The sequence below is a fragment of the Clostridium sartagoforme AAU1 genome (genome assembly GCF_000401215.1).
GTDB classification, from domain to species: domain Bacteria; phylum Bacillota; class Clostridia; order Clostridiales; family Clostridiaceae; genus Clostridium; species Clostridium sartagoforme.
This window is the reverse complement of the sequence record NZ_ASRV01000164.1, coordinates 1-52,060: the sequence shown is the minus strand read 5'-3', so window position 1 is coordinate 52,060 and position 52,060 is coordinate 1. Positions and strand designations below refer to the sequence as shown.

The following is a 52,060-nucleotide window of genomic DNA, read 5'->3' as shown; positions in this document are numbered from 1 at the left end:
AAAAGTAAATTTATCAACTCAACTTAAACCCTTGATGTGTATTTGTGAGAACATATCGAGGGTTTATTTTTAGTAAAAAAATCGGCCTAAAATTAGTTAGGGTAGAGGAGATAGAAAAGGTGAATTCGTTAGGACGAGGGAAAGGATGGATAACAAATAAAGTACTTGAATTGTAAAATAATCTATGCTAATATAAAAACAAATAAATATTTTGTTTTTGTGTTTATAAAATAGGGAGGTACTTTATATTATGGCTAAATTTACAGAGTTAGAAAAAGAAAAAATTAGAGAAGAATTGCTTGAAGTTGCCTATCGTTTCTTTATAGATAAGGGTTTTAAGAGTACCTCTTTTGAGGATATTACTTCATCAGTTGGTATTGCAAAAAGCTCTTTTTATCTATTTTTCCAGTCAAAAGAAATGTTATATATGGAATTGTTAGCATATGAGGGAGAGCAAATTGAAAAGGAGGTTTGGCCAAAGGTTATTGCTGCTAAGGATATACGTTCAGCCATAAAGATGTATTTAAATATTATGACTTTGGAACTAGAATCTAAGATTTTAACTCAAAGGCTAGTTTACAATATAGAGGAGTACAAACTTGTATCTAGGAAGCTAAATCCAGAGTATGTTGGCTCAGAGAATCTAAGAAGCATTGTACCTCTTATGGAGTTTATAAAGTCACGTCAAGAATCTAAGGAGATTATCGATGAAGACCCAGGCGTTATAGCTGGAGTTTTAAGATCAGCTTTATTAATAGGCTCTCAAAAGGGAGATTTACAGCAATATAATTATGAAGGAGTTAGAGAGTTATTATTTGAAGCTGTTGCTAATCAAATTGCGCGGACTTAATTGAACCTAAGTAATGATATTATCAAATTAAAGTAGAAAAGTGGTGATAAGTTATGGCTGAAAAAATGATTTGCTTTAACGACGTTCATATCTGTACTGAGAGTTTTGGAGATATTAATAATCCAACAATCTTGTTAATTATGGGAGCTACTGCATCAATGATTTGGTGGGAAGAAGACTTTTGTAAGAGGCTAAGTAATCAAGGATTTCATATTATACGCTATGACAACAGAGATACAGGTAAATCAATTACCTATGAGTATGGTCATCCAGAGTATAACTTTGATGATCTGGCTGATGATGCAATTCAGGTACTAGATGCGTATAAGGTTGATAAGGCTCATATAATTGGTATGTCTATGGGTGGAATTATTACTCAGATAATAGCTCTTAAACACCCAGGTAGGATTCTTACTATTTCATTAATTATGACATCAAATTTCGATTCTAGTCTTCCTAGAAAGGATAGTAAAGTAACAGAATCTTTAGGTGAACTTAAAATCAAAAATTGGCAAAGTAAAGATGAAGTGATAGAGTACCTTATGAAAAAAAGCAAAGTTCTTATAGGGACTAAATATATATTTGATGAAAAGAGAATAAGAAGACTGAATGAAGAAGAGTTTGATAGAGCTAGCAATTTGCAGAGTAGGGAGAATCACGGATTTATAAGAGGGTGGGGGTCGTATTTGTCAAGAATTGATGAGATAAATGCTCCTACACTTGTAATACATGGAACAAAAGACCCTATTATTCCTTACGAGCATGGAGTTCATCTTTCTGGAATTATACCAAATTCTGTATTGGTTACCTTAGATGGTACTGGGCATGAGCTTCATTATAATGATTGGGATAAAATTATTAATGCTATATCAAAGCGTGCATAGAGTTTATAACTGAAATCTGAAAAAAGTTTTTAGATAGGAGTGATTTTAATGAGTAGAGATATGAAAAAAATTAAGGAAATAACTAAAAAACATAATATTATTCTAAATGAAGAAACAATGCAGTTTAATGAATCAGGACTTGATTTTCAAGTTGTACTTGCACAAGATGAAAGTGGAATTGACTGGGTTCTAAGGTTGCCAAGGCGAGAAGATGTGATGGCTAGAACAAAGTTGGAAAAACAAGCATTAGATTTAGTTAATCAGTATGCCAAATCTTTTCAGGCACCAAATTGGATTATTTACACGGATGAGTTAATTGCTTACAAGAAGTTGTCTGGTATGCCAGCAGGAACTATAGACCACAATGTAGGGAATTATGTTTGGGAAATAGATATTAACGATGTTCCAGAATCATTTCACAAGTCTCTTGGTAGAGTGTTAGCAGAGCTTCATAGCATACCTATTGATAAGGCTGCGCAGCTTGGACTAGTAGTGCAGACCCCGGAAGAGGTAAGAATATCAATGAAGCAGCGTATGGATGATGTAAAAGCAAAGTTTGGTGTTGGTGAGGACCTATGGAATAGATGGGAGGCATGGATTAATGATGATGAAGTGTGGCCAAAGAAAACTGGACTAATTCATGGAGATGTTCATGCAGGCCATACTATGATTGATAAAGATGCTAATGTAATTGGATTAATCGACTGGACCGAAGCAAAGGTTACGGATATATCAAATGACTTTGTTTTTCATTATAAAGCTTTTGGAGAAGAGGGTCTAGAAACTCTGATTTTTTCTTATAAAGAAGCTGGTGGATATTACTGGCCTAAGATGAAAGATCATATTATTGAATTAGTAGCTGCATATCCAGTTTCAATTGCTGAGTTTGCAATGGTATCTGGTGTTGAGGACTATGCTCAGATGGCGAAGGAAGCATTGGGAGTATAAGAGTCATGAGTAATGTAATGTAGGCATAGATATGCTCCCTCAGACTGATAGTTTGAGGGAATATTATTATGAAGTCTAACTATTATGCAAAGTTAGGGATATTGGCGTTAAGGTATAGGTTTTACGTTCTTCTATATTACTTAAATATAAGATTAATTCACTATTACTGTGAAATTATTAAAGAGTAATGGTATATTAGCATTACTCTTTAACATAGCATAATTCTAAAGCAACTGCTTTGCTGATGAAACTGTTATTTCTAATACTCTATTTAAAAATGAGTATTTTCCCTTCATCATATCAAATTCTGAACCGGCTGTAAGAAATTTTGCAGTACCGCCAATTTCAAAACCTGTTCCTTGGTAATTATTACGGCCCATGACTTCTCTAGCACCAAGAGTAACTTTCACTTTATTATTATGATTTACATCATTTTCTGTACTATGCATTCCAGCTGCAGGAATTAGAATTCTTTCATCATCTGTTACCACTAGGTAGGAGTTCCAAGTGCAAGTTACATGTGCTTCATCTACCCCTAATGATACTATTGAAACCACTCCTTCGTGATTTAAAACATCATAAAATTTTTCTGTAAGCATCTAATATTCCCTCTTTCTTTTCAAATATAGATAATAATTATCGTGGATAGGTATTATCTATAATAATAATAATATGATTTTCTTTTTCTTTTGTCAATATAAATATTTTGTAAAAAAATTTATATTTTATGTTGTATGATTATCTTGAATGAGAAAAATAATAGGATAATATTAATAAAAGACTATATAAATCAAAGGAGTATGAAAAATGAAGTTTTCAATAGGAGTAGAATATGCAATACATTGTTTATTATATATGGTAAATTTAGAAGACGGTAAATCTGTGGGAATAAGAGACTTAGCCAGATTTCAGGGTATATCGGAAACTTATTTATCAAAAGTATATGCCAAGTTAAGTAAATCAGGAATTATAAAATCAATACCAGGTGTAAAGGGAGGTTATGCACTAGCTCGTAGTGCAGAAGAAATAACATTTTGGGATGTTGTTGAATCAGTAGAAGGAAGTGAACCATTTTTTCAATGTGCAGAAATTAGACAAAAAAATATATTGTTAGATAAAGATAACTTATCAGATAAATATACCAAATGCCCTTGTTTAATAAAAGTTGTAATGTTAGAAGCCGAAGATGAAATGAGAAAGTATTTAAGTAATAAGACATTGGCATGGCTATATGATGAGGTATATAATAAAACGCTTCCAAAGGAGGTAGAAAAATCAACAATTGAATGGTTTAATAATATAAGAAAGTAGAAATGAGAACAAAAAATAACAATATATAAAGGTTTTTCAACATTAGGCGAATCTTATAGTTACAAACTAAAGATTTTAGTGTTAGGAAAACCTCTTTTGTTGTTTTTTCGAACATAACAACAGTCTCAAAAGTATAAGATTAAGTAGATACGTTAGATATCATGAGGTTGAGTTGACAGGATAGATGTAAAGATTAGTTGTAATAAAAAGTTTATATATGATAGAGATACGTATAAGTATTTATTATGAAATAAATGAGAATTAAAATAAAATCAAAAAAACTTTTAACTGGCTTACAGAAGAATGTGGTAAGATTGGTCAATTAATTTATGAATAGATTGAATTTACATGTTTATGTGTAGTTTAAGAAAACTAGAAGGAGTGAATATTTATGCTTGGACCTAATAAAGATAAACTTTATCCAAATGAAAATATAAAGACAGTTTGCTATATAAGCAATTTAACTAAAAGATCTAATGTTGAGATTGGTGAATATACCTATTATAGTGATAATAAAAAGTCTCCAGAGAAATTTTATGACAGTATAGAGCACCATTACGAATTTTTGGGAGACAAACTAGTAATAGGAAAGTTCTGTGCAATCGCAGAAGGTATTAGATTTATTATGAATGGTGCAAATCATAGAATGGATGGAATCACAACCTATCCATTTAATATCTTTGGCAGTGGATGGGAGAAGGTAACTCCCACACTGGAGCAACTTCCTTTTAAAGGTGACACAGTAATTGGCAATGATGTGTGGATAGGTCAAAATGTAACTATTATGCCAGGTGTTAAAATTGGAGATGGTGCAATTATTGCATCTAACTCAACAGTAGTAAAAAGTGTTGGACCATATGAAATATATGGTGGAAATCCGGCTAAATTTATCAAAAAGCGATTTAGTGATGAAAAGGTTGAATTCTTGCTAAAGCTTCAATGGTGGAACTGGGACGAAGAGAAAATATTTAATAATCTTGAGAAGCTAACTTCGGAGAGTGGCTTAGAGAAGTTAATGAATAATACCTTAGATACTAGTTTGAAGTAGAGAAAAAATAAAGTGTGCCTCGTAATGGGCATACTTTATCTATATAATAATTCATAATAAAGAAAAAGTCTATTAATTTATTTATTTTCACTTTATAATTTATATTGTCGCGACAAATAAAGATTTCAATAGGAGAACAATTATGAATAAGAAGAAGATAGCCAATATCCCTTTTGGGCCGTATATTACAGTTTTGGCAGGGGCAACTGTTAAGGGAAAACCTAACTATGCAACTATTGGGGCGTACGGAGTTGTAAGCCAAAAACCTGTACTTTATATTTCATTGAAAAATACTCATTGTACAACTAGTGGAGTATTGGAAAATGGATTTTTCACTGTAAATATCCCGTCATCTGGGGCTGTTGAAAAAACTGATTATTGCGGCACTGTTTCTGGTAATAAAGTAGATAAATCAGAGATTTTTGAATCATTTTATGATGAAGCAGGAAATGCACCAATGATAAAAGAATGTCCTGTAAATTATCTTTGTAAGGTAATACAGATTATACCAATATTTGATTTTACAATGTTTATAGGTGAGATTGTTGCTGTATATGCAAATAAAGATTGCTTAGAAAACGGAAGGCCTAACGCACTAAAAGTCAAGCCGACAGTTTTAATGGATTCAGGATACTTTGATTTAAATAATAGAGTAGGATCTATCTTTAAAACATGTAAAGGAAGTAGATAAAATTATATTACATTTATAATATTTTACGTAAAAGCTCATAAAGGAGCCGATAACCACAGGGTATACTCTCCTAGGTTACCGGCTCTGTGTCTATATTCTGTCACTTTATACACTTATAATTATTTGTATATTTTTTAGTGTCTATTTTTTTGTAACAGGAATCCAGACTTCACTATAAGCATAATCTTTTTTATGCTCATTCATTTTAGTAAAAGAAAAAGTAGGGGCGTTGATTAATTCATAATTAGAAGAAGGAAGCCATTCTGAATAAATTTTTGCCATTGTTTCTTGCAATGTAGAAGGAAATGGTCCTTCATTTGGGAATATAGCCCAAGTACAGGCTTTGACTGGCACCTTTTCTAATAGATTACTTACTTCATTTTCAGTTGTTAAAACACCTATGAGATGAGTTAAATCTCCCTCTTCTTTTAAGAAATTTGCATCAGCCTCATAAGAAGCATTAATTATTTCATAAGGTTCAATATTTTGAAGAGAATGCATCTCTTTTCTTTGTTCGTCTGTTATGCTCTGTGCAAGCTTTACAATTTCGTTATTTACACCTTGAAATTGCATAGGAACACGTTTACTTACACCTACTAAATTAAATGCTTGTTTGTCTTCGATTCTAAATTCCATAGAAATTCCTCCCTTAACGGTTATTATAAATGATAGTTTGGGAAATGATTTACTTATGCCTTTTTTTATGGAATCTGAGGGTAAAAAACCACTCCATTTTTTAAAAGCTCTAGTAAATCCATCCATTGATTGATAGCCATATTTTAAAGCAACATCTGTTACTTTTTCTCCATTTAATAAATCCTTATTTGCTTCTGATAATTTTCTGTTCTTTATATATTCATTAAGGGTTAAACCTGAAAGATAGAAAAATATCTTTCTAAAGTGATAGTCAGAAACTCCAGCATATTCAGAAATTATTTCAAGAGATAGGTTATCATCGGTTATATGATCTTCAATGTAGTCAATCACATGATTTAATTCGTGTAACATATTTCCCTCCTTTTATATTCACATAGTACCAAATATGATTTTATTATGCTCGACTTTTCTAATATAAAAAATATCGAATCTTAATATAATTTTCCACATTATATCACCTAATAAACATGCATACCTTTAAAATGTATTATGAATTTTTATCCTGTTATTCAGGGTATTTTTACATTATATAAAGTATTGATATAAGAATAAAATAGTAAGTAAACAAATATATTATTGACAAATAGTCTAATTAGACTATAATATTTAAGTGTTAGTAGTCTAATTAGACCATAACAAAGTTTGTTTATTTTAGATTTAGAAAATTTACTTGATGCTTAATAACATCAAAAGGAAGGATGAAGAAAATGATTAAATCATTTTTAATGTTAGGACAGTCAAATATGGCTGGGCGAGGGTTTATTAATGAAGTACCAACAATTTATAATGAGAGAATACAAATGTTACGTAATGGTAGATGGCAGATGATGACTGAGCCTATTAATTATGACCGCCCTGTTTCAGGAATAAGTCTAGCAGGTTCATTTGCTGATGCATGGTGTAGTGAAAATAAAGAAGATATAATTGGATTAATTCCTTGTGCTGAAGGTGGAAGTTCACTGGATGAGTGGGCTATAGATAAAGCACTTTTTAGACATGCAATAAATGAAGCTAAATTTGCTATGGAAAGTAGTGAATTAATAGGGATTTTATGGCACCAAGGAGAAAGTGATAGCATTAATGGTAATTATAAAGTATATTACCAAAAATTACTTTTAATTATTGATACTCTTAGAAAGGAGTTGAATGCACCAAATATTCCGATTATTATTGGAGGATTAGGAGATTTTCTAGGTAAAGAAGGGTTTGGGAAAAATTGTACTGAATATAATTTTATTAATCAAGAGTTAAAAAAATTTGCTTTTGAACAAAATAATTGTTACTTTGTCACAGCATCAGGTTTAACTTCTAATCCTGATGGCATTCATATTGATGCAATTTCTCAAAGAAAATTTGGTTTACGATATTTTGAAGCCTTTTCTAATAGGAAACATATATTAAATCCATTAATTAATGAAGATGATATGTTAAATATTAATTATTCTAGAGAAAATACCAGAGGAGAAAAAATATATATAAAAAGTATGGATTTTGCATTAGGTAGAATATCATATGATGAATTTCAAACTCAAATCATGCAAATCAACAATAATTAAATCTTATGATTATGAAATAACTAATAATATAATTTTGATGAGAAATATAAAGGAGGTGTTTTTTTGATACCATTACTAATTCTAGGCTTATTAAAAGAAAATCCAGGATCGTACGGTTACGAACTATTAGCATTAATGGAAAAAAGACACTATAAATATATAGTAAGTTTTACTAAGGGATCATTTTATTATAATCTCCAACAATTAGAAGAAAAAGAGTATATTAAAAAGATTGATCAAGTAGACAATAATAGAGAGACTCATAATTATATAATTACTGAATTAGGAAATAAAGAATTTGAAAACCTGATGTATAAGTATGGATCTAAAACAGATTATATAAATTTATCTTTTTATGCTGCAATGTTATTTGCTAATGAATATAAAAGAGAAGAGATAACAAAATTAATAGAAATACAAATAGAGCAAACAAGAAAGAAGATTTTATTATTAGAAGAATCTATTAATAATAATGAAACTATCTCACTTTATTTTAAAAAGATGTTAGAAAATTCACTTTCTCATCATTTAGTAAATGTTAAATGGTTTGAGGGTTTGCTAAATAATATAAAAAATGAAAGTTAACTTTAAGATAGTTATGAAGTTAATTAAAAGTAATATAGAAAGTTCATGAAAATACTATTTACCGTTTTTTTTCATGAACTTTTTTGTTTTGTATCAATTGTTATTAATAGTATTTAAGAATAGAGAAGTATTGCATGATCTAATTATAAATGAGGTTTCTTTATTTTTAGTATAAGATCAAACATATATAAATTAAATATAACGTATTGACACTTTAACTACTTAGTGTTACTATATAGTAGTAGTAAGTAATACAGAATATTAGTATTACTAGATAGTAAAGAGGTGAACCATTTGGAAAATATAACAGAAATGTTAAAGGGGGTACTAGAAGGCTGCGTCCTTGAAATAATAAATCATGAGGAAACCTACGGTTACGAGATTACCAGAAGGTTAAATACATTAGGATTTTCAGATATTGTTGATGGGACAGTTTATACCATTTTAGTGAGGCTAGAGAAGAATAAACTCGTAGACATAGAAAAAAACCATCAGATATGGGTCCTCCGCGAAAATTTTTTAAGCTGAATGATGCAGGACGTGAGGAACTGAGAATGTTCTGGGAAAGATGGGAATTCGTATCATCAAAAATAAATGAATTAAAGGAGAAGAAATAATGAATTTTTGGGAAAAAATTACAGGAAGTGACATGACTAAAGAATTTAAAGTTTTTGAATTAAGAGCTGAAAAGCTACCAGCTGACTATCAAGCTGCATGGGAAAAGATTAAGGCTAATCTTTGGGAGCACTCAGATTTCACAGGTCGCAATCTCATGCCAATTCTTGAGGGTGTGATTGGCCTACTAGAAGAAACAGCTTCTGATGGTCAGAGTATCCAAGAGGCTTTAGGTGAGGATATTAAGGGATTCTGCTCAGCTCTAGTGGGTAAAGATGGGGCAAATTCTTATAGAGATAAATGGCGAAAACAACTTAATAATAATATTGCTAAAAAATTAGGCAAATAGGAGGATAAAATGGGAATACAAGATATCATCAAAGGTAAAAAAGAGTGGCGAGCACACGTGGAGCGTGTTAAATCCCTACCAAAAGATTATCAAATTGTTTATAAGGAAATCCAAAAATATCTCTTTAAAGTTGGACCTGTTGAACTAAATGAAGGAACAGATTTGCTTACTGGAATCGTAGATCTTTTTGAAGAGGGTGCCCTTATTGGGAAAGGAGTACTAGAAGTTACGGGTAATGATGTAGCAGCTTTCTGTGACGATTTAATAAAAGATTCAAAAACTTACGCTGACATATATCAAGAATCTGTTAACCAAGAAGTTAGTAATGCAATGAGAAAGGCTACGGATAGAATAAAGTAAAAGTGAAATATCATGATTGAAAAATTAATGAAGGAAGAAGTTTGCACTGCCTGCAAAGATTGAAGATTAAAAAAGTAGCTTAATGTTTGCAGGTATTAAAATGATAGATATCAATAATAAAATTGAAAAAGGGGGGATAGAGTGAATAAATACGAGTGGATATTATGCCCGGTTTGTAGCAATAAAACAAGAGTCAAGATAGGTGATGATACAGTACTTAAAAATTTCCCACTATTTTGTCCAAAGTGTAAGCAGGAAACCCTAATCAATGTAATGCAACTAAATATATCAGTTATTAAAGAGCCAGACGCCAAGACGCAGAGCCGATAACATGTGAATAAAATCACAGTTATCGGCTCTTTTTTATTATAATTAATCAAGCTGTATTTAAAGAATTAAACTTAAGTTTGAATAAAATTACTACAGTATGTAGAGGAGGAAAAGAAAATGAAAAAAAATATCATACAAATTAAAGACGTAAAGAAGTCTTACAAAGATGTAGAAGTACTTAAGGGAGTAGATTTGGAAGTGGAGCAGGGAGAGACTTTTGCATTGCTAGGTTCTAATGGAGCTGGTAAAACAACCATGATTAAAATTATGGCTACTTTGCTTAAGGCAGATACTGGAGGTATTGTAATTAACGGTTTTGATATTGAAAAAAATCCAGTAGGTATTAGAAGCTCTATCAGTCTCACTGGTCAATTTGCCGCTATTGATGAAATTTTGACTGGACGTGAAAATCTTCAAATGATAGCAAAGCTTAGACATCTTAAAAATCCAAATTCAATAGCAGATGAGTTGATTAATCGTTTTGGTATGTCAGAAGCTGCAGATCGAAGAGTATCTACTTATTCTGGAGGTATGAAAAGAAGAATTGATATTGCAATGAGTTTAGTTGGAAATCCAAAGATTATTTTTCTAGATGAGCCAACTACAGGTCTAGATCCTGAAGCACGTCTAGAAGTTTGGAAGATTGTAAAGGAGCTAACGAATTCAGGAACTACAGTATTCTTAACGACTCAATACTTAGAAGAAGCAGAACAACTTGCAGATAAAATCGCTATTCTTCATGGCGGAAAAATTATTGCTCTAGATACACTAGAAGGATTAAAAAAATTATTCCCGCCTGCGAAAGTTGAATATGTTGAGAAAGAACCTACATTAGAAGAAATATTCCTATCAATAATAGGTAGAAGGGGGCAAAAATAGATGAGATTAACAAATAAACATTTCTTAAAAGATATGAGTGTCATGTTTGGACGTTCTATGCGTCATATTTTTAGAAGTATGGATACAATTATTACAGTTTGTATTACACCAATTGCTATGATGTTATTATTTGTTTATGTATTCGGTGGTGCGATTAAAACAAATACAGAAAATTATATTAATTATTTATTACCTGGTATAATGTTAATGGCTATTGGGAGTGGTATTGCATATGTATCATATAGGTTGTTTATGGATAAAGAACGTGGTATATTTGAGCGTTTTAATTCTATGCCAATTGCTCGCTCTACAGTATTATGGGGACATGTATTAACTTCAGTAATTTCCAATGGAATTTCTGTAGTAGTTATTATACTTGTTGCATTATTAATGGGCTTCCGTTCTTCAGCAGGAATTTTAGAATGGATAGCTGTATTTGGAATTCTTGGGATATTTACATTTGCTTTGACTTGGATTGCTATAATTGCTGGACTTTCTGCTAAAACACCAGATGGCGCAGGAGCATTCTCTTACCCTATCATCTTTTTACCATTTATAAGTTCTGCTTTTGTACCAACAGATACAATGCCTTCAATAGTACGTGCTTTTGCAGAAAATCAACCTGTAACACCTATCGTAGAAGCTATTCGTAATTTATTAGCAAAGCAATCTGTAGAAAATGACATCTGGATTGCCCTTGCTTGGTGTATAGGAATAATAGTTGTTTCTTATATATTTGCAATGAAAGTATATAAAAATAAATTCAATAATGCATAATCTTAGAATTTATAATATGGACTTATTAAATATTAGTTATAATCATCAATGATTAATTGACTCTGATCATTAAAGAAGGTTTTATATCCTAATTGAACAAATATTATCACAGTTAATGATACACTGCCGAGTATTCCAAGCATAATAGCAATTTGATATTCTATTGCTGTAATAGGGGAGATTCCTGACAGTATTTGACCTGTCATCATGCCAGGTAAAAAAACAATTCCCATACCAACCATGGAATTAATGGTAGGTAGTATTGCAGAATCAAAAGCATTATCTACAATTTGCTTTGAAGCTATTTTAGGTGTTGCTCCAAGCATTAAAGCCCCTTCAACTAAAGTCTTTTGATTCTGCATTCCATCAACTAAATGGTTGACACACAAAGAGACACCAGTCATAGAATTTCCTATTAACATACCTGCAATCGGAATAAAGTATTGTGGGTTATACCATGGTGATATGCGTACAACAATAAGTAAAAAGTAGAATAGACAGGAAGAGGTTCCTATAATCATTGATAAAGTAATTATTTGCTTAAGCTTTGATGAAATTCTTTCCTTAGTTCTCTTTATGATGTTATAAACAGAAAAGAATTCCATCATAATTAAAATAAAAATAGTAAACAGAGGAGATGAGGTGTTAAAAAGTTGAACTAGTATATACCCTGCAATAATAAGTTGTAGTGTCATTCTTAGAGAAGAAATAAGAATTACCTTCTCCTTTGAAATTCCTTTAAATTTAACAATAAGCAGAAGAATTAAAACAAATACATAGGCCGATATCATTTGCCATAGTGATAGATTGATTACACCATTCATTTACTAAACCTCCTTAATATCTATTACTTTACCTTGATGAATCTCTATAATATTTTCTGCGTAAGTCTGTGCGACTTTCTTTGAATGAGTAACCATAATCAAGGTCTTATTTGTTTCCTGAATGTATGAAACTAAAGTTTTAATTATAATATTTTCTGTTTTCTCATCCATTGCTGACGAAGGTTCATCTAATAAGAATACGTCAGGATCAATTAAAATTAATCTTCCTAAAGCAAGTCTTTGCCTTTCGCCACCAGATAACTTATCACCATTATCATCTAGATTTTTATTTAAATGAATTATATTTAGGATAGTGCGAAGTTTTTTATCATCAACTAGTGGCTTTTCTGCAAATTTAAGTCCTATTAGTAGGTTATCTTTAATACTTCCAGGAAAAATAACAGGAAGCTGTGGCAACATTCCTATATTTCTCCTTAGTTCTATAGAATTAATAGAATTTAAAGACTGACCATTGTAAAATATTTCACCACTATCACAGCTTATAAGCTTATTTAGAAGTCGTAAGAGTGTAGATTTTCCACTTCCACTTTCTCCTACGATACACGTAACTTTATATCTTTTTATATTAAGGTCATTAATTTCTAAAATATGTTTGTATATTACTTTTTTGAGTGAAAACATAGAAATCTTTCTCCATTCATCAATCTTTTATTTCTTTGAATAATTCATAAGCTTTCTTTCTAGCCTCATCTAAAACTTCAACACCTTGATCAGTTATTTTATAGTATTTTCTAATTTTCCCATCTACTAATTTTTCATCTTTTTCTAAGAGTCCAGTTGATTCCATACTGTGAAGAAGGGGATATAAAGTTCCTGGACTCATATCATATCCATGCTCACTAAGTTCTTCTATCATCCAAGAACCGTAGAAAGGATCTTTCTTTGCATGATGAAGTATATGGATTTGAATAAATCCTAGAAAAAATTTTCTTAAAATTTTATCTTGCATTTTTGTTCACCTCTAATGTATAATGTGTATATCGAAAACCGATATCGAAGTATGATATAATTATAACATCAAATATTTTTTATTACAAGTGATTATGTTATATTTATCTATTACTAATTTTAATGGACTTATAAAAGTATTTTGACTTAAAAGGAGAATGATTATTTATGTTATAATGCTTTTATTTTATAGTGTTACTTTGTATGAGATAGGAGTATGGTTTTTAGCCATACATTTATTATTCATGGTATTTATTATTCATGGTAATCACATATGTAGTAATAGATGGATTCGCTTATATTAAGTTTATAATATGATAATTTTCTATGAAAGGAGAGGTTCGTTATGAAAAAAGAAAGAGAAAATAAAAATGCTGTTTTATGGAGAATATTTCTAAAAGATGTATTCATTTGCTCTTTAGGAGCATACGGAGGACCAGAGGCGCATTATGGTGTTTTTACAGATCAGATGGTTGTAAAGAAAAAATATTTAAATGAAGAAGAGTTAGTTGAACTTATTGCTTTAACTGGAATTTTGCCAGGGCCAAGTAGTACGCAAACCATTGTAGCTATTGGGTACAAAATTGGAGGACCATTGTTGGCACTCCTAACTATGCTGGTATGGGCTTTACCTGTACTTATTTTGATGACTTTACTTTCATTTTTAAGTCAATTTCTAGGAAATATGAATTTATCTCAAGAAGGATTACGATATATTGGACCAATGGCAGTAGGATTCATAATTATAGCTGCGTACCGAATAGGCAGTAAAGTGATAACAGACAAGATTACTTTAATTTTATTAATAATGGGAGGAGTAACTACTTATTTCATTCGAGAACCTTGGATATATCCATTAGTTCTAATTTTAGGTGGAGTTGTTAGCGTTATTACCTCAAAAGAGAAAAATCTATGGAATCGTGTAAAAATAAGTCCTCCTTGGATATATTTGATTTTATTTGAAGCTTTTGCAATAGGAAGCTTTATTTTAACTCTTATATGGGATAATAAAATAATTCATTTATTTGAAAATTTCTATAGATATGGTTATTTGGTCATTGGAGGCGGACAAGTAGTGGTACCACTAATGTATAGTGAATTGGTTGAAGTAAATCAGTACATGACCAATCAAGAATTTTTAACTGGATTCGGACTTGTGCAGGGGTTGCCTGGACCAATGTTTAGTTTCAGTTCATATGCAGGTGGAATGGCAGCTAGAGGAGGAAGTGCACTAATACAAGTTCTAGGTGCTATTGCAGGTGGCATTGGAATATTTTTGCCAGGGCTTCTTTTGATTTATTTTATATATCCTATATGGGAAAGCTTAAAGAAGATTAGAGGAATTAAAATATCCTTAAAGGGGATTACTGCTGTTGCTGGTGGATTAATTACTGTTTCTGCAATAATTCTAATGCAGAAGAGTGGATTTAGAATTGATAATATTATTGTTATGCTAATTACTATAGTACTTTTATTCACCAAAAAGATACCAGCACCGTTGATTGTATTAGCTACGTTAGTAGCAGGATTTATCGTGTAGATATAAAGAAAATTAATAATATAATGTTTTTATATATTGATAAATTCACTTAAATAATGTATTATATCTTATGGGAATGAAGTTCTCCCTTGGTTAAGACCTAAACCGCGTGTAAAGCTGATGACTTCTGTGATTTAAAATCGCAGAATCATTGGCTTTTTTTATTACTTAAAAAAGATAGGAGAGATGTATATGCTATTATCACTTGCATTATTATTCCTAAGTGGAATGGTGCTAGGAAAAATTTTTGAGACATTAAGACTTCCAAAGTTACTTGGAATGCTAACAACTGGTATTTTACTTGGACCATATGTATTGAATTTACTTGACCCTACAATTTTGAATATTTCTACAGAATTAAGGCAAATAGCTTTAGTTATTATCCTGACTAGAGCAGGACTTAATCTTAATATTAAAGATCTAAAAAAGGTTGGGAGACCGGCTATTTTAATGTGTTTTGTACCTGCTTGTTTTGAAATAATAGGGATGTTAATTCTGGCACCTATGCTTCTGGGAATAACTATATTGGATGCTGCCATAATGGGGACAGTTATAGCGGCAGTTTCTCCTGCAGTAATTGTTCCAAAAATGCTTAAATTAATGGAAAGTGAATATGGAACAAGCAAGAGTATTCCACAAATGATAATGGCTGGAGCTTCTGTAGATGACGTATTTGTTATAGTTCTTTTTACAGCTTTTACTGGGCTAGCACAAGGTGGTACTATTACAGCAATGCATTTTCTAACTATTCCTACATCAATAATCTTAGGTTTATTAGGTGGAGTGGTAACAGGATTATTTTTATCTATGCTATTTTCTAAAGTGCATATTAGGGATACTGGAAAGGTAATAACTATTCTTTCTATTTCGTTTTTACTTATTACCTTAGAGCATATGATGACGGGTGCAATTGGATTTTCAGGTTTGCTTGCAGTAATGGCACTGGGAGCAACTCTTCACCAAAAGAAATATGAAATTTCACAACGTCTTTCAAATAAATTCTCCAAGTTATGGGTTGGAGCAGAAGTACTTCTTTTTGTTCTTGTAGGGGCAATAGTTAACATTAGTTATGCATTAAATGCGGGAATACTATCAATTTTGCTTATTTTTGGAGTCTTACTATTCCGTATGATAGGAGTTTTTATTTGCCTTATTAATACTAATCTCAATAAAAAAGAGAGAGTTTTTACAGCCTTTGCATATATGCCTAAAGCTACAGTGCAAGCGGCTATCGGTGGATTACCATTAGCTATGAATTTACCTTGTGGTAATATTGTATTGACTGTAGCGGTTCTATCTATTATAATTACTGCTCCACTTGGTGCTATTCTTATAGATACAACATATAAAAAATTTCTATCTAAGAATGTGAATTAGATATTTAATATAGTCTATAATTAAAGAATTGAGGGTATAATGTAAAGTACAATTTATTTAGATGGAGGAAATATAATTTATGAAATCTGTAATTATATATTGTTCTGCGTACAAAAATCATACTGAGAAAATTGCGAAAGTATTTGCAACGGAAATAAATGCTGAATTAATAAATTTAAAAGAATCTAAAGATATTATAATTGATAATTATGATTTAATTGGGTTTGGCTCTGGAGTCTATAAAGAAAGAATGGCTTCACAATTATTTAGTTGTGTTGAAAGTTTGAGCTTAAAAGGAAAAAGTACTTTTGTATTCTCAACAAGTGGAGTTGGTAAAAAGTTTTATAATAAAAAGTTAATTAGGCTTTTAGAATTAAAGGGAGCAAAGTGTAAGGGTAGCTTTGCTTGTAAGGGAAGTTTTATTAGCAAAGATTTTAGTGATAATAAAATTTTTGAATTCATGAGTAAGTTTGCACAAGGACATCCAAATTATAAAGATTTAAGTGAAGCTGAAAGGTTTATTAAAAAATAGTATCTATATAATAATAGTGCAATAGAATAATATTTATTCTGTTGTACTATTATTTTTACATAAGTAAAATCATGTTATAAAGAAAAATAAAATATTGACTGCAAACCTTATGATTAAATAAATATATAAATATTTACTAATATCTTTTTTAAATTAATGTTATTATATAAAATAAAAATTATAAATTGGGAGCGTAAGGATAATTTAATACGTCTAATAAATGTAAGCACCATAAGAAAGGAGGTAACTTATGGATTCCCTTTCGGTACCAAAGGAGAATAAATCGATTATAGGACATGATATAGAAAAAGAAATTCAAAGATTAATGGATGATTATGGTGATGATGTGTTGAGAACATCATATATGTATCTTAAAGATTTACAGAATGCTGAGGATGCTTTCCAAGAAGTGTTTATTAGGGTTTTCAATAAATTCGAAAGTTTTAAGGGTGAAAGTAGTGAAAAAACATGGATTATTAGAATAACAATTAATGTATGTAAAGATATGTTACGTAGTTCATGGCTAAAGAGGGTGCTACTTACTGATAAATTAAAAGAGAAAAATATAATTATTGGAATTGACAATAAAATTATTAAAGAGGAAGAGAATAAAATCTTATTTGAAGAAGTAATGTCTCTATCATATCGATTTAAAGAAGTTATCATACTTTACTACTACCATAACTATAATACGATTGAAATAAGTAGGATTTTGAACGTGGCTGAAGGAACTGTAAGAAGCAGATTACACAGAGCAAGAGAAATACTTAAAATGAAGTTAGGAGGGAGGAGTGATTGGGATGAATAAAATGAGGGACTTTAAAAATATAGCAGATGATATCATGAAAGATATAAAAGTTGATGAAGATCTTAAGAAAAAGACATTAGAAAAAAGTTTAAAGAAAAATAATATGCCAATCAGTAAAGTACTGATACCAGCTGCTTGTTTTCTCTTAATTATTGGAATAGTAAATATAGCTCATATTTTACCACTAAAAAATCCCAAAATCCAAACTGAATATTCTGATACTAATATTATCAGTAGCGTTGGTGAAACTGAATCAGCGCCAGAAGATTCCAACATAAATATATTAAATGCTGAGGAAAAATCCTGGGCTATAGATACTTTTGATGATGCAAAAAGAAATTTTGGAAATGCTTTTCTTGTGCCTACTTATATTCCAGAAGATTATGATATTGAAGAAATTACTGCATCAGGCCTTGAAGAAGGAAATGCATCCAAAATTATTATTAATTATTTTTTAGAAAGTAAGTCTTTTTTGATTATACAAGAAAAGATTCAAATTGAAAATGAACTTGTTAATTATGAGAAGGTTGATATCAACGGAACAATAGGATTATTAAAGGAAAATATATTAATAAGTAATAAATATGAAAATACCATAAATACAGAGTTATATTGGTCCAGAGATGGGATTCATTACTCCATTACAGGATTAATAACACAAGAGGATGCTATTAAGATTGCAAGGTCAATGAAATGATAAAATAGATTGGAGGCAAAGTTTATGAAGAAATTAAAATTTATAAAGATTTTAGTTATTGGAATATGTATATCAATATTCTCATCAACTGTAGCTTTAGCTTATACAAATGAAGGTCAGCAAACTGAGGCACGAGAACCACAATCAGCTGTTGCAAATAACTTGCTTGAGAAACAAAAACAAATTGATAAGTTTGTATTTGAAGAACATGCTAATGAAATCTCTGATAAGGGGTTTAAAGTTATAAATACTGGCGTTGTTGGAAATTTTATTGAAATTGGAATAATGCCTTATAGTGAAGAAAATGCAGAATATTTATATAATGCTTTTGGTAATGATGTAGTTAAAATTATTGAAGGTAAACAGGTTGTTACAGTAGGTACAGCTATAGATTCACCAGATAATTCTGTTTCAAGCACGGTAGTTTTAGAGGAAGAAATTGATGAAGGTATACTAAACAAACAGATAGAGATTAATCAATATGTATTTAATCAATATAAAGATAAAATTTCTGAAAAGGGATTTGAGGTTACCCATACAGCACCTTTTAAAGATTATGTTGAGGTAGGAATTATTCCTTATAATGAAGAAAATACTGAATATCTATATAGTATTTTAGGTAGAGACATGGTTAAAGTTGTAGAAGGGCAACAGGTAACAATAATGGATGGTCAAGAAGTTTCTTATGAAGCTGAAATTTATGCTACAACATCAATTAATGAAGATAAGGAGAAATCTAGTGGGCTAATATTACCTGTAGTAATACTTTCTATTTGTGTACTTTGTGGAGGCACTATTTTTATGAAAAGAAAAAAAGCTAATTTTAGAAGTTAATATATTTAACTAAAATAAGACAGTAGATAGATTTGTGTAATATCAAATCTATCTATTGCTTAATTATTTCAAAAGCCATTTTTCAGCATCTTCTTTATTTCCATACATTCTAAAATGATTGCCTTTATTTACTTCTAAGGCCATTTCTCTAAATCTACCTTTTTGAATTATATCATTAGGTATAACAGCAACAGACTTTAAATTATAGTTTATAAATTTTTGAAGCATATTACCAGCCACCTTAGTTTTTAGGTTAAAGAAATCTTCTGATAAGGCTTCATAATGAATCATAAGTGCATATACTTCATGCTCCCAACATAAGCTCAATAAATCAAGAGCATCATTTTCCGTACTTAAAGGTGTAGTAGCAGAAATCAATTCTATATATTTTTTATCATTTATTTCTCTAATTTTATAGTTCATTTTTTCTTCCTCCTTTATGATATTATTTTTAAATAGTTTTTGACGAGTTTCACTAATCCAATTTAATTCATTATTATAAGTTGAAATAATATTTTCTGATATCATTTCCCATAGTAAATTTTCTCTAGTACTTCTATTAGGTGAATAAAGAGCACGTTTGTTTTTCTCAACCTGCATAATTAGCTGCACTTTCAATTCATTTTCATATTTTAAGAAAAGATCATTTAATTCTTGATTACTTAATATGTCTGCCCATGCAAGTTGAACTAAAAATGTCTTTTTAATCTCAGGAGCTTCTGGTGATGATGAAATCCATTCTTTTAATTCTTTAAGACCCTCTTTGGTTATAGTATATATTTTTTTGAAGGAGAATTATCTTGATGTATTATTTCACTAGTAACAAGATGTTCATCTTCCATCTTAATAAGAGATTTATAAATTTGATTATTATTACCAGACCAGTATAAGAAAGAAGATTCTTCAAAAATCTTTTTTAACTCATATCCTGTTGATGGCTTCCAGCTCAATATACCTAGTATTGCAAGTTTAATTGACATGATAACACCTCTTTTACAAATAACATAGGTTAATAGTAACATATGTTATTTGTGTAGTCAAATAAATATTGAGATATAAAATATATGGTATGGTAATGATCTAGTAAAATTTATTAAAAACTGTTTTAGTAAGAAATAATGAACTTTATTATATATTTTTTTGTGCAAGTCAATGCAAAGATTAGATTTAATTTTTTATGGTAATGAAAGTATAGAGAAGTGTAATAAATATATGATATAATATGTATTAATAAATTAGTAAGTAATACATATTAATCTAAAAATTTGAAAAATAATAATATATAATTATAAGCATACTATAAAAGAGAAAAACTTTATGAGAGAATTAATATTTGTTTGTATCAAAGCATTAGCTTTAGATAAATAAAAATTATGAAGAGGAGGATAAGTTTATGAAAAAATATATATGTATTCCATGTGGCTACATTTATGATCCAGCAGAAGGAGATCCTGATGGCGGCATAGCACCAGGAACTGCATTTGAAGATATTCCAGATGATTGGGTTTGTCCTATTTGTGGTGTAGGTAAGGATGACTTTGAAGTAGTAGAAGAATAAAAGAGCTATATAAAGATTGAAATTATAAAATGATCCATATTATAAAGATTAATATGGATCATTTTAATTTAATAAATATTCTATAGAGTGATCTTACCGCTTTGTCTAACTTCTAAAATTACGTTAGCTTCTTTAAAGTGAATTTCATAAACATCTAGCATATCTCCAGCTTGATTAATTATCATTTCATAGCTTGGCAATTTTTTTATAAATTCTTCTTTTAAGTCATATATGGATAAAGAACTCTTATTGATTGTAGCAGTAGAGACTCTAATGTGCTCACTATTTTCATCAGGAATTTTTGGTACTGTTGTAAATGCTACTTTATTATTTTGCAAAAATTCTATTGTTTTAGGAAGTCCTCTAAAGGAGGCAAAATATACCATACCTTTATTTTCAGGATTATAATAAAAATTTACTATTCTAACATTTGGTGTATTATTTATTGCAGTTGCTAAAGCAATATTATTTGTATCTTCCATTATTCTATTAAATTCTTTTGAAAAATCCATTTACATTCTCCTCTTTTTAAATTTGATTCAAAGTAATCTTAAGATTTACTTCTTAATACAGTTTTATTCTATCATGTAACCTTGACAACAGTATGTCATGGTTATATTATAAAATAAATTTAACTAAAGGATTGATGAATTTGAAAATTGATAGATTAATCTCCATTATTATGATATTACTTGAACGTAAAAAAATTAGTGCAGCTAAGTTAGCTGAAATGTTTGAAGTAAGCCCTAGAACTATCTATAGGGATATAGAAACAATAAACTTATCAGGCATTCCTATTATTACTTATCCAGGCGTTAATGGTGGTATTGGAATTATGGAAGAATACAAAATTGACAAGAAACTTTTTACAACTTCAGATATTATAACAATTTTAATGGGACTTGGAAGTATTTCATCAACAATGACTAATGATGAAATTATTAACACACTTGCTAAATTAAAAGGATTAGTTCCGGATGAGCATATTAAGGATATTGAGTTAAAATCAAATCAAATAGCAATTGATCTTACTCCGTGGATTGGAAATAAGTATTTACAGCCAAATCTTGAAAGAATTAAAAAAGCCCTTAATGAAAAGAAAATTTTATTATTTAAATATTATGATAGATATGGGAAAAAGAGTAGTAGAAAAATTGAATCTTATAGATTAATACTTAAAGAATCAAATTGGTATATACAAGGATACTGCTTATCTAGAGAAGACTTTAGAACTTTTAAATTATCACGTATATCAGATCTTGAAGTTCTTCAAGATACATTTGAGCCTAGGGAGTTTGAGGAAAAGTCATTAGGGCCCTGGAATTATATAGAGAAAAAAATAATTACAATTAAACTTGTGATTAATGAATCTCTTAGGGAAAGAATGGTGGAGCACTGTGGAGAAGAGAATATTCAGCCGTATAAAGATAATAAACTATTAGTTAAATTTCCGTTTATAGAAGATGAGTTCGGTTATAATCTTTTACTTAGTTTTGGGGATGAATGTGAATGCCTAGAACCACAATATGTCAGAGATGAGCTTATTCGTAGAATTAAAAATTTATTAAATGTTTATAAGTGTTAGTAAAAATATAAATTAATAGCCGATTAGTATTAATAAAATTCCTCAAATAGATATTTGGGGAACTTTTATTAATTATAATTAATGTTTTTTTAATCACACTGAATGTAAGCTAAAGATAACATAACATGGTATCTTAGATTGATTGATTTTTAGTAAAACTGCTATATAATTAGTAAAAAAGGATGTGAAAAATATGATAAGTATGAATTTAAAAAAATTACGATATAGAAATAAATATACTCAAGAAGAAGTTGCAGATAAAATTGGTGTTTCAAGGCAAGCTGTTGCAAAGTGGGAAAATGGAACTACTGTTCCAGATATAAATAATTGCTTATCTTTATCAGAATTATATCAAGTATCATTGGATGATTTAGTGAATTATTCAGATGACAGGGAAGGAATAGATATTCAACCTAAAGGTAAGCATGTATTTGGACTAGTAAAGGTTGGAGAAAGAGGCCAAATTGTAATTCCTAAAGGAGCTAGAGATATATTTAAAATTTATTCAGGGGATAAGCTATTAGTTCTGGGTGATGAAGCTCATGGAATTGCTTTGATGAAGTATGATAAGCTAATGAATTTTGCAGAAGCAATATACAAAGCAGAAGAATGTGATGAGTAATAAAATATAAATGATAAATAAAGAGAAAATAATATAGAATAAAAAGTAGGAAAGGGAGAATTTAGAGTGTTAAAAATATTTTTATTTAGTATTGCTATATTGACTGTAAGTGTAATAGTTATACTTGGAATTTATGCTTATAAGAATATGAATTATGATAAAAAACCATTAAATAAAACATATAGCACAGGATATGAAGAAAAGCAGATAACTCTTAATGATGGAACTATACTTAATTATGCAGAAGGTCCTAATAATGGGCCAGCTCTTTTATTAATACATGGACAGTCTATGCAGTGGGAAGATTATTCAAGAGTTCTCCCGAAGTTAGCTGATAATTATCATGTATATGCAATAGATTGTCATGGTCATGGAAAATCTAGTCATGATTCTGCAAAGTATAAAGGAACTGCTATGGGGCAAGATTTTATATGGTTTATTAAAAATGTTGTTAAAGAACCATGTGTGGTATCAGGACATTCATCTGGTGGTATTTTAGCAGCATGGATTGCAGCCAATTCACCAGAAAATGTATTAGGTGTTGTATTAGAAGACCCACCATTTTTTAGTGTAGAACCAGATGAGATGCAAGATACATTTGTGTGGAAAGAGAATTTTGAAGTGGTACACGAATTTGAAAATCAAATAGAAAATGATGATTATGTAGTGTACTACATGGAGAATAGCTATCTTTGGGGAATGTTTGGAGACTTAAGAAAACTTATTGCAGGAAGTACTAAAAAATATCGAGCAGGGCATCCAGGAGAACCGTTAAAATTATGGTATGTACCATATAAATGGATTCATGGTACACTTTATTTAGATAATTTTGATCTTGAGTTTTCAGAAACATTTTATACAGGATCATGGTTTGAAGGTCTTGATCAAGAAAAAACTTTACAGAAAATAGATTGCCCTACTATATATGTTAAGGCAGAAACTCAGTATGGGAAAGATGGTGTGCTTTATGCAGCCAATAGTGATGAGGATGCAGAAAGAGTGAAAAGTCTTATAAAGGAAAGTGAGATTATAACAATAAAATCAGGACATGATATTCATTTTGAACATCCAGATGAATTTACTAATATAATGGTAGATTTTCTAAAAAAAATAAAATAAGTAAAAATATTTTGGAAAGAATGGCTTTTTATTAAATAAGAGCCATTCTTTTTAGGATTACTATATATGTATATCATATAATACTTAATTAATAGTAAATTTGAGTACTGCCATCTATAATATCATTAAGAGAAGTTTTTAACCATTCTATAGCTTTTGCACTATCTCTTTGTTCGATATATTTAAATAGGGTAGTTGTATTTTTGCGTAAAGATTCTAAACCATGCAATCTACAAAAACGTTCCCATAAGGATAATATAGGAGTTTTAAATGAGGAAAAAATCATGGGCATCAAGGTGTTTCCAGAAAGAAAAGCTAATTCATGATGAAATTCAAAAGCTAATTCAGAAGCTTCTTCAGGTGAATTTGTTTCCTCTATTTGATTAACATAATTTTTTAAATTATTAATTTCCTCATCGGTAATTGTTGGAATACATAATTCTACAGCTAGGGAATCAAATGCAATACGAATTTCTATAATTGAGCGTATCTCTGATTTTCTTAATATACCTCCATTATAATTCATGATGGAAATTAAAGTATCCATAGTTCCATTTCTACGATAATCAGCTACAAATGTACCTATTCTTGGCTTAATATTTAAAAAACCTTTTCTTGCTAATTCAGAAATACCAGAATTAACTACAGCTCTACTAACTTGCATAGATTTAGCAAGTTCTCTTTCGGGAGGAAGCTTTTCACCAATAGGAAGTTTTCCTGATAAAATCATCTTCTCTAATTCGCGTATAAATAATTCTTTTAATGATGGCGAAGTTAATTTTGTAAATTCCATATAATATTTTCACCTCTTTATTCTGATATTGGTATAACCACGTACCAATAATTATTATATTCCAAAATTAAACATAAATCAATAATATATAAGGTATATATATCAAAGAGTGGCATAAAATAAGTATTGATAGATAGGAAAATATTGACTTGAATAATTAAATATGTTAATATTTTATCAAAATATAATTTGGTATTCTGGTATGACCAGATAAAAGCGATTTTTAAAATATCAATATAAAAGAATATATGGTTCAATTAATAATATACATAATTAAAACTAATAGTATATTAAAAGTTAATATACTTATTTAAGTAAAACAGTACAATAAATAAATATTTAAAACATTATAAATATAGGGGTAAAAATATTTATTAATATCTGAAAATTCTTAATTTTACTAAAACTATAGTCTAAAATTTTATAGATATGGGGATAATATATGAATGATTTTAGGGTTCTTGAAATTAAGCAAAGTGTTTTCAAAGACAATGACCACCAAGCAAGTTTACTTAGGGAAGAATTAAAAAAGGAGAAAACGTTTTTATTAAACTTAATGTCTTCTCCGGGTTCTGGGAAGACTACAACACTTACCAAAATAATAGATCTTTTAAAAGAAGAAATGAATATTGGAGTTATGGAAGCTGATATTGATTCTGATGTAGATGCACATACTATTTCTAAAACTGGTGTGAAAGTAATTCAATTACATACTGGGGGGATGTGTCATCTTGATGCAGATATGACAAAACAAGGATTACAAGCACTTGGAACAGAAGAGATTGATTTCGCAATATTAGAAAATGTAGGTAATTTAGTGTGTCCAGCAGAGTTTGATACAGGAGCATCAAAAAATGCAATGATTTTAAGTGTTCCGGAAGGAGATGATAAGCCATTAAAATATCCATTAATGTTCTCAATTGTAGACGTTTTATTAATTAATAAAATTGATGTTTTAGAGTATTTTGATTTTGATTTAGAGGCTTGCAAGGAACGTGTTAAGAAATTGAATCCAAAGGCCGAGATAATTACAATATCTGCAAGAACAGGAGAAGGTATCGAGAAATTTGCAGACTGGATTCGTAGAGAAGTAAGGGATTGGAATCAGTATTAATGCAAAAATTGATAGTGCAAAGTTTTATATGAAAAAATTAGTGAAGTTTATTTAACTTAATTTTCATAATTTAACACTAAATTTAGGGGGAAATATTATGGTAAAGGAAAAGGTGTTGGATCTTGCTAATCATATTAGTAAGAAAAAACGAGGATCGAAAAATGAGATAAAAGCTGAAGATCCAGAATATAGAATATTAGAACCGGTTGTTACGGAAGAAATGGCAGAAGTAGCTCTTTGTATGAAAATAAGAAAAAAAGTACAGCAAAAGAACTTGCTCCATTATGTGGGAAATCAATAGAAGAAACAGAAAAACTATTATGGGATTTAGCAGTTGCAGGCGTATGCTTTGTAAATAAGATTGATGGTGTTGATAATTATTGGTTTGATACTTGGGTTCCTGGAATCATGGAGATGATGGTCAACAATATAGAAAACGTTAACAAATATCCTCAAATTGCAGAAGCTTTTGAAGCTTATGGAAGAGTAAGAGGACCAAAAACTACAGGGGCATTTCCTGTAGGAGTAGGATTAATGCGTGTTATCCCAATAGAACAAGCTATTGATGGTGAAACCAGAAAAGCGTCTTATGAAGAGGTCTCTAAATACCTTAATGAAAATGATATCTTTACAGTTTCAGACTGTTCTTGCCGTACAGCTAGAAAAGTTATGGGAGAGGGATGTGGTCATTTAGCTGAAGATATGTGCATTCAAATGGGACATGCCGCTGAATATTATATTCGTACAGGAAGAGGTCGCCAAATTACAAGAGAAGAAGCCTTTGAGATAATTAAAAGAGCAGAAGAAAATGGGTTAATGCATCAAATACCTAATCTAGATGGTTCAGGAAAAACTCATGCAATTTGTAATTGTTGTGGATGTTCATGTTTATCTTTAAGAACAGCTGAAATGTTTAAAAATGTAGATATGGTGCGTTCAAATTATGTTTCTCAGGTTGATAAAGAAAAATGTGTTGCCTGTGGAGAATGTGTTGTAAACTGTCCTGTTAATGCTCTTAAGCTAGGGCAAAAGCTATGTTCAGTAAAGCCTATAGAAGTAGAAAAAGTTGAAACTCCACGTGATACAGAATGGGGACCAGAAAAATGGAATCCTAATTATAGAGTTAATAGAAAAAATGTTGTAGATAGTGGCACTAGTCCCTGTAAAACAGAATGTCCAGCTCATATTGCCATTCAAGGGTATATAAAATTAGCTTCTCAAGGAAAATATAAAGAAGCACTTGAATTAATTAAACATGAAAATCCATTTCCAGCAGTATGTGGGCGTATTTGTCCAAGAAAGTGCGAATCTGCATGTACTAGAGGAGATATAGATGATCCTATTGCTATAGATGAAATTAAGAAGTTTATTGCAGATCAAGATTTGAATACAGAAAATAGATATGTGCCAAAGATAAAGCATGATTATAATAAGAAAATTGCAGTTGTAGGAGCAGGTCCAGCAGGCCTTTCATGTGCATTTTATTTAGCAACTGAAGGTTATAAGGTAACTGTATTCGAAAAGCAAAAGGTGCTTGGCGGTATGTTAACTCTTGGGATTCCATCTTTTAGACTAGAAAAGAATGTAGTAAATGCAGAAATAGATGTTTTAAGAGAGTTAGGAGTTGAATTTAAGAGTGGAGTTGAAGTTGGTAAGGATATAACTTTAAATGAGTTAAGGGCTGATGGATATGAAGCATTTTATCTTGCAATTGGAGCTCAAGCAGGAAGGAAAATAGGTATAGAGGGTGAAGAGTCAGAAGGGATAATTACAGGAGTAGATTTCTTACGTAGTGTGAATTTAGGAGAGGATGTTAATCTTAAAGGGAATGTAGTTGTCATAGGTGGTGGTAATGTTGCCATAGATGTTGCCCGAACAGCCACTAGAGTTGGAGGAGAAAGCGTTAATATATTTTGTCTTGAAAGTCTAGAAGAAATGCCAGCTCTTGATGAAGAAATAGAAGAAACTTTATCAGAAGGAATTACTATTAACAATTCATGGGGGCCAAAAAGAATTATTTCGAAAAATGGACATGTTACTGGAATAGAATTTAAGAAATGCATTTCTGTATTTGATGAAAATAATAGATTCAATCCTAAATATGATGAAGACAATACAATGATTATAAAAGCAGATACTATATTACTTTCAGTTGGTCAATCAATTTTTTGGGGAAATTTACTTAATAACAGTAATATAGAGTTAAATAGAAATAATACAATAAAGGGAGATTCATTTACTTATCAAACAGGAGAAAAGGATGTTTTTGCAGGTGGAGATGCATTTACAGGTCCAAGATTTGCAATTGATGCTATTGCAGCAGGTAAAGAAGGGGCAATTTCAATACATCGTTATGTTCATCCAGGACAAAGTTTAGTTATAGGACGAGATAGAAAAGAATATCATTCTATAGATAAAGAAAATATTGAACTAGAAGGATATGATCGTCTACCTAGGCAAAAAGCTAATCACGTGGATGCAGAAAAATCAAAGGAAACATTTAAGGATTTACGTGGTACATTTACTGAAGAACAAATAAAGAAGGAAACTGAACGTTGCCTTAGCTGCGGTGCAACGGTTGTAGACGAATTTTTATGTGTAGGATGTGGGGCTTGCACAACAAAATGTAAGTTTGATGCAATTTCACTTGTTAGAAAATATGACGGAGAAGGGGTAGCTTATGAGGACTTAAAGCCAGTAGTTATTAAGCAAATTCTTAAGCGTAAAGGTAGAATTGCAATTAAAAAGGCTAAAAATATATTTAAAATGAATTAGTGATATTAGGAGAGTTCATATGCATGAGATAGGGGTTCTATTTGAAATTATTAAAACTGTAGAGAATTTTGCAAAACAAAATGATGTAAAAAAAGTTGAAACTTTAGTTTTACAAATTGGAGAACTCTCTTCAATGATTCCAAGATATATGAAAAATCTTTACCCAGCAACAATTGAAGGAACAATATTGCAAGGATCGGAATTAGAGATAGAAATATTGCCCGCTAATGCTTTGTGTAAGGAATGTAATAAAGTATTTAATTTAGTTTCAAATAATGGAATATGCCCAAAGTGTGAAACTAAGGATTGGGAACTGTTAGGTGGTAAAGAATTTTATATAAAAGAGATTGTTTGTTATTAATATAAAAAAATTATAACTGGGGGAATAATAATGTTTAGTTTTAACTATGAAGCGGGAGCTTCTGATTTATCTGTATGGTTAGTTTGGATTGCTATATTCATAATTTTATTTTTACTTAATGAAGTAACAAGGCGTTCAAAAGTTTGTGGATTTATAGCTTTTGTAATATTACCAATGATACTATCTGTTTTATGGTTTACAGTATTGAAAGAGAAAACTTATACTGATTGGTTTCATTTAGCAAAGGTATATTCAGCAACAGCAGGATGTATTGGATTTTGGTGTATAAGGCATTTAAAAGGTAAAAATAAAAAAACAGGAAGGGAATGGAGACTAGCAGATAATAAAATAGCACTTTGCTTTCCACCTTTGATTCTTGCAATCAATATTTGTGAGGCTGTAGCACGTGATATCCAAGTAGGACTTCAATATGCAGGCGGCGGAATTCTTGCAGACGATGCAATGTATGTGTTAGGCGGTTCATGGAATTATATGAATGCTATTGCAGGTATTTTAAATATAATAACTATTACTGGTTGGTTTGGAATATGTATTCGTAAAAGGACTAATAAAGATAGAAGCAATGACATGATATGGCCTGATATGTTATGGTTCTGGATTATAGCTTATGATTTATGGAATTTTGCATACACTTATAATTGTCTTCCAGGACATTCATGGTATTGCGGTTTTGCATTGTTACTTGCTCCAACAATATGTGCTTTTACTGTTGGGAAAGGTGCATGGCTTCAACATCGTGCACATACATTAGCATTATGGTGTATGTTTGCACAAACCTTCCCAGCATTTATTGATGAAGGCAAATTTGTAGTGTCATCAACCTATAATGAAACACCTTTATTTATTTTCAGTTTGTTAGCACTTCTCGCTAATATTGCAGTTGCTATATATATGATTTATAAAGTAATCAAGACAAGGCGTAATCCATATAAGGGTGAACTTTATACTGATTTAAATAAATATCATGAAGTAAGAGAATTATCTATTTAGCAGTAAATAAAAGGTATGTTGCAGGATATATAATTTAAAATATAAAAATCAAAATTAATTACAAAACTAAAATAGGAGCTGATTTACAACAGCTCCTTATTAAATATAAGTAAACATAATAAATTATTTTAAATAAAGGGGAGGAATTTTAAAAATGCACATGGCTGATGCACTAGTTGCACCTACAGTTGCTGGAGTAATGTATTCGTGTTCTGCTTTAGCAACTGGATATTCAATAAAAAAAGTGAGAATGGAAAATGAAACTAAGAAAATTCCGATAATGGGAGTTATGGGCGCATTTATATTTGCAGCTCAAATGATTAATTTTACTATTCCGGGGACAGGATCATCAGGACATATATGTGGAGGGATTTTATTATCTGCATTATTAGGGCCTTTTGCAGGATTCTTGACACTGGGTGGAGTGTTGTTAATACAATGTTTAATGTTTGCAGATGGAGGAATATTAGCTTTAGGAAGTAATATATGGAATATAGCTTTTTATGGATGTTTTATTGGTGCAATGCTTATATGGAAACCTATAATGAGAAAAGGTGCATCTAAGAAAAAAATTATTATAGCATCTATAACAGGATGTGTTTTAACATTACAAATGGGAGCATTTTCTGTAGTTATAGAAACCTTACTCTCTGGAATTACAGAGTTGCCATTTTCTACTTTTGTTGCAGTTATACAGCCAATACATTTAGCAATTGGATTAATAGAAGGACTTATTACAGCTGCAGTACTTTGTTTTATATATGAAGCAAGGCCAGAATTGCTTTGGGGGATAGATGAAGATGTTAAAAAGACTGCAGGATTAATACCGTTTAAGAAAGTGTTGCTAATTATATCATTATTTACTTTGTTAGTAGCTGGAGGTATTTCACTTATGGCATCTGAATATCCTGATGGGCTAGAATGGTCTATTGAGAAAGTTACTGGATCTACAGATATGGAGGCAAATGGGGAAATATATGATAATATGCAAAAGTTACAAGAAGCTACTGCAATCTTGCCAGATTACTCACTTAAAAATTCTGATTCATCAATAGGAACTTCTATATCAGGAGTTATTGGAGGACTTGTAGTTTCGGTATTGTGTATTGGTGGATGCTATACCTTTAAATTTTTCAGAAGGCAAATTATAAAATGAGTAAGTTGAATAATACAATTTATGAAATTAATAATATAGATGCTTTATCAAATGAAGATAAGTGGATGAATAAAATTCATCCACTGATTAAGGTTATCTTAACTATTATATATATTTTATTAGTTGTATCATTCCATAAATATAATATAACAGGAGTTATAGGTATGTTTATATATCCAATAGTTATTTTTATAATTGCTGGTATTTCTTTTAAAGATAGTATAAAAAAAATGAGGTTAGTACTTCCGTTAGTGTGTTTTATGGGGTTGTTTAATCCACTTTTTGATAAAGAAATATTATTTAGTATAAATGGAATTTCTATTTCAGGAGGAATTATTTCCATGAGTACTTTAATGATGAAGGGAATTTTAGCGGTTTTAGCATCTTATATTCTTATTGTTACAACAAATATTGAAAAAATATGCTATGCAATGGAGTGTATATATATACCTAAAATTTTTATAACTCAAGTTCTACTTATCTATAGGTATTTAACAGTATTGCTTAAGGAAGCGAATCAAATTAGTGAAGCATATAGTTTGAGAGCTCCAAATCAAAAAGGAATACATTATAAAGTATGGGGTTCTCTTATGGGTCAACTATTGCTTAGGAGTATGGATAAAGCAGAAAATATATACGAAAGCATGTGCTTAAGAGGGTACACAGGTGAGTTTTCATACGCGCATAATATTAAGTGTAATTCAAAAGATTATGTCTACTTTATTACTTGGCTAACTATATTTATTACCATAAGATTTGTTAATATATCTGAAATAATGGGAACTATACTTTTTTAGGAGGAAAATATGAGTCATATTCATGTAGATGTAGAAAATTTATCTTTTTCTTATGAAAAATCATATCCAATACTAAAGAATATTACATTTACTGCAAAGGAGAATGAATCCATTGGTATTATTGGAGCTAATGGAGTAGGAAAGTCTACAATTTTAAAGTTATTAGTTGGATTAAATTTAAATTATGAAGGTAGCATAAAAATAGAAGATATACCTATACAAAAAAGCACTTTAAGTAGAATTCGTGAAAGAATAGGATATGTATTTCAAGATTCAGACAATCAACTTTTTATGCCTAATGTTTATGAAGAGATAGCATTTGCACCACGGAATTATGGTTTTTCGGAAAAGGAAGTTGAAATGCGAGTGAATTATGCATTAAAAAAAGTTCATATAGAAAATTTGAGAGATAAACAGATATATAAAATGTCTGGTGGTGAAAAAAAACTTGTATCAATAGCTACAATATTTGCTATGAACCCGGATATTATTTTAATGGACGAGCCTACAATTGCATTAGATCCTAGGAATAGAAGGAACTTAATTAATATACTTAATGAATTCGAACATCTTAAAATTATTGCATCTCATGATTTGGATATGATTTTAGATACCTGCACTCGAACAATTCTTATATGTGAAGGAAGAATAGTTAGGGATGGAGATACGAAATCAATTCTTAAAGATAAAGAGTTACTAGAGGCTAATAATTTAGAGCTTCCACTATGCCTACAAAATAATATTTAAATATAAAATATAAAAAACGTATAGTTATTTTTATAATTAAAAAGCATCTCTTTAAGGAGATGCTTTTTTAATTATAGCTTATGAACATTTACAGCCATAGGACCTTTTTCATTTTCTTTAATATCAAAAGAAACATTTTCACCTTCATGTAAACTACTATCAGGTCCATTTTCCTTAACTTGTGAATGATGTACAAATACATCATTTCCTTGTTCACAAGATATAAATCCATATCCACGTTCATTATCGAACCACTTGACTACACCAGTTATATTAGCCATGAAATTTCCTCCTACTTGAATTTATCATTAAATAGTATTTATCAAAAATTGAATTTTAACACCTTGATAAATAAGGAAATTAAATAATCGAAAAGTATAATAAAAGTGAGGAAAAATTAATTATTTTAAATTTATAACAATAAATAACAAAAAATAAGTAGATTAAAACTGAATAGTTTAAAATAAAGGAATATAATGAGAAAGGTAGGTTTTATATAAAAATACTAGTAAATTGTATTGAGGAGTGAGATAAATGTTAGATATTCTAGTTAAATATGGATTAATAGTTGATGGTACAGGAAATTCAGCCTATAAAATGGATATAGGGATTAAAAACGGCAAAATAGTAGCAATAAAAGAAAATATAGATAAAGATTGTAAAAAAGTTATAAATGCAAGTGGCTTAGTAATTTCACCTGGGTTTATAGATGTGCATAGTCATAATGATCTTGTACCATTTATGGACGAAGAAATACAAAATCTAAAACTTAGACAAGGTGTTACAACAGAATTAGTTGGACAGTGTGGATTAGGAGTTATACCTTGTATAGAAGAGGAAAGTAAAACGTGGAAAAATTACATTAAGGGAGTTGTTGGAAACCCTAATATAAAATTTGACTTTAGAGAAGTTAATGATTATTTTAATAAAATAAAGGAAAAGGGATTAAAAAATAATTATTCTGTGCTTATTTCTCATGGAGCTGTAAGAGCAAGTGTTATGGAATTTGAGGCGAGAAAAGCAACAAATGATGAAATTAATAAAATGTGTGAGATAGTAGATAATGCTATGAAACAAGGTGCATTAGGAATGTCTCTTGGACTTCAATATATTCCTGGAATATTTAGTACACAAGATGAATTGATAAAATTATGTAAAGTAATTAAAAACTATAATGGAATAGTAATGGTACATGTAAGAAATCATGATAGAAATATAATAGATTCAATAAATGAGGTAATAGAAGTAGCAAGAGTATCAAAAGTAAAAATTCATATTTCACATATGAGGTCGTATGATTCTAATGAGTTGGGATGTAAGGCTGAAAGATTAATAAATATAGTAGATGAGGCTGTTGAAAGTGGGATAAGTATTACATTTGATGAACATCTTTATCTTTCAGGGAGTACTTTGATGACTCAACTTCTACCCCCATGGATAACTAATAAAGGAACTAAAATATTATTAGAAAAGTTAAAAGATAAAGAAATATTAAACACTTTAAAAAAGGAGCTTTTGGATTTAAATGCAAATTATGTTGGTTGGGATAATTATAGTGCAATTTCAGGATGGAATGGGATTTTAATAACATCTTTAAATAAAGAGGAAAACTTAAAATATATAGGGAGAACTGTTGGAGAAATATCCATAGAAAGAAATATTCATCCTATTGATTTTGTAGCTAAACTTCTTATATCAGAAGAAACAGGGGTTGGAATTGTGACACTAAATATTTTTTCGGAGGAAGATACAATAAAATTAATAAAGCATCCATTTCAAATGGTAGGTTCCGATAGCATCCCAGCAGGAGAACCTCATCCAAGGCTTTATGGAAATTATCCATTGTTTATAGGAAAGTTTGTTAGAGAAAAGAAAGCTATATCTCTTGAAGAAGCTATATATAAATCAACACTTCTTCCAGCGAAAACATTAGGATTAAAAGATATAGGTGAAATTAAAGAAGGGAAAAGAGCGGATATAACTATATTTGATTTTAATGAAATAACAGGATATGAAGATTATAATAATAAAACAAGAAAACCTATAGGAATAAAACATGTTATAGTAAATGGAAATATTGCTATGGAAGATGAAGTGATATCGAATGGAGCATATGGACAAATTTTAAAAATATGAAATAGTTATAAAAATTTATAGAAAAGAAAAAGCTTATTAGTAAAACTCTAATGAGCTTTTTTATTTAAGTAAGAGTTAAATATAAATTATATAATATAGTATTTAAAATAATTATATTGTCAAAAATAAATGTTTAAAATTATAAATTTTTATATATAAAATTATTGAATTTAAAAAATAGATTAAAAAACAAAGTGTTAATAAAAAAAGATATTTAATATAAAAAATTAATTAAAATACTTATTAAATTATTAAATTTTTATATTGACAAGGGTAAAAATAACAATATATAATATATAAAAAAGCGAACAATATTATCAGATTGTAAAAAATAATTTTGTTTCTTTGATAAATAAATAATTAGGGGGCGTAATATGAAAAAAGTTAAGAAACTTTTAACCTTGGCATTAGCGATGACGTTGTCAATTAGCTTAGTTGCTTGCGGTGGGGCAAAAAGTACAAGCAATAATTCTAATGGTACACAGACAACACAAGGTTCAGACAAAACTTTAAAAGTTCAATTTGATGTTGAGATTGCATCAATGGATCCTCAAATTGCAACTGATGGTACTTCTTTTGAAGCAATAGCAGCTGTTACAGAAGGAATATATTCTGTGGACAAGGCAGGATCACCAATATTAGCTGCAGCAGAATCAGCAGAAAAGAGTGAAGATGGATTAACTTATACATTTAAATTAAGAGATGCTAAATGGTCAAATGGTACTAAAGTAACAGCAAATGACTTTGTATTTGCCTGGAGACGTTTAGCTGATCCAAAAACAGCTAGTGAATATGCTTTTATGATTGGCATTGCAGGAATTAAAAATGCTGAAGATGTTTTAGCAGGTAAAAAGGGAGTTGAAGAGTTAGGAGTAAAGGCAAAGGATGATAATACTTTGGTAGTAGAACTATCACATCCAGTTACATTCTTTGAATCATTATTATCATTCCCATCATTTTTCCCAGTTAATGAAGAATTTTATAAACAATCTGGAGATAGCTTTGCAACATCACCAAATACTATTTTAGCAAATGGGCCATATAAAATTTCTTCTTATGAACCAGCAGCAACAACAATAGAATTGGTTAAGAATACGGATTATTGGGATGCTGATGCTGTTAAGTTGGATGGGATCAAATTCCAAGTAATAAAAGAAGCTCAACAAACTATGCTTGCATATCAAAATGGTGATTTAGATGTTGCTGCACTTGCAGGGGAACAAGTAGAACAATTTAAAGCTGACCCTGAGTTTACAAATGTTGCAGCAGGATACCTTTGGTATATTTCTGTTAATCAAAAGGTAGCAGGATTAGAAAATGAAAATTTACGTAAAGCAATTGCATTAGCTTATGATAAAGAAGCTATCGTTAATAATATATTAAAAGATGGTTCTGTTGTAGCAGATTTTGCAGTACCGCAGTTACTAGCTACAGGACCAGATGGAAAAGACTTCCGTGAAACAACTGGAACTTATCTTTCAACAGATAAAGCTAAGGCTTTAGAGTTCTATAATAATGCAAAGAAAGAATTAGGAAAAGAAACATTCAAATATAAAATGATGGTTGAAGATACTGAATCAGCTCAAAATGTAGCTCAATTTATTCAATCAGAAATTCAAACAACTCTTCCAGGAGTTACAATAGAACTTGAAGTAATGCCTAAAAAGAACAGAGTTGAAAGAATGCAAGCAGGAGATTTTGAATCTGTACTTACTCGTTGGGGTCCTGACTATGCAGATCCAATGACATATTTAGATATGTGGACAACAGATAGCCCTAACAACTACGGTTTTTGGACAAATTCAGAATATGATAAGTTGATTAAATCAGCTAAAGACGGAGAACTTGCTCTAAACCCTGAAAAAAGATGGGAGGAATTAAAGAAAGCAGAAAAAATGGTAATGGATGAAGCGGTTATTTTACCTGTATATCAAAAAGGAAATGCTGTTATGATTAAAAAGAGTGTTTCTAATATAGAATTCCATTCAGTTGGTGTTACTAGAATTTTCAAGAATGTTACTAAGAATTAAATTGTAAAAAAATTATTATAGTGAAAAGTTAAGAGTGAAAAAGTGAAAAGTTAAGGGTGTTTTGCGATGCAAAACTTGAAAGATACAGATGCTAACTCACTTTTTCACTCTTTCCTTTTTCACTTTTCACTTATTATATTACTTTCAGGAGGAATTGCAGATGAAAAAATATTTGCTTAAAAGAATAGCAATTTCCATAACGACACTTTTAGTAATTTTATTAATATTATTTTTAATGCTAGAATTTATGCCCGGATCTCCATTTAATGATGAAAAATTAACTGTAGATCAAATTGCACTATTAAATCAAAAGTATGGATTAGATCAACCGGTATTTATAAGATTTCTTAATTATATAAAAAATATGCTTACAGGAGATTTTGGGGTTTCTTATACAATTTCAAAGAATACACCAATATCTGCATTGCTACAAACACGTTTACCAATATCATTAAGAGTTGGGGGACAAGCGGTCTTACTTGGAACTTTAATAGGGTTAATTTTAGGAATAATAGCTGCAATAAAGCATAATACGATTTGGGATACTATAACTACTGTGATTTCCGTTTTAGGAGTAAGTTTACCTTCATATGTATTTGCATTAGGATTATCTTATTATTTAGGTTTTAAGGTAACCTTATTTCCACTTTTATATTCAGCAGAAATGCCCTTTAAATCTTCAGTACTTCCAACAATAGCCTTATGCATGTTTACAATAGCTACAATAGCTCGTTTTACAAGGACCGAAATGTTAGAGGTTCTTGGTTCAGATTATATGCAACTTGCAGAAAGTAAAGGAGTAAGTGGAATAAGACTTTTACTAAGACATGCTGTAAGAAATGCTTTAATTCCAATTATTACTGTTTTAGCTCCGTTAATAGTAGGACTTATGACTGGTAGTTTGGTAATTGAAAAGATATTTTCGATTCCTGGAATCGGAAGTCTTTTGGTAACTGCAATTCAATCAAATGACTATAATGTAATAGTTGCATTAGCATTTATATATAGTGCTATGTATATAGGAATAATGCTTGTAGTTGATATTTTATATGGAGTTGTTGATCCAAGAATAAGATTAGCAAAGGAGGATAATCATGAGTAAAGAATTTGTAACAGAAAGTATAGAATTTTTAGAAAATGATTTTGAGTTAGTTGGTGAAGAAAATTTAACTAATATTGATAGAATCTATGCTAGTCAATCTTATTGGAAGGATGTTTTATCACGTCTTAAGAAAAATAAAGGAGCAATACTAGGGCTTATTTGTATTATACTAATTACTTTTATGGCTGTGGTAGGGGTTTGGATGAATGGGCATACATATGATTCACAAACTATAGCACATCAAAACCTTGCACCAAGAATACCATTAATAGAAAATATCGGTATATTTGACGGTGGAGAAAAGATGAATACTTCACAGGGAGCAATTGAAGTTAATAAATATGTATCAGCTAATGGGAGTAAAACAGGACTTGAAGATACTTATTATTGGTTTGGTACAGATGTTTTAGGTAGAGATATATTTACAAGAACATGGATGGGAACAAGAATTTCTCTTTATATTGCATTGATAGCAGTTGCAATTGATATGATATTTGGTTTAAGCTATGGACTAATTTCAGGGTATTTTGGAGGTGCTGTAGATAATGTAATGCAACGTTTTGCAGAAATACTAAATGGTATCCCAAGTCTTGTAATTGTTACATTACTAATTATAGTATTAAGGCCCGGATTATTAACAATAACATTTTCTTTAATGATTACAGGTTGGATTGGTATGAATCGTATTGCTAGAGCCCAAATGCTTAAATTAAAAGAACAAGAATTTGTTTTGGCATCTAGAACTTTAGGAGCAAAGAGTTTATTTATTATATTTAAAGAAATTCTTCCAAATATATTAGGAGCAATAATCACAAATACAATGTTTTCTATACCAAATGCTATATTTACAGAAGCGTTTCTAGCTTTTATTGGTTTAGGGGTACCGGCACCAATGGCATCTTTAGGATCATTAATTAGTGATGCATTTAAATCATTCACGACACATCCATATATGATAGTAGCTCCGGTTATAGTTCTTGCAATATTAATGCTAAGCTTTAATATGTTGGCAGATGGTGTACGTGATGCTTTTGATCCTAAAATGAAGGAAATGTAGGGGGTTATGGTAAATGAATAAAGAAAAAGTATTATCCATTAGAGATTTATCCATATCCTTTAAAACATCAGCAGGTATGGTAAATGCCATTCGTGGAGTAAAGTTAGATTTATATAGGGGAGAAACTCTAGCTATAGTAGGTGAAAGTGGTAGTGGTAAATCAGTTACTATGAAGGCTGCTATGGGCATATTAAGTAGTAATGGTGAAGTTAATTCGGGAAGTATTAATTTTACTTATTACAGAGATAATAAAAAAGTTGAAGTTGATATTTTAAAATTGTCAAAGAAGGAAATGAGAACAAGAATAAATGGAAAGCGAATAGCGATGATATTCCAAGATCCTATGACTTCTTTAAATCCAACCATGACAATTGGAGCGCAAATTATGGAGGGGATGATTTGGCATTATAAGACTCCTAAAAGAGAGGCTCAGAAAAAGGCTATTGAGTTGTTAGAACTTGTTGGTATTACTAATGCTGAAAAACGTATGAAAAACTATCCTCATCAACTTTCAGGAGGAATGAGACAAAGAGTTGTTATAGCTATAGCACTTGCTTGTAATCCTGATTTACTAATATGTGATGAACCTACAACTGCGTTAGATGTAACTATACAAGCAAAAATTTTGGAATTAATAAAAGATCTTCAAAGGAAATTAAATATATCTGTAATATATATAACACATGATCTTGGAGTTGTGGCAAAGGTAGCTGATTATGTAGCAGTTATGTATGCTGGCAAAATAGTAGAAAAAGGTAATGTAGATGAAATATTTTATGATCCAAGGCACCCATACACTTGGGGGTTATTATCAGCTATGCCAGATATAGATACTACGGACGATAAACTTTATACAATACCAGGAACACCAGCTAATTTATTAAATAAGGTAGAAGGGGATGCTTTTTCGCCAAGAAATATTTATGCATTAAATATTGACAACCGTATTGAGCCTCCAATGTTTAAGATTACTGATACTCACTATGCAGCAACTTGGTTATTACATGAGAATTCACCAAAAGTTGAAATGCCAGAAGAGTTAAGAAGTAGAATAGATAGAATGTTAAAGGAGGCGTATGTAGATGCAAAATAAGCAGCCTTTACTAGAAGTAAAAAACTTAAAACAACATTTTAAGGTAAGTAGAAAATTTACTGTAAAAGCAGTAAATGGTGTTTCTTTTGAAATATACCCAGGAGAAACTTATGGTCTTGTTGGAGAGTCTGGAAGTGGAAAATCCACAATTGGGCGTTCAATAATCAGATTATATGATCCGACAGCTGGAGAAATAAAATTTGATGGTGCAAATATATCTGGAAAGTTATCAGAAAAGGAAAATAAGCATTTGAGAACTAATATGCAAATGATTTTCCAAGATCCTATGGCTTGTTTAAATCCCCGTAAGAAGGTATTAGATATTATTGCACAAGGTTTAGATATCCATAATTTATATAGAAATAAAGAAGAACGAAATGAAAAGGTATATAAGATATTAGAGAAGGTAGGATTGTCCAAAGAACATGCAAATAGATATCCTCATCAATTTTCGGGAGGACAAAGGCAACGTATAGGAATTGCAAGAGCACTTATAATGAATCCGAAACTTATTATAGCTGATGAAGCAATTAGTGCCTTAGATGTTTCTATTCAAGCACAAGTTGTAAACTTAATGAAAGAAATTCAAAATGAAACTAATACGGCACTTCTATTTATAGCCCATGATTTATCAATGGTAAAGTATATTTCAAATAGAATAGGGGTACTTCATTTGGGGTATTTGCTTGAAACTGGAACAACAGAAGAAATTTTTTCAAACCCAATTCATCCTTATACTAAATCCTTAATATCAGCGATACCACATCCAAATCCAAATGTAGAAAAATCAAGGATATCGGAATCTTATGATTATGAAACTAGTGGAATAGATTATTCGAAAGGGGTAAATAAACATATAGACGGAACACATTATGTACTAGCTACAGATGAAGAGTTTAATAGATGGATATAAAATTCATAATACGACAATGTTAATACGATCCTTTAATATATATTAAATATCCTATGAGTAACAATTTAGAAGTTATTCATAGGATATTTTATATAAATAAATTAATTTTATATTTAAGTAAATAATAATTATATAGCCAGGATATTTACAATAAAGATGAATAAAATATTAACATAGTGTAAAAATGATTTAATAATAATAAAAAAATATGATAATATTGTATAATTATATTATAAGTTAAGTAAAACAATAAAAGAAAGGGATGATACATGTTTGAATTTATTAACTGAAAAAATAAGAGAAGTATTAATGTCTGTTCTGCCAATAACTATAATAGTATTAATCTTAAACTTTACGTTAACACCTATAGATATGAACTTATTAATTAGATTTATGATTGGAACGGTGGCAATTGTTATAGGTTTATCTATATTCTTAGTTGGAGTAGATATTGGAGTAACGCCTATAGGGAATATAATGGGAACGAATATAGCAAAAACCAATAAGCTTTGGATAGTTATTGTAGCAGGATTATTACTTGGATTTTTTATATCTGTAGCTGAGCCGGATTTACAAATTCTTGGAGGACAAGTAGAATTTGTTACATCAGGATTAGTATCTAAATGGCTTATAGTAGCAATTGTTTCTATAGGAATAGCTATTATGCTTTCTTTGGGATTAGGGAGAATAGTATATAATTTTCCTTTATATAAATTATTAACTATTATATATGGATTTATTTTAGTACTTGCATTATTTACATCTCCAGAATTTTTAGCAATATCTTTTGATGCATCAGGAGCTACAACAGGAGCAATGACAGTTCCATTTATTTTAGCACTAGCAACAGGAGTTTCCCGTCTGAAAAAGGATAGTAAGTCATCAGAAAAGGATAGTTTTGGATTAGTTGCTATAGCATCTACTGGTGCTATTATATCAGTAATGTTAATGAGTATTTTATCTAAGACAGACCAAGTTACAGGAAGCCTTGAAGGATCAGAGGTAATATCTACATCAATTATTTTACCATTTATTGAGAAAATACCAGTAATAACATTTGAAATATTATTAGCATTATTACCAATATTGATTATTTTCATTATTTTTCAAAAAGTAAAGTTTAAATTATCAAAAAGATCATTTAGAAAAGTCTTATTTGGGATGCTATTTACATTTATAGGATTAGTCATATTTTTAGTTGGAGTAAATGCAGGTTTTATGGATGTAGGAACTGCAGTAGGTAAAAGTATAGCTGCATTAGATAATAAAATGTATGTTATTATTGTAGGTTTTGTATTAGGCTTTGTCACAATATTAGCTGAACCAGCGGTTTATGTATTGACACATCAAATAGAAGATGTTACAAGTGGATATGTAAAGAGAAAAGTTGTAATGTTTACTCTTGCAATTGGTGTAGGTTTTGCCGTAGCATTATCTATGGTTAGGATATTAGTTCCGGAAGTTAAGTTATGGCATTATTTATTACCTGGATATTTGGTTTCGATTGCAATGAGCTATTTTGTACCGAAATTATTTGTTGGAATGGCCTTTGACTCAGGCGGAGTTGCGTCAGGACCAATGACAGCTACATTTATATTAGCTTTTGCTCAAGGTGTGGCAGAGGCTATTGAAGGAGCAGATGTTCTTATAGATGGATTTGGTATGATTGCAATGGTTGCAATGACACCTATAATTGCATTACAAATACTAGGATTTATCTTTAAAATTAAATCCAGAAAAGGAGGAATGATTGAGGATGCACAATAGCCTTGAATCTAAAAGTATTGAACTTATTTATTTTATAGTCAATTTTGGACTAGGAAGTAAGTTGATACAGAGAGCAAAATATCATGGCGTTTCTGGAGGAACTATATTTTTAGGAAGAGGGACAGTTAATAATAAAATTTTAGATTACTTAGGACTATCAGATGTAAGGAAAGAAATTGTTCTTATGGTTGCTGATAGTGATACTGTTAATAAATCTTTAAAAAATTTAGATGAAGAATTTAAATTTGAAAGACCAAATCATGGGATAGTATTTACCACTTCTATATCAAATATTTTAGGAACCAGAAGATATAAAAGCGATAATATTAGTAAAGAAAGAGGTGTAGAAAATATAATGTATAATTCTATAACTGCCATAGTAGAAAAAGGTAGAGCAGAAGATGTTATAGATGCGGCAACTAAAGCAGGAGCAAAAGGTGGAACAATAATAAATGCTAGAGGCTCTGGTATACATGAAACAAGTAAAGTGTTTGCTATGGAAATAGAACCTGAAAAAGAAATAGTTATGATTATATCTAAGGATGATAAAACAGAGGCAATTATAGCTTCTATAAGAAAAGAACTTGAAATGGATAAGCCAGGAAATGGCATTGTTTTTACACAAGATATAAATAAAACTTATGGTCTATATGAGTAAAAGATAATAAAGTTATATTAAATAAAGTATATGTTAATGTTATACCCTTCTAAACTAGCAAGTTGGAAGGGTTTATTTAATTTCAAATTACCTTAAGTGGATATTTTAGAGGGAAAATAGATAGTATCTTTATGAGGTTTGTTTATATTAGTTACTGATCCTAAAAAAGCTAGAGAATTTAAAATATAAAAATAGATTTTTTTATTAAACTATTGACATTTATTATATAAGCCTGTACACTAAAAACATAAATTTAATAAATACCTCACTTTCATATGTGGGGTAGAGGCGCAAAATTTAACAGTCTTTGGTTGAACTAGAGAAAGTGATGATACTAAGGAGAAGGAAATTTTGCCGAAGCTTGTAATATATCTCGGTATTACTTGCTGGGTCTGTAGTTAAGAGCTACAGGACTGTCTTAATAAACTTTCCCAGTTTATTAAGTTGTGCTATCTCGAATGGGAAGATGAGGATTAGGTTATATATAAATTGGGCCTGAGCTTTGCTCAGTTATTTTTTTATAGAAACCTATCCAAAGATTTAAGATAGCACCAATCCAATTAAAGGGTTGGTTTTTTTATTATTAAAAAAGAGGAGAGGATTTACTATGAAGAAAAAACTATCATTATTAATTTCATTATCATTAGTAGCTATGCTATTACTAACAGGATGTGGCTCAGGAAATTCAAATAAAAAAGGTGAAAATGTATTTAGAGTTGGACTTGAAGCTGGGTATCCCCCATTTAACTGGACACAAATGAATGATTCAAATGGAGGAGTAAAAATAGATGGAAGTGCAGAATATGCAGGTGGATATGACGTAGAAATTGCAAAAAAAATAGCTGATGGATTAGGCAAAGAGTTAGTTATTGTTAAAACAGAATGGGATGGATTAGTACCAGCCTTAACATCAGGAAAAATTGATGCAATAATTGCAGGTATGTCACCAACAGCAGAACGTAAGCAAACAATAGATTTTTCTAATAACTACTATAAATCACAATTAGTTATGGTTGTTAAAAATGGAGGTCAATATACTAATGCTAAAACATTAGCTGATTTTAATGGAGCAAAAGTTACAGGACAATTAAATACATTTCATTATTCAGTAATAGAGCAAATTCAAGGTGTAAAAAAACTAGAAGCTATGGATAACTTTCCAGCTATGAGAGTTGCTCTTGAGTCAGGTGTTATTGATGCGTATGTATCTGAAAAACCAGAAGCTGTTAGTGCACAAACTGCTAACTCAAAGTTTAAAATGATTGAGCTTGAGGATGGATTTGTTACAAATCCAGAAGATACAGAAACAGCAGTAGGTATTAAAAAGGGCAGTGAGTTAACATCAAAAATAAATGAAATTTTATCAGGTATTTCACAAGAAGAACAAACAGAAATAATGAGTAATGCTATTAAGAATCAACCGGCAGCTCAATAGTTTTATTAGAATAGATTAATTTTTAACCTATTCAAATTCTATATTAGATAATTATTAGGAGGATAATATGAGTATTGAATGGATAGTAAAAATACTTCAAAATAACTTACCAATGTTTTTACGTGGAGCAGGTATGACACTTTTTATTTCTATAATTGGTACTTTGATTGGTACTTTAATTGGTTTATTGGTAGGTGTTATTAGAACTATTCCTGTGCCTGATAGAGGGCTAAAGAAAGTATGCCTTAAAATTGTTAATATAATTCTTTCTATTTATATAGAATTTTTTAGGGGAACACCTATGATAGTGCAGGCTATGGTAATTTACTATGGATCAGCTCAATTTTTAGGAATAGATATAAATAAGATAGTGGCAGCATTATTTATAGTATCTATTAACACAGGTGCATATATGTCAGAAATAGTAAGAGGGGGCATAATTTCTATAGATAAAGGTCAATTTGAGGCTGCTCAAGCAATAGGAATGAATCATTTTCAAACAATGATGAATATTGTATTACCGCAAGTTATACGAAATATATTACCAGCAACAGGTAATGAGTTTGTAATAAATATAAAGGATACATCTGTTTTAAATGTAATTTCTGTATCCGAACTATATTTCCAAACAAAAACAGTAGCAGGAAATAATTATAGATATTTCGAAGCATTCTTCGTAACATGTATCCTTTATTTTATAATGACATATACAGTTACAAGAATCTTAAGAGCATTTGAAAGAAAAATAGATGGCCCAGAAAATTACATTATGGCTGGAAATCAAATGCAAGTAGAAAGACCAGAAGATATACTACAAAAAACTAAAGATGTAGTAGCTTAATGGAGGAAAAGTATGAAGAAAGTAATAGATATTCAACATTTAAATAAATCCTTTGGAACTCATGAAGTGTTAAAAGATATTGATTTTTCAGTAGATAAGGGAGAAGTTGTTTGCATAATAGGATCATCTGGATCTGGTAAGTCAACTTTGCTAAGATGTATAAATCTTTTGGAAAAACCAACTGGTGGAAAAATAATATACAATGGAGAAAATATTTTAGATGACGATCACAATATATATAAATACAGAACTAAATTAGGTATGGTTTTTCAACAGTTTAATTTATTTAATAATCATAATGTGCTTAGTAATTGTGTTGTTGGACAAATGAAAGTATTAAATCGCTCAAGAGAAGAAGCAGAAAAAGTTGCGATGAAATACTTAGATATAGTTGGTATGAGTAACTATGTTAATGCTAAGCCTAAACAACTATCAGGAGGACAAAAGCAACGTGTTGCCATTGCAAGAGCATTATCAATGGAGCCAGATGTTATTCTTTTTGACGAACCAACATCAGCACTTGATCCAGAAATGGTAGGAGAAGTTTTAAAGGTCATGAAGGAGCTTGCAGAAAGTGGTCTTACAATGTTAGTTGTAACGCATGAAATGGGTTTTGCAAGAGAAGTTTCAGATAGAGTAGTATTTATGAATAATGGAGTTATTGAAGAAGAAGGAACTCCAGAGCAAATATTTAATAATCCAACAAAAGAACGAACACGTGAATTTTTAAAGCGTACATTAAAAGATATGTAAATACAAATTGCTACTGTCAAAATGAATTTGGGAGTAGTAATTTTTTTTATTTACTACTTGTATAGAAAGTAATAAAATATCAATTTGTGATAATGTTTTCATACACAATTTTAAAAGAATTAAGAATGGAAATTAAAAAATATAGAAAAAGGAAAAAATAAATGTTTGAATTTGCCTGTTTATGACTAAATTTAGTGCTTATTTATACGATAAATTAATATAAGGAAAGTATATTGTTTATATTAATTTTCATGTAGGTTGGAGGAGGAAAAATGAAAAAAAGAAAAATTAAGGAACAAACTATAAAGCAAGCAATAGTAAGACTTCTTATTATGACATCCATAATACCATTAGTAGCAATGGTATTATCTAACTTTTATTCGCTTAATAAAAATATTAATGGTGTTATAAATGCAACTATTGATAAAAGTATTGATGTAGTATCTCAATCATTAGTAAATGAAAATAATAATAGTACTAAAGATATTGAATATTTAGCTGTTGATGCTAATGCAAGGGGATTGAAAGAGAATAAAAATAATGAAATAGTTTGGTTTGAAAAGACATTACAGGCATATAAGGAAATAAATAAGGATGTAATTTCTGTATATATGGGAAGTGAAGATGGAAAATTTGTGTTAGCACCGTATGTTGACTTAGGTGATAGTTTTGATTCTAGACAAAGAGATTGGTATAAGGAAGCAGTAAATAATCCATCTAAGACTATAATGTCAGAACCTTATCAAGATATTGCAACTAAAAAAATAGTAGTTACATATTCTAAAGCTGTATTAAATGATAAAGGTGAAATACAAGGTGTTGTAGGGATAGATAAGAACCTTGATGTTTTATCAGGTATAGTTCAGAATCTTGAATTAGGGGATAAAGCTTTTGGTACTGTATTTAGTAAGAATGGAATAATTATCGCTAATAGTGATACAAGTTTAATAGGGAAAGGGATAAATGACTTTCCTTGGATAGAGAACATAATAAAAGGTGAAAGTAATGTAAGAATTACTACAGAAATAGATGACGTAAAGTATATAAGTTATAAGGTTGTAGAAAAAGAGAGCGGGTTAATTATTTCGGTATCTATTCCAAGAAGGGATTTAATTTCTTCATATATAAAAGAGTTATTGCTATCAGTATCAGTACTAATAATAATGATAATTATGGTGGTTATATCAGCTGGAATATTTACAAGAAGACTTACAAAGCCTATAAGAGAAGTTGTAAATTTATTGAATAAAATTAAAGATGGAGATTTTACAGGAAAAGTAGAAAGTAAATTTTATTATAATAGAGAAATCAATGCTATGATGGATAGTTTAAATGTATTAACCGAAGATATGGGAATGCTTTTATCAGGAATACAAGAAGCATCTGAAAAGGTGAATTATGGATCAGAGACATTATTTGGAATAATTAAAGAGTCTAGCAATGTAGGCGAAGAAGTGGCAAAATCAATTCAACAAATAGCAGGGGGAGCTACGGATCAAGCTGCTGGCTTAGATTCGGGAGTTCGTGTAGTGGCTGTGTTAGAAGAAGAAGTTGACAAGTCTATATCAAGTTCTCAAAAGATGCTTAAAACATCAAAAGAAGTTAGATTGTCTTCATCAGAAGGAACAGTTGCCTTAGAGAATTTAACAGATACATATGAGAAGAATAGAGACGCTAGTAATAATATGGTATCTAAAGTAGATTTATTATCAAATAAATCAGAAGAAATAGGAATTATAGTTGATGCTATTAAATCAATTACAGAACAAACTAATCTTTTAGCTTTAAATGCAAGCATAGAAGCAGCAAGGGCTGGTGAAGTTGGTAGAGGATTTGCTGTTGTTGCAGATGAGGTGAGAAAATTAGCAGAGGAATCAGCTAAATCAGCAACAGAAATTAATTATGTAATAGAAGAAGTAAAAGCGAGTATAAAAGAGCTCTATGAAGAAACGTTGGTAACTAAGAAGCTTAATGAAGAAACTGAGGAAAGCTTAGAGATAACAAAAACTAAATTCGATGTAATAAGTAGTATGATAAATGAATTAGAAAATAATATTAGTGAAGTTACATCATCATTAGATAAGATAACTGAGAGTAAAGATATTGTTGTGTCTAATATATCAGAGGTTGCAGCGGTATCACAAGAAACAGCTGCAATTACTGAAGAAGTGAGTGCTGCATCAGAGGAGCAATCTTCAGGACTACAAGAGATGGCTGAGCAAGCAGAAACACTAAAAAATTATTCGGAGATATTAAATAGATTAATTAGAAAGTTTAAAATTTAAATTGAAACATAGATAGTTTGTGTGATGGAACTAATAGTTTAGAAAAGACATATTATGAATAGTGTAATAATTTAATTTGGAGGATTACATGAACTCATATAAAAGAAGCGGATTATGGACAAATAATTTCTATAGAGATTTTCCACCCCAACATCAAGAGGTTCAACCAGGTATAGAAGCGATAATGGATCCAAGGCCAGTGTTCGATGACCATGAGTATAGAGGTAGTGGAAAGTTAGAAGATAGAGTGGCTATAATAACAGGTGGTGATAGCGGAATTGGACGAGCTACTGCTGTTGCTTTTGCAAAAGAAGGAGCAAAGATAGTTATTGTATATTTATATGAAAGAGAAGATGCAGAAGAAACTAAAGGATATATAGAGGGCTATGGAAGTGAATGTTTATTAATAGAAGGAGATATTAGTAAAGAACATTTTAGTAAAAATATAGTGGAAAAGACCATAGAAAAGTTTGGTAAAATAGACATATTAGTTAATAATGCAGGAGTACAATTCCCACAAAAGAGTATAGAAAATATAACTTCGGAGCAGTTAGAGATAACATTTAAAGTAAATATTTTTGCTATGTTTTATCTAACAAAAGCAGTATTACCATATTTAAAAAGAGGAAGTTCTATTATAAACACTACATCAGTTACAGCTTATGAGGGGCATGAGACCCTTATAGACTATTCAGCTACTAAGGGAGCAGTAACAACATTTACAAGATCTTTATCACAATCATTAGTAGATAAGGGGATAAGGGTCAATGCAGTAGCACCAGGCCCGATTTGGACACCTCTTATTGTATCTAGTTTTTCAGCAGAAGAGGTTGTTACTTTTGGGGAAGATACTCCAATGAAAAGAGCGGGACAACCTTATGAATTAGCTCCAGCATATGTGTATTTAGCTTCTGATGATTCAAGTTATGTGACGGGGCAGATCATTCATGTAAATGGAGGAACCATGGTAGAAAGCTAAAGATTATCCTTAATACTAATTGCAAAGCAATTTTATAGTATAAAGACTCTAGTAAAACAAATAAAGGACAGTAGGAAACTTAAATTTGTAGGATAAAATAGAGTTAATGTAGATATAAAAAATGATGGAAAAGTTCTTAGGAAGTGTGATCCTTAATATAGTTTCATGTAATTGATATTTTAAATATTACTGGAAATTTGAGTTTCCAGTAATATTTTTTTACTCTTTAGCAAATTACAAAAAAATTATAATTTAGAAAATATTTCCTCAAACTTTTCGAGTGGACATATGTAAGCTGGCGTTGATTTGGAGCGAAGCGACGGAATAAGCAAATTTACATATGTTTAATTTTTGGTAAGTAAATACTAATAATGAATTATGAACAGTATAATGAAATATTTTGTTTGTAAAATTTACAAATTACTAGAAATAATTATATAATAAGATTTAGATTGGGGATGATAAGTTTTGACAAGTTCGCTACACACTAAAAAGTTATTAGCAAAATCATTAAAGACTTTAATGAAAACTACACCATTGCATAAAATATCAGTAAAGGATGTAGTTAATGAATGTAATTTAAATAGGCAAACTTTTTATTATCACTTCCACGATATATATGAGCTTGTAGAATGGATATATAGAACAGAGGCAATTGAAAGTATATCAGAATATAAAAGTTATAGCACTTGGCTTGATGGATTTTATAAAATATTTTTATACATAGAAGATAATAAGAAGTTTTGTAATAATACATTAAATTCATTAAGTAGAACACATTTAGATATGTATCTTTTTTCAGTAATTAATGAGTTGCTTATGGGAGTAATTAATGAAATATCTAGTACAATGACTGTAAAAGTTGAAGATAAAAAATTTATGGCAGATTTTTATACTCATGCATTTGCAGGACTGGTAATACAGTGGATGAAAGACGGGATGATAGAAGATCCTAAAATATTAATAGATAAATTAAAGGAATTAATAGAAGGAAACTTTATGAGGGCATTAAAGAGATATGAAGAAATGGATTAACAATTTTTATATACTTATATTTTGTTTTTTAATATTTGGATTTACTTATTATTCTATAACAAATTTTACTAATAGAAATAATTTACAAATAGAAAATGGCTATTTAGACTTATCAGATGTTAATTTAGATAAAAATGTATTTTGCATAGAAGGAAATTGGGAGTTCTATTATGATAAACTTCTATACACAGAAGATTTTATTGATAATGTGGAAAATTATCCAAAGGAATATATAAGACTTCCTGGTAACTGGAATAGATATAAAGATAAAAACAATAACAAATTCCCTTCAGAGGGAAAAGCTACATATAGAATTAAGATAAAAGTTAATGAAAGCCAGCGAGACATTGGAATTAACATTAATAATATTTGGGGAAAAAGTAAAATTATAATAAAATCAGCAAGTGATTTCATAGAAGAACGTGATTTTTCTAATAGTGTTGTGAGAATGAAACTTTTTCATATAGATGAAAAAGAGTTCGAAATACTTATTCAACTAGAAAATTCTGACTCATTAAAAAGTGGGATATTAAAATCTATATATATAGGTAGTGAGAAAAGTATTACTAATTTTAGAGATAAATATATGTTGATAGATATAAGTTGTATAATTAGCTTAATTATGTTATCACTTTATTTCTTTACCAAGATATATCAAAAAAATGAGTTGGTTTTAAATTTATCCTTAGGGGTATATAGTATTAGCGCAGCATTATTTTTAGCAATGAATGATGAGATGCTAATAACCAAAATATTTACCAACTTATCTATGGAAAAATATCTAATATAACTATGATTTTAGGAACTATTTCTACAATAGCCTTAATTATATATATAAATGAATATTACAAGATAGGTTTATCTAAAAAAGTAATAAAAAAAATTATATATATATATATGGATTATAGGTTTAATTA

General features: G+C 30.0%; 54 protein-coding genes, 2 pseudogenes and 2 riboswitches. Of the genes and pseudogenes, 46 read left to right on the top strand and 10 right to left on the bottom strand.

Translation table 11 applies throughout. The features are described 5' to 3' along the window. Nucleotides 1-250: 250 nt before the first annotated feature. The 3 genes from A500_RS13665 to A500_RS13655 are packed head-to-tail and all read left to right on the top strand — an operon-like array spanning nt 251 to nt 2,682. Nucleotides 251-850, top strand: coding sequence for a TetR/AcrR family transcriptional regulator (locus A500_RS13665; protein ID WP_016208158.1), 600 nt, complete (start codon nt 251-253; stop codon nt 848-850). A gap of 53 nt (nt 851-903) precedes the next feature. Then, on the top strand, nt 904-1,734 hold the full coding sequence (locus tag A500_RS13660; protein ID WP_016208157.1) for an alpha/beta fold hydrolase: 831 nt from the start codon (nt 904-906) through the stop codon (nt 1,732-1,734). Nucleotides 1,735-1,782: 48 nt separating this feature from the next. After that, a complete protein-coding gene (locus tag A500_RS13655) occupies nt 1,783-2,682 on the top strand; it encodes an Mph(B) family macrolide 2'-phosphotransferase (RefSeq protein ID WP_016208156.1) in 900 nt (299 codons plus the stop codon). A gap of 224 nt (nt 2,683-2,906) precedes the next feature. Here A500_RS13655 and A500_RS13650 read toward each other — a convergent pair whose 3' ends face one another. Beyond that, a complete protein-coding gene (locus A500_RS13650; protein WP_016208155.1) occupies nt 2,907-3,281 on the bottom strand; it encodes a pyridoxamine 5'-phosphate oxidase family protein in 375 nt (124 codons plus the stop codon). Nucleotides 3,282-3,489: 208 nt separating this feature from the next. On the opposite strand from A500_RS13650, the gene A500_RS13645 reads away from it, so the two are divergent. From A500_RS13645 to A500_RS13635, 3 genes are all read left to right on the top strand, one after another. Continuing rightward, nucleotides 3,490-3,993, top strand: coding sequence for an RrF2 family transcriptional regulator (locus A500_RS13645; protein WP_016208154.1), 504 nt, complete (start codon nt 3,490-3,492; stop codon nt 3,991-3,993). A 391-nt stretch (nt 3,994-4,384) separates the two neighbouring features. Further along, entirely contained in the window at nt 4,385-5,041 is a 657-nt protein-coding gene (locus A500_RS13640; protein WP_016208153.1) for a Vat family streptogramin A O-acetyltransferase, read from the top strand. A gap of 142 nt (nt 5,042-5,183) precedes the next feature. After that, the gene (locus A500_RS13635; protein WP_016208152.1) at nt 5,184-5,732 is read left to right on the top strand and encodes a flavin reductase family protein; all 549 of its coding nucleotides are present in this window, start codon (nt 5,184-5,186) and stop codon (nt 5,730-5,732) included. A gap of 141 nt (nt 5,733-5,873) precedes the next feature. On the opposite strand, the gene A500_RS13630 is transcribed toward A500_RS13635, so the two are convergent. After that, nucleotides 5,874-6,740, bottom strand: coding sequence for an AraC family transcriptional regulator (locus A500_RS13630; protein ID WP_016208151.1), 867 nt, complete (start codon nt 6,738-6,740; stop codon nt 5,874-5,876). A gap of 356 nt (nt 6,741-7,096) precedes the next feature. On the opposite strand from A500_RS13630, the gene A500_RS13625 reads away from it, so the two are divergent. The 8 genes and pseudogenes from A500_RS13625 (at nt 7,097) to A500_RS13590 (ending at nt 11,840) form a co-directional block, all read left to right on the top strand. Further along, nucleotides 7,097-7,945 carry a sialate O-acetylesterase gene (locus A500_RS13625; protein ID WP_016208150.1) on the top strand — a complete coding sequence of 283 codons (849 nt, stop codon included), beginning with the start codon at nt 7,097-7,099 and terminating at the stop codon, nt 7,943-7,945. Nucleotides 7,946-8,008: 63 nt separating this feature from the next. Next, entirely contained in the window at nt 8,009-8,530 is a 522-nt protein-coding gene (locus tag A500_RS13620) for a PadR family transcriptional regulator (RefSeq protein ID WP_016208149.1), read from the top strand. Between the two features lie 294 nt (nt 8,531-8,824). Beyond that, nucleotides 8,825-9,147, top strand: a pseudogene (locus tag A500_RS13615) (PadR family transcriptional regulator). Next, on the top strand, nt 9,147-9,494 hold the full coding sequence (locus A500_RS13610) for a DUF1048 domain-containing protein (RefSeq protein ID WP_016208147.1): 348 nt from the start codon (nt 9,147-9,149) through the stop codon (nt 9,492-9,494). Before A500_RS13615 ends, A500_RS13610 begins: the two are co-directional and overlap by 1 nt. A 9-nt stretch (nt 9,495-9,503) precedes the next feature. Then, a complete protein-coding gene (locus tag A500_RS13605; RefSeq protein ID WP_016208146.1) occupies nt 9,504-9,854 on the top strand; it encodes a DUF1048 domain-containing protein in 351 nt (116 codons plus the stop codon). A 141-nt stretch (nt 9,855-9,995) separates the two neighbouring features. Further along, the gene (locus A500_RS13600) at nt 9,996-10,184 is read left to right on the top strand and encodes a cysteine-rich KTR domain-containing protein (protein WP_016208145.1); all 189 of its coding nucleotides are present in this window, start codon (nt 9,996-9,998) and stop codon (nt 10,182-10,184) included. Between the two features lie 117 nt (nt 10,185-10,301). Continuing rightward, nucleotides 10,302-11,063 carry an ABC transporter ATP-binding protein gene (locus A500_RS13595; protein WP_016208144.1) on the top strand — a complete coding sequence of 254 codons (762 nt, stop codon included), beginning with the start codon at nt 10,302-10,304 and terminating at the stop codon, nt 11,061-11,063. Further along, a complete protein-coding gene (locus A500_RS13590; protein ID WP_016208143.1) occupies nt 11,064-11,840 on the top strand; it encodes an ABC transporter permease in 777 nt (258 codons plus the stop codon). 32 nt (nt 11,841-11,872) lie between these two features. Here A500_RS13590 and A500_RS13585 read toward each other — a convergent pair whose 3' ends face one another. The 3 genes from A500_RS13585 to A500_RS13575 are packed head-to-tail and all read right to left on the bottom strand — an operon-like array spanning nt 11,873 to nt 13,634. Beyond that, nucleotides 11,873-12,664, bottom strand: a complete 792-nt coding sequence (locus A500_RS13585; RefSeq protein WP_016208142.1) for an ABC transporter permease — start codon at nt 12,662-12,664, stop codon at nt 11,873-11,875. A gap of 3 nt (nt 12,665-12,667) precedes the next feature. Then, on the bottom strand, nt 12,668-13,306 hold the full coding sequence (locus A500_RS13580) for an ABC transporter ATP-binding protein (protein ID WP_016208141.1): 639 nt from the start codon (nt 13,304-13,306) through the stop codon (nt 12,668-12,670). Nucleotides 13,307-13,325: 19 nt separating this feature from the next. Beyond that, the gene (locus tag A500_RS13575; protein ID WP_016208140.1) at nt 13,326-13,634 is read right to left on the bottom strand and encodes a PadR family transcriptional regulator; all 309 of its coding nucleotides are present in this window, start codon (nt 13,632-13,634) and stop codon (nt 13,326-13,328) included. Nucleotides 13,635-13,979: 345 nt separating this feature from the next. Between A500_RS13575 and chrA the strand changes: the two genes are divergently transcribed. From chrA to A500_RS13545, 6 genes are all read left to right on the top strand, one after another. Next, nucleotides 13,980-15,173 (top strand): chromate efflux transporter, encoded by a 1,194-nt coding sequence (chrA, locus tag A500_RS13570; protein WP_016208139.1) that lies wholly within the window; start codon nt 13,980-13,982, stop codon nt 15,171-15,173. Between the two features lie 63 nt (nt 15,174-15,236). After that, nucleotides 15,237-15,310: riboswitch (Fluoride riboswitch) on the top strand. Nucleotides 15,311-15,365: 55 nt separating this feature from the next. Then, entirely contained in the window at nt 15,366-16,550 is a 1,185-nt protein-coding gene (locus A500_RS13565; protein ID WP_016208138.1) for a cation:proton antiporter, read from the top strand. A gap of 79 nt (nt 16,551-16,629) precedes the next feature. Then, nucleotides 16,630-17,082, top strand: coding sequence for a flavodoxin family protein (locus A500_RS13560; RefSeq protein WP_016208137.1), 453 nt, complete (start codon nt 16,630-16,632; stop codon nt 17,080-17,082). A gap of 250 nt (nt 17,083-17,332) precedes the next feature. Then, a complete protein-coding gene (locus A500_RS13555) occupies nt 17,333-17,890 on the top strand; it encodes a sigma-70 family RNA polymerase sigma factor (RefSeq protein WP_016208136.1) in 558 nt (185 codons plus the stop codon). After that, on the top strand, nt 17,883-18,587 hold the full coding sequence (locus A500_RS13550) for a DUF4367 domain-containing protein (protein WP_016208135.1): 705 nt from the start codon (nt 17,883-17,885) through the stop codon (nt 18,585-18,587). Before A500_RS13555 ends, A500_RS13550 begins: the two co-directional genes overlap by 8 nt. 24 nt (nt 18,588-18,611) lie before the next feature. Next, the gene (locus tag A500_RS13545) at nt 18,612-19,421 is read left to right on the top strand and encodes a hypothetical protein (RefSeq protein WP_016208134.1); all 810 of its coding nucleotides are present in this window, start codon (nt 18,612-18,614) and stop codon (nt 19,419-19,421) included. Between the two features lie 63 nt (nt 19,422-19,484). Here the strand turns inward: A500_RS13545 and A500_RS13540 are convergent, their stop codons facing one another. Both A500_RS13540 and A500_RS22180 read right to left on the bottom strand, forming a co-directional pair. After that, entirely contained in the window at nt 19,485-20,090 is a 606-nt protein-coding gene (locus A500_RS13540; RefSeq protein ID WP_242835136.1) for a DUF4180 domain-containing protein, read from the bottom strand. Nucleotides 20,091-20,188: 98 nt separating this feature from the next. After that, entirely contained in the window at nt 20,189-20,401 is a 213-nt protein-coding gene (locus A500_RS22180) for a PadR family transcriptional regulator (protein WP_242835134.1), read from the bottom strand. Nucleotides 20,402-20,814: 413 nt separating this feature from the next. On the opposite strand from A500_RS22180, the gene rd reads away from it, so the two are divergent. Next, complete coding sequence (gene rd / locus A500_RS20050; RefSeq protein ID WP_016208133.1) at nt 20,815-20,979, top strand: rubredoxin; 165 nt, start codon at nt 20,815-20,817, stop codon at nt 20,977-20,979. Between the two features lie 80 nt (nt 20,980-21,059). Here rd and A500_RS13535 read toward each other — a convergent pair whose 3' ends face one another. Next, nucleotides 21,060-21,491, bottom strand: a complete 432-nt coding sequence (locus A500_RS13535) for a pyridoxamine 5'-phosphate oxidase family protein (protein ID WP_016208132.1) — start codon at nt 21,489-21,491, stop codon at nt 21,060-21,062. A 140-nt stretch (nt 21,492-21,631) separates the two neighbouring features. Between A500_RS13535 and A500_RS13530 the strand changes: the two genes are divergently transcribed. The 3 genes from A500_RS13530 (at nt 21,632) to A500_RS13520 (ending at nt 24,305) form a co-directional block, all read left to right on the top strand. Next, nucleotides 21,632-22,564: a helix-turn-helix transcriptional regulator gene (locus A500_RS13530; RefSeq protein WP_016208131.1), complete on the top strand. Its 933-nt coding sequence runs from the start codon at nt 21,632-21,634 to the stop codon at nt 22,562-22,564. Nucleotides 22,565-22,757: 193 nt separating this feature from the next. Beyond that, complete coding sequence (locus tag A500_RS13525) at nt 22,758-23,186, top strand: helix-turn-helix domain-containing protein (RefSeq protein ID WP_016208130.1); 429 nt, start codon at nt 22,758-22,760, stop codon at nt 23,184-23,186. 66 nt (nt 23,187-23,252) lie between these two features. Next, nucleotides 23,253-24,305: an alpha/beta fold hydrolase gene (locus A500_RS13520; RefSeq protein ID WP_016208129.1), complete on the top strand. Its 1,053-nt coding sequence runs from the start codon at nt 23,253-23,255 to the stop codon at nt 24,303-24,305. Nucleotides 24,306-24,393: 88 nt separating this feature from the next. Here the strand turns inward: A500_RS13520 and A500_RS13515 are convergent, their stop codons facing one another. Further along, nucleotides 24,394-25,098: a FadR/GntR family transcriptional regulator gene (locus A500_RS13515; RefSeq protein ID WP_016208128.1), complete on the bottom strand. Its 705-nt coding sequence runs from the start codon at nt 25,096-25,098 to the stop codon at nt 24,394-24,396. A 442-nt stretch (nt 25,099-25,540) separates the two neighbouring features. On the opposite strand from A500_RS13515, the gene hypB reads away from it, so the two are divergent. The 7 genes and pseudogenes from hypB to A500_RS13480 all read left to right on the top strand — a co-directional run bounded on the left by hypB (nt 25,541) and on the right by A500_RS13480 (nt 33,059). Further along, complete coding sequence (gene hypB, locus A500_RS13510; RefSeq protein ID WP_016208127.1) at nt 25,541-26,212, top strand: hydrogenase nickel incorporation protein HypB; 672 nt, start codon at nt 25,541-25,543, stop codon at nt 26,210-26,212. Nucleotides 26,213-26,309: 97 nt separating this feature from the next. After that, a pseudogene (locus A500_RS13505) lies at nt 26,310-28,987 on the top strand (FAD-dependent oxidoreductase). 19 nt (nt 28,988-29,006) lie between these two features. Beyond that, nucleotides 29,007-29,348, top strand: coding sequence for a hydrogenase maturation nickel metallochaperone HypA/HybF (locus tag A500_RS13500; protein ID WP_016208124.1), 342 nt, complete (start codon nt 29,007-29,009; stop codon nt 29,346-29,348). Between the two features lie 30 nt (nt 29,349-29,378). Continuing rightward, complete coding sequence (locus A500_RS13495; protein WP_016208123.1) at nt 29,379-30,359, top strand: DUF5692 family protein; 981 nt, start codon at nt 29,379-29,381, stop codon at nt 30,357-30,359. Nucleotides 30,360-30,513: 154 nt separating this feature from the next. Next, entirely contained in the window at nt 30,514-31,515 is a 1,002-nt protein-coding gene (locus tag A500_RS13490; RefSeq protein ID WP_016208122.1) for an energy-coupling factor ABC transporter permease, read from the top strand. Next, entirely contained in the window at nt 31,512-32,312 is an 801-nt protein-coding gene (cbiQ, locus tag A500_RS13485) for a cobalt ECF transporter T component CbiQ (protein WP_016208121.1), read from the top strand. Before A500_RS13490 ends, cbiQ begins: the two co-directional genes overlap by 4 nt. 9 nt (nt 32,313-32,321) lie before the next feature. Next, the gene (locus tag A500_RS13480; protein ID WP_016208120.1) at nt 32,322-33,059 is read left to right on the top strand and encodes an energy-coupling factor ABC transporter ATP-binding protein; all 738 of its coding nucleotides are present in this window, start codon (nt 32,322-32,324) and stop codon (nt 33,057-33,059) included. A 71-nt stretch (nt 33,060-33,130) separates the two neighbouring features. On the opposite strand, the gene A500_RS13475 is transcribed toward A500_RS13480, so the two are convergent. Beyond that, the gene (locus A500_RS13475) at nt 33,131-33,340 is read right to left on the bottom strand and encodes a cold-shock protein (protein ID WP_016208119.1); all 210 of its coding nucleotides are present in this window, start codon (nt 33,338-33,340) and stop codon (nt 33,131-33,133) included. A gap of 253 nt (nt 33,341-33,593) precedes the next feature. Between A500_RS13475 and A500_RS13470 the strand changes: the two genes are divergently transcribed. From A500_RS13470 to A500_RS13400, 15 genes are all read left to right on the top strand, one after another. Continuing rightward, complete coding sequence (locus tag A500_RS13470; RefSeq protein ID WP_016208118.1) at nt 33,594-35,195, top strand: N-acyl-D-amino-acid deacylase family protein; 1,602 nt, start codon at nt 33,594-33,596, stop codon at nt 35,193-35,195. 374 nt (nt 35,196-35,569) lie between these two features. Continuing rightward, nucleotides 35,570-37,225, top strand: coding sequence for a peptide ABC transporter substrate-binding protein (locus A500_RS13465; RefSeq protein WP_016208117.1), 1,656 nt, complete (start codon nt 35,570-35,572; stop codon nt 37,223-37,225). A 160-nt stretch (nt 37,226-37,385) separates the two neighbouring features. After that, nucleotides 37,386-38,327 carry an ABC transporter permease gene (locus A500_RS13460; protein WP_016208116.1) on the top strand — a complete coding sequence of 314 codons (942 nt, stop codon included), beginning with the start codon at nt 37,386-37,388 and terminating at the stop codon, nt 38,325-38,327. Beyond that, nucleotides 38,320-39,384, top strand: a complete 1,065-nt coding sequence (gene opp3C / locus A500_RS13455; RefSeq protein ID WP_016208115.1) for an oligopeptide ABC transporter permease — start codon at nt 38,320-38,322, stop codon at nt 39,382-39,384. Before A500_RS13460 ends, opp3C begins: the two co-directional genes overlap by 8 nt. A 13-nt stretch (nt 39,385-39,397) precedes the next feature. Next, complete coding sequence (locus A500_RS13450; RefSeq protein ID WP_016208114.1) at nt 39,398-40,477, top strand: ABC transporter ATP-binding protein; 1,080 nt, start codon at nt 39,398-39,400, stop codon at nt 40,475-40,477. Then, a complete protein-coding gene (locus tag A500_RS13445; protein WP_016208113.1) occupies nt 40,467-41,390 on the top strand; it encodes an ABC transporter ATP-binding protein in 924 nt (307 codons plus the stop codon). The genes A500_RS13450 and A500_RS13445 overlap by 11 nt, the downstream gene beginning before the upstream one ends. A 273-nt stretch (nt 41,391-41,663) precedes the next feature. Then, a complete protein-coding gene (locus A500_RS13440) occupies nt 41,664-43,157 on the top strand; it encodes a DUF1538 domain-containing protein (RefSeq protein WP_016208112.1) in 1,494 nt (497 codons plus the stop codon). Continuing rightward, nucleotides 43,147-43,815 carry a P-II family nitrogen regulator gene (locus A500_RS13435; protein ID WP_016208111.1) on the top strand — a complete coding sequence of 223 codons (669 nt, stop codon included), beginning with the start codon at nt 43,147-43,149 and terminating at the stop codon, nt 43,813-43,815. The genes A500_RS13440 and A500_RS13435 overlap by 11 nt, the downstream gene beginning before the upstream one ends. A gap of 275 nt (nt 43,816-44,090) precedes the next feature. Then, a riboswitch (Lysine riboswitch) is annotated at nt 44,091-44,275 on the top strand. Between the two features lie 147 nt (nt 44,276-44,422). Continuing rightward, nucleotides 44,423-45,250 (top strand): transporter substrate-binding domain-containing protein, encoded by an 828-nt coding sequence (locus A500_RS13430; protein WP_016208110.1) that lies wholly within the window; start codon nt 44,423-44,425, stop codon nt 45,248-45,250. A 67-nt stretch (nt 45,251-45,317) separates the two neighbouring features. Continuing rightward, on the top strand, nt 45,318-46,091 hold the full coding sequence (locus A500_RS13425) for an amino acid ABC transporter permease (protein ID WP_016208109.1): 774 nt from the start codon (nt 45,318-45,320) through the stop codon (nt 46,089-46,091). A gap of 12 nt (nt 46,092-46,103) precedes the next feature. Further along, nucleotides 46,104-46,844, top strand: a complete 741-nt coding sequence (locus A500_RS13420; protein ID WP_016208108.1) for an amino acid ABC transporter ATP-binding protein — start codon at nt 46,104-46,106, stop codon at nt 46,842-46,844. A 272-nt stretch (nt 46,845-47,116) separates the two neighbouring features. Then, entirely contained in the window at nt 47,117-49,129 is a 2,013-nt protein-coding gene (locus tag A500_RS13415) for a methyl-accepting chemotaxis protein (protein WP_016208107.1), read from the top strand. Between the two features lie 88 nt (nt 49,130-49,217). Beyond that, a complete protein-coding gene (locus A500_RS13410) occupies nt 49,218-50,108 on the top strand; it encodes an SDR family oxidoreductase (protein WP_016208106.1) in 891 nt (296 codons plus the stop codon). 468 nt (nt 50,109-50,576) lie between these two features. After that, the gene (dhaS, locus tag A500_RS13405; RefSeq protein WP_016208105.1) at nt 50,577-51,143 is read left to right on the top strand and encodes a dihydroxyacetone kinase transcriptional activator DhaS; all 567 of its coding nucleotides are present in this window, start codon (nt 50,577-50,579) and stop codon (nt 51,141-51,143) included. Then, nucleotides 51,127-51,933, top strand: a complete 807-nt coding sequence (locus tag A500_RS13400) for a hypothetical protein (protein WP_016208104.1) — start codon at nt 51,127-51,129, stop codon at nt 51,931-51,933. The genes dhaS and A500_RS13400 overlap by 17 nt, the downstream gene beginning before the upstream one ends. Nucleotides 51,934-52,060: the final 127 nt, after the last annotated feature.

Coding starts and splice junctions, on each gene's coding strand:
- A500_RS13460 (WP_016208116.1), top strand. CDS start 37,386: ATGAAAAAATATTTGCTTAAAAGAATAGCAATTTCCATAACGACACTT.
- A500_RS13420 (WP_016208108.1), top strand. CDS start 46,104: ATGAAGAAAGTAATAGATATTCAACATTTAAATAAATCCTTTGGAACT.
- A500_RS13450 (WP_016208114.1), top strand. CDS start 39,398: ATGAATAAAGAAAAAGTATTATCCATTAGAGATTTATCCATATCCTTT.
- A500_RS13650 (WP_016208155.1), bottom strand. CDS start 3,281: ATGCTTACAGAAAAATTTTATGATGTTTTAAATCACGAAGGAGTGGTT.
- opp3C (WP_016208115.1), top strand. CDS start 38,320: ATGAGTAAAGAATTTGTAACAGAAAGTATAGAATTTTTAGAAAATGAT.
- A500_RS13445 (WP_016208113.1), top strand. CDS start 40,467: ATGCAAAATAAGCAGCCTTTACTAGAAGTAAAAAACTTAAAACAACAT.
- A500_RS13410 (WP_016208106.1), top strand. CDS start 49,218: ATGAACTCATATAAAAGAAGCGGATTATGGACAAATAATTTCTATAGA.
- A500_RS13565 (WP_016208138.1), top strand. CDS start 15,366: ATGCTATTATCACTTGCATTATTATTCCTAAGTGGAATGGTGCTAGGA.
- rd (WP_016208133.1), top strand. CDS start 20,815: ATGAAAAAATATATATGTATTCCATGTGGCTACATTTATGATCCAGCA.
- A500_RS13400 (WP_016208104.1), top strand. CDS start 51,127: ATGAAGAAATGGATTAACAATTTTTATATACTTATATTTTGTTTTTTA.
- A500_RS13660 (WP_016208157.1), top strand. CDS start 904: ATGGCTGAAAAAATGATTTGCTTTAACGACGTTCATATCTGTACTGAG.
- hypB (WP_016208127.1), top strand. CDS start 25,541: ATGAATGATTTTAGGGTTCTTGAAATTAAGCAAAGTGTTTTCAAAGAC.
- A500_RS13465 (WP_016208117.1), top strand. CDS start 35,570: ATGAAAAAAGTTAAGAAACTTTTAACCTTGGCATTAGCGATGACGTTG.
- A500_RS13625 (WP_016208150.1), top strand. CDS start 7,097: ATGATTAAATCATTTTTAATGTTAGGACAGTCAAATATGGCTGGGCGA.
- chrA (WP_016208139.1), top strand. CDS start 13,980: ATGAAAAAAGAAAGAGAAAATAAAAATGCTGTTTTATGGAGAATATTT.
- A500_RS13595 (WP_016208144.1), top strand. CDS start 10,302: ATGAAAAAAAATATCATACAAATTAAAGACGTAAAGAAGTCTTACAAA.
- A500_RS13580 (WP_016208141.1), bottom strand. CDS start 13,306: ATGTTTTCACTCAAAAAAGTAATATACAAACATATTTTAGAAATTAAT.
- A500_RS13475 (WP_016208119.1), bottom strand. CDS start 33,340: ATGGCTAATATAACTGGTGTAGTCAAGTGGTTCGATAATGAACGTGGA.
- A500_RS13545 (WP_016208134.1), top strand. CDS start 18,612: ATGAAGAAATTAAAATTTATAAAGATTTTAGTTATTGGAATATGTATA.
- A500_RS13435 (WP_016208111.1), top strand. CDS start 43,147: ATGCACAATAGCCTTGAATCTAAAAGTATTGAACTTATTTATTTTATA.
- A500_RS13665 (WP_016208158.1), top strand. CDS start 251: ATGGCTAAATTTACAGAGTTAGAAAAAGAAAAAATTAGAGAAGAATTG.
- A500_RS13500 (WP_016208124.1), top strand. CDS start 29,007: ATGCATGAGATAGGGGTTCTATTTGAAATTATTAAAACTGTAGAGAAT.
- A500_RS13635 (WP_016208152.1), top strand. CDS start 5,184: ATGAATAAGAAGAAGATAGCCAATATCCCTTTTGGGCCGTATATTACA.
- A500_RS13535 (WP_016208132.1), bottom strand. CDS start 21,491: ATGGATTTTTCAAAAGAATTTAATAGAATAATGGAAGATACAAATAAT.
- A500_RS13415 (WP_016208107.1), top strand. CDS start 47,117: ATGAAAAAAAGAAAAATTAAGGAACAAACTATAAAGCAAGCAATAGTA.
- A500_RS13480 (WP_016208120.1), top strand. CDS start 32,322: ATGAGTCATATTCATGTAGATGTAGAAAATTTATCTTTTTCTTATGAA.
- A500_RS13515 (WP_016208128.1), bottom strand. CDS start 25,098: ATGGAATTTACAAAATTAACTTCGCCATCATTAAAAGAATTATTTATA.
- A500_RS13470 (WP_016208118.1), top strand. CDS start 33,594: ATGTTAGATATTCTAGTTAAATATGGATTAATAGTTGATGGTACAGGA.
- A500_RS13590 (WP_016208143.1), top strand. CDS start 11,064: ATGAGATTAACAAATAAACATTTCTTAAAAGATATGAGTGTCATGTTT.
- A500_RS13585 (WP_016208142.1), bottom strand. CDS start 12,664: ATGAATGGTGTAATCAATCTATCACTATGGCAAATGATATCGGCCTAT.
- A500_RS13525 (WP_016208130.1), top strand. CDS start 22,758: ATGATAAGTATGAATTTAAAAAAATTACGATATAGAAATAAATATACT.
- cbiQ (WP_016208121.1), top strand. CDS start 31,512: ATGAGTAAGTTGAATAATACAATTTATGAAATTAATAATATAGATGCT.
- A500_RS13655 (WP_016208156.1), top strand. CDS start 1,783: ATGAGTAGAGATATGAAAAAAATTAAGGAAATAACTAAAAAACATAAT.
- A500_RS13425 (WP_016208109.1), top strand. CDS start 45,318: ATGAGTATTGAATGGATAGTAAAAATACTTCAAAATAACTTACCAATG.
- A500_RS13490 (WP_016208122.1), top strand. CDS start 30,514: ATGCACATGGCTGATGCACTAGTTGCACCTACAGTTGCTGGAGTAATG.
- A500_RS13610 (WP_016208147.1), top strand. CDS start 9,147: ATGAATTTTTGGGAAAAAATTACAGGAAGTGACATGACTAAAGAATTT.
- A500_RS13550 (WP_016208135.1), top strand. CDS start 17,883: ATGAATAAAATGAGGGACTTTAAAAATATAGCAGATGATATCATGAAA.
- A500_RS13605 (WP_016208146.1), top strand. CDS start 9,504: ATGGGAATACAAGATATCATCAAAGGTAAAAAAGAGTGGCGAGCACAC.
- A500_RS13495 (WP_016208123.1), top strand. CDS start 29,379: ATGTTTAGTTTTAACTATGAAGCGGGAGCTTCTGATTTATCTGTATGG.
- A500_RS13640 (WP_016208153.1), top strand. CDS start 4,385: ATGCTTGGACCTAATAAAGATAAACTTTATCCAAATGAAAATATAAAG.
- A500_RS13630 (WP_016208151.1), bottom strand. CDS start 6,740: ATGTTACACGAATTAAATCATGTGATTGACTACATTGAAGATCATATA.
- A500_RS13575 (WP_016208140.1), bottom strand. CDS start 13,634: ATGCAAGATAAAATTTTAAGAAAATTTTTTCTAGGATTTATTCAAATC.
- A500_RS22180 (WP_242835134.1), bottom strand. CDS start 20,401: ATGTCAATTAAACTTGCAATACTAGGTATATTGAGCTGGAAGCCATCA.
- A500_RS13645 (WP_016208154.1), top strand. CDS start 3,490: ATGAAGTTTTCAATAGGAGTAGAATATGCAATACATTGTTTATTATAT.
- A500_RS13560 (WP_016208137.1), top strand. CDS start 16,630: ATGAAATCTGTAATTATATATTGTTCTGCGTACAAAAATCATACTGAG.
- A500_RS13430 (WP_016208110.1), top strand. CDS start 44,423: ATGAAGAAAAAACTATCATTATTAATTTCATTATCATTAGTAGCTATG.
- A500_RS13555 (WP_016208136.1), top strand. CDS start 17,333: ATGGATTCCCTTTCGGTACCAAAGGAGAATAAATCGATTATAGGACAT.